The sequence below is a fragment of the Ruegeria sp. YTSA108 genome (assembly GCF_059610185.1).
In genome coordinates this window covers 338,828-394,930 of sequence record NZ_JBXWND010000003.1, presented here as the reverse complement: position 1 = coordinate 394,930, position 56,103 = coordinate 338,828, and the positions used below count along the sequence as shown (strand labels likewise).

57 protein-coding genes, 2 tRNA genes and 1 pseudogene (2 of these 60 only partly in view) are annotated in these 56,103 nt (G+C 55.8%); 31 read left to right on the top strand and 29 right to left on the bottom strand.

Annotation, left to right across the window (positions count from 1 at the left end; genetic code table 11):
• Positions 1-555 carry the 3' portion of an oxygen-dependent coproporphyrinogen oxidase gene (hemF, locus tag AC2FHW_RS07245; protein WP_142635911.1) on the top strand. It extends 330 nt beyond the left edge of the window, so 555 of the gene's 885 nt are visible here — the last part of the coding sequence; its start codon lies off the left edge, out of view; it ends in the stop codon at positions 553-555.
• 40 nt (positions 556-595) lie between these two features.
• On the opposite strand, the gene AC2FHW_RS07240 is transcribed toward hemF, so the two are convergent.
• The 4 genes from AC2FHW_RS07240 to modA all read right to left on the bottom strand — a co-directional run bounded on the left by AC2FHW_RS07240 (position 596) and on the right by modA (position 3,648).
• Positions 596-967, bottom strand: a complete 372-nt coding sequence (locus tag AC2FHW_RS07240; RefSeq protein ID WP_496821701.1) for a hypothetical protein — start codon at positions 965-967, stop codon at positions 596-598.
• A 108-nt stretch (positions 968-1,075) separates the two neighbouring features.
• On the bottom strand, positions 1,076-2,176 hold the full coding sequence (modC, locus tag AC2FHW_RS07235; RefSeq protein ID WP_496821700.1) for a molybdenum ABC transporter ATP-binding protein: 1,101 nt from the start codon (positions 2,174-2,176) through the stop codon (positions 1,076-1,078).
• Positions 2,173-2,865, bottom strand: coding sequence for a molybdate ABC transporter permease subunit (modB, locus tag AC2FHW_RS07230; protein ID WP_271948121.1), 693 nt, complete (start codon positions 2,863-2,865; stop codon positions 2,173-2,175). Before modB ends, modC begins: the two co-directional genes overlap by 4 nt.
• Positions 2,866-2,868: 3 nt before the next feature.
• The gene (modA, locus tag AC2FHW_RS07225; protein ID WP_271948123.1) at positions 2,869-3,648 is read right to left on the bottom strand and encodes a molybdate ABC transporter substrate-binding protein; all 780 of its coding nucleotides are present in this window, start codon (positions 3,646-3,648) and stop codon (positions 2,869-2,871) included.
• Between the two features lie 318 nt (positions 3,649-3,966).
• Here modA and AC2FHW_RS07220 point away from each other — a divergent pair.
• The 3 genes from AC2FHW_RS07220 to AC2FHW_RS07210 all read left to right on the top strand — a co-directional run bounded on the left by AC2FHW_RS07220 (position 3,967) and on the right by AC2FHW_RS07210 (position 5,391).
• Positions 3,967-4,042, top strand: a tRNA-Val gene (locus AC2FHW_RS07220).
• A 66-nt stretch (positions 4,043-4,108) separates the two neighbouring features.
• Positions 4,109-4,831, top strand: a complete 723-nt coding sequence (locus AC2FHW_RS07215) for a hypothetical protein (RefSeq protein WP_496821698.1) — start codon at positions 4,109-4,111, stop codon at positions 4,829-4,831.
• Positions 4,832-5,055: 224 nt separating this feature from the next.
• Positions 5,056-5,391 carry a hypothetical protein gene (locus AC2FHW_RS07210; RefSeq protein WP_142635900.1) on the top strand — a complete coding sequence of 112 codons (336 nt, stop codon included), beginning with the start codon at positions 5,056-5,058 and terminating at the stop codon, positions 5,389-5,391.
• Between the two features lie 175 nt (positions 5,392-5,566).
• Here AC2FHW_RS07210 and AC2FHW_RS07205 read toward each other — a convergent pair whose 3' ends face one another.
• A complete protein-coding gene (locus tag AC2FHW_RS07205) occupies positions 5,567-7,306 on the bottom strand; it encodes an arylsulfatase (RefSeq protein WP_496691663.1) in 1,740 nt (579 codons plus the stop codon).
• 143 nt (positions 7,307-7,449) lie between these two features.
• Between AC2FHW_RS07205 and AC2FHW_RS07200 the strand changes: the two genes are divergently transcribed.
• Complete coding sequence (locus AC2FHW_RS07200; protein ID WP_496676265.1) at positions 7,450-8,358, top strand: LysR family transcriptional regulator; 909 nt, start codon at positions 7,450-7,452, stop codon at positions 8,356-8,358.
• Positions 8,359-8,387: 29 nt separating this feature from the next.
• Here AC2FHW_RS07200 and AC2FHW_RS07195 read toward each other — a convergent pair whose 3' ends face one another.
• From AC2FHW_RS07195 to AC2FHW_RS07185, 3 genes are all read right to left on the bottom strand, one after another.
• Positions 8,388-9,386, bottom strand: coding sequence for a formylglycine-generating enzyme family protein (locus AC2FHW_RS07195; RefSeq protein ID WP_271948131.1), 999 nt, complete (start codon positions 9,384-9,386; stop codon positions 8,388-8,390).
• A gap of 183 nt (positions 9,387-9,569) precedes the next feature.
• The gene (locus tag AC2FHW_RS07190) at positions 9,570-10,076 is read right to left on the bottom strand and encodes a hypothetical protein (RefSeq protein ID WP_271948132.1); all 507 of its coding nucleotides are present in this window, start codon (positions 10,074-10,076) and stop codon (positions 9,570-9,572) included.
• A gap of 409 nt (positions 10,077-10,485) precedes the next feature.
• Complete coding sequence (locus tag AC2FHW_RS07185) at positions 10,486-11,436, bottom strand: GlxA family transcriptional regulator (protein WP_142635891.1); 951 nt, start codon at positions 11,434-11,436, stop codon at positions 10,486-10,488.
• A 154-nt stretch (positions 11,437-11,590) separates the two neighbouring features.
• Here AC2FHW_RS07185 and AC2FHW_RS07180 point away from each other — a divergent pair, with 154 nt between their 5' ends.
• Genes AC2FHW_RS07180 through AC2FHW_RS07165 form a run of 4 tightly spaced genes read left to right on the top strand, consistent with a single transcriptional unit; the run spans position 11,591 to position 16,063 of the window.
• Positions 11,591-12,301, top strand: coding sequence for a GntR family transcriptional regulator (locus AC2FHW_RS07180; protein ID WP_142635889.1), 711 nt, complete (start codon positions 11,591-11,593; stop codon positions 12,299-12,301).
• 7 nt (positions 12,302-12,308) lie between these two features.
• Positions 12,309-13,226 carry a dihydrodipicolinate synthase family protein gene (locus AC2FHW_RS07175; protein ID WP_281972422.1) on the top strand — a complete coding sequence of 306 codons (918 nt, stop codon included), beginning with the start codon at positions 12,309-12,311 and terminating at the stop codon, positions 13,224-13,226.
• A gap of 3 nt (positions 13,227-13,229) precedes the next feature.
• On the top strand, positions 13,230-14,726 hold the full coding sequence (locus AC2FHW_RS07170) for an aldehyde dehydrogenase (RefSeq protein ID WP_496821695.1): 1,497 nt from the start codon (positions 13,230-13,232) through the stop codon (positions 14,724-14,726).
• Positions 14,723-16,063: an NAD(P)/FAD-dependent oxidoreductase gene (locus AC2FHW_RS07165; RefSeq protein WP_281972424.1), complete on the top strand. Its 1,341-nt coding sequence runs from the start codon at positions 14,723-14,725 to the stop codon at positions 16,061-16,063. The genes AC2FHW_RS07170 and AC2FHW_RS07165 overlap by 4 nt, the downstream gene beginning before the upstream one ends.
• Here AC2FHW_RS07165 and AC2FHW_RS07160 read toward each other — a convergent pair whose 3' ends face one another.
• The 4 genes from AC2FHW_RS07160 to AC2FHW_RS07145 all read right to left on the bottom strand — a co-directional run bounded on the left by AC2FHW_RS07160 (position 16,064) and on the right by AC2FHW_RS07145 (position 19,401).
• A complete protein-coding gene (locus AC2FHW_RS07160; protein WP_281972425.1) occupies positions 16,064-16,798 on the bottom strand; it encodes an SDR family NAD(P)-dependent oxidoreductase in 735 nt (244 codons plus the stop codon). It lies immediately after the preceding gene.
• Entirely contained in the window at positions 16,795-17,526 is a 732-nt protein-coding gene (locus AC2FHW_RS07155; protein WP_271948145.1) for an SDR family NAD(P)-dependent oxidoreductase, read from the bottom strand. Before AC2FHW_RS07155 ends, AC2FHW_RS07160 begins: the two co-directional genes overlap by 4 nt.
• Positions 17,527-17,593: 67 nt before the next feature.
• Positions 17,594-19,135, bottom strand: coding sequence for a trimethylamine methyltransferase family protein (locus AC2FHW_RS07150; protein ID WP_142635980.1), 1,542 nt, complete (start codon positions 19,133-19,135; stop codon positions 17,594-17,596).
• Between the two features lie 119 nt (positions 19,136-19,254).
• Positions 19,255-19,401 carry a hypothetical protein gene (locus tag AC2FHW_RS07145; protein WP_416383911.1) on the bottom strand — a complete coding sequence of 49 codons (147 nt, stop codon included), beginning with the start codon at positions 19,399-19,401 and terminating at the stop codon, positions 19,255-19,257.
• Positions 19,402-19,550: 149 nt separating this feature from the next.
• Here AC2FHW_RS07145 and AC2FHW_RS07140 point away from each other — a divergent pair, with 149 nt between their 5' ends.
• The 6 genes from AC2FHW_RS07140 to AC2FHW_RS07115 all read left to right on the top strand — a co-directional run bounded on the left by AC2FHW_RS07140 (position 19,551) and on the right by AC2FHW_RS07115 (position 25,756).
• Complete coding sequence (locus AC2FHW_RS07140) at positions 19,551-20,456, top strand: LysR substrate-binding domain-containing protein (RefSeq protein ID WP_282021563.1); 906 nt, start codon at positions 19,551-19,553, stop codon at positions 20,454-20,456.
• Between the two features lie 91 nt (positions 20,457-20,547).
• A complete protein-coding gene (locus AC2FHW_RS07135) occupies positions 20,548-21,702 on the top strand; it encodes an aromatic ring-hydroxylating oxygenase subunit alpha (protein WP_142635876.1) in 1,155 nt (384 codons plus the stop codon).
• Positions 21,703-21,749: 47 nt separating this feature from the next.
• Complete coding sequence (locus tag AC2FHW_RS07130; protein ID WP_142635874.1) at positions 21,750-21,974, top strand: hypothetical protein; 225 nt, start codon at positions 21,750-21,752, stop codon at positions 21,972-21,974.
• A 125-nt stretch (positions 21,975-22,099) separates the two neighbouring features.
• Positions 22,100-24,520 (top strand): GcvT family protein, encoded by a 2,421-nt coding sequence (locus tag AC2FHW_RS07125; protein WP_142635872.1) that lies wholly within the window; start codon positions 22,100-22,102, stop codon positions 24,518-24,520.
• A gap of 102 nt (positions 24,521-24,622) precedes the next feature.
• Positions 24,623-25,597 (top strand): alpha/beta fold hydrolase, encoded by a 975-nt coding sequence (locus AC2FHW_RS07120; protein WP_142635870.1) that lies wholly within the window; start codon positions 24,623-24,625, stop codon positions 25,595-25,597.
• 82 nt (positions 25,598-25,679) lie between these two features.
• A tRNA-Met gene (locus AC2FHW_RS07115) sits at positions 25,680-25,756 on the top strand.
• Between the two features lie 246 nt (positions 25,757-26,002).
• On the opposite strand, the pseudogene AC2FHW_RS07110 reads toward AC2FHW_RS07115, so the two are convergent.
• Positions 26,003-26,131 (bottom strand): annotated as a pseudogene (locus tag AC2FHW_RS07110) (IS5/IS1182 family transposase); the annotation flags it as partial.
• Positions 26,132-26,424: 293 nt separating this feature from the next.
• On the opposite strand from AC2FHW_RS07110, the gene AC2FHW_RS07105 reads away from it, so the two are divergent.
• Entirely contained in the window at positions 26,425-27,177 is a 753-nt protein-coding gene (locus AC2FHW_RS07105) for an MBL fold metallo-hydrolase (RefSeq protein WP_496813514.1), read from the top strand.
• Positions 27,174-28,118, top strand: coding sequence for an MBL fold metallo-hydrolase (locus AC2FHW_RS07100; protein WP_281972431.1), 945 nt, complete (start codon positions 27,174-27,176; stop codon positions 28,116-28,118). Before AC2FHW_RS07105 ends, AC2FHW_RS07100 begins: the two co-directional genes overlap by 4 nt.
• A 1-nt stretch (position 28,119) precedes the next feature.
• Here the strand turns inward: AC2FHW_RS07100 and AC2FHW_RS07095 are convergent, their stop codons facing one another.
• The 14 genes from AC2FHW_RS07095 to AC2FHW_RS07030 all read right to left on the bottom strand — a co-directional run bounded on the left by AC2FHW_RS07095 (position 28,120) and on the right by AC2FHW_RS07030 (position 41,033).
• Entirely contained in the window at positions 28,120-29,178 is a 1,059-nt protein-coding gene (locus AC2FHW_RS07095) for a YeeE/YedE family protein (protein WP_496813516.1), read from the bottom strand.
• 52 nt (positions 29,179-29,230) lie between these two features.
• Positions 29,231-30,454 carry a 5-aminolevulinate synthase gene (gene hemA / locus AC2FHW_RS07090; protein WP_496821692.1) on the bottom strand — a complete coding sequence of 408 codons (1,224 nt, stop codon included), beginning with the start codon at positions 30,452-30,454 and terminating at the stop codon, positions 29,231-29,233.
• A 1-nt stretch (position 30,455) separates the two neighbouring features.
• Positions 30,456-30,890: a DUF302 domain-containing protein gene (locus AC2FHW_RS07085; RefSeq protein ID WP_142635862.1), complete on the bottom strand. Its 435-nt coding sequence runs from the start codon at positions 30,888-30,890 to the stop codon at positions 30,456-30,458.
• A gap of 80 nt (positions 30,891-30,970) precedes the next feature.
• The gene (locus AC2FHW_RS07080; protein WP_271948165.1) at positions 30,971-32,233 is read right to left on the bottom strand and encodes an NAD(P)/FAD-dependent oxidoreductase; all 1,263 of its coding nucleotides are present in this window, start codon (positions 32,231-32,233) and stop codon (positions 30,971-30,973) included.
• A 27-nt stretch (positions 32,234-32,260) separates the two neighbouring features.
• Positions 32,261-32,965, bottom strand: a complete 705-nt coding sequence (locus AC2FHW_RS07075) for a c-type cytochrome (RefSeq protein WP_496821690.1) — start codon at positions 32,963-32,965, stop codon at positions 32,261-32,263.
• Positions 32,966-32,967: 2 nt separating this feature from the next.
• A complete protein-coding gene (locus tag AC2FHW_RS07070) occupies positions 32,968-34,293 on the bottom strand; it encodes a c-type cytochrome (protein WP_496707957.1) in 1,326 nt (441 codons plus the stop codon).
• Positions 34,277-35,539, bottom strand: coding sequence for a sulfite dehydrogenase (gene soxC, locus AC2FHW_RS07065; RefSeq protein WP_496676312.1), 1,263 nt, complete (start codon positions 35,537-35,539; stop codon positions 34,277-34,279). Before soxC ends, AC2FHW_RS07070 begins: the two co-directional genes overlap by 17 nt.
• A 24-nt stretch (positions 35,540-35,563) precedes the next feature.
• Complete coding sequence (gene soxB, locus AC2FHW_RS07060; RefSeq protein ID WP_496676314.1) at positions 35,564-37,261, bottom strand: thiosulfohydrolase SoxB; 1,698 nt, start codon at positions 37,259-37,261, stop codon at positions 35,564-35,566.
• 87 nt (positions 37,262-37,348) lie between these two features.
• Positions 37,349-38,194 carry a sulfur oxidation c-type cytochrome SoxA gene (soxA, locus tag AC2FHW_RS07055; protein ID WP_496676316.1) on the bottom strand — a complete coding sequence of 282 codons (846 nt, stop codon included), beginning with the start codon at positions 38,192-38,194 and terminating at the stop codon, positions 37,349-37,351.
• Positions 38,195-38,264: 70 nt separating this feature from the next.
• A complete protein-coding gene (soxZ, locus tag AC2FHW_RS07050) occupies positions 38,265-38,594 on the bottom strand; it encodes a thiosulfate oxidation carrier complex protein SoxZ (protein ID WP_142635848.1) in 330 nt (109 codons plus the stop codon).
• A gap of 34 nt (positions 38,595-38,628) precedes the next feature.
• Positions 38,629-39,045 carry a thiosulfate oxidation carrier protein SoxY gene (gene soxY / locus AC2FHW_RS07045; protein ID WP_142635846.1) on the bottom strand — a complete coding sequence of 139 codons (417 nt, stop codon included), beginning with the start codon at positions 39,043-39,045 and terminating at the stop codon, positions 38,629-38,631.
• 46 nt (positions 39,046-39,091) lie between these two features.
• Entirely contained in the window at positions 39,092-39,568 is a 477-nt protein-coding gene (gene soxX, locus AC2FHW_RS07040) for a sulfur oxidation c-type cytochrome SoxX (RefSeq protein WP_142635844.1), read from the bottom strand.
• Between the two features lie 131 nt (positions 39,569-39,699).
• On the bottom strand, positions 39,700-40,278 hold the full coding sequence (locus tag AC2FHW_RS07035; protein ID WP_271948175.1) for a thioredoxin family protein: 579 nt from the start codon (positions 40,276-40,278) through the stop codon (positions 39,700-39,702).
• A 14-nt stretch (positions 40,279-40,292) separates the two neighbouring features.
• Positions 40,293-41,033, bottom strand: a complete 741-nt coding sequence (locus tag AC2FHW_RS07030) for a cytochrome c biogenesis CcdA family protein (protein ID WP_142635840.1) — start codon at positions 41,031-41,033, stop codon at positions 40,293-40,295.
• 80 nt (positions 41,034-41,113) lie between these two features.
• On the opposite strand from AC2FHW_RS07030, the gene AC2FHW_RS07025 reads away from it, so the two are divergent.
• The 4 genes from AC2FHW_RS07025 (at position 41,114) to AC2FHW_RS07010 (ending at position 43,822) form a co-directional block, all read left to right on the top strand.
• Entirely contained in the window at positions 41,114-41,488 is a 375-nt protein-coding gene (locus tag AC2FHW_RS07025) for a hypothetical protein (protein ID WP_271948177.1), read from the top strand.
• A 100-nt stretch (positions 41,489-41,588) separates the two neighbouring features.
• Positions 41,589-41,897, top strand: a complete 309-nt coding sequence (locus AC2FHW_RS07020; RefSeq protein WP_142635976.1) for an ArsR/SmtB family transcription factor — start codon at positions 41,589-41,591, stop codon at positions 41,895-41,897.
• A 41-nt stretch (positions 41,898-41,938) separates the two neighbouring features.
• Positions 41,939-43,000, top strand: a complete 1,062-nt coding sequence (locus AC2FHW_RS07015; RefSeq protein WP_496821688.1) for a YeeE/YedE family protein — start codon at positions 41,939-41,941, stop codon at positions 42,998-43,000.
• Between the two features lie 249 nt (positions 43,001-43,249).
• Entirely contained in the window at positions 43,250-43,822 is a 573-nt protein-coding gene (locus AC2FHW_RS07010; protein ID WP_496821686.1) for a bacteriocin fulvocin C-related protein, read from the top strand.
• 57 nt (positions 43,823-43,879) lie between these two features.
• On the opposite strand, the gene AC2FHW_RS07005 is transcribed toward AC2FHW_RS07010, so the two are convergent.
• On the bottom strand, positions 43,880-44,401 hold the full coding sequence (locus AC2FHW_RS07005; RefSeq protein ID WP_496821684.1) for a ZrgA family zinc uptake protein: 522 nt from the start codon (positions 44,399-44,401) through the stop codon (positions 43,880-43,882).
• Positions 44,402-44,650: 249 nt separating this feature from the next.
• Here AC2FHW_RS07005 and AC2FHW_RS07000 point away from each other — a divergent pair, with 249 nt between their 5' ends.
• The 10 genes from AC2FHW_RS07000 to speB all read left to right on the top strand — a co-directional run bounded on the left by AC2FHW_RS07000 (position 44,651) and on the right by speB (position 55,925).
• Complete coding sequence (locus AC2FHW_RS07000) at positions 44,651-45,922, top strand: imelysin family protein (RefSeq protein ID WP_142635830.1); 1,272 nt, start codon at positions 44,651-44,653, stop codon at positions 45,920-45,922.
• A 128-nt stretch (positions 45,923-46,050) separates the two neighbouring features.
• Positions 46,051-46,344 carry a (2Fe-2S)-binding protein gene (locus AC2FHW_RS06995; RefSeq protein WP_142635828.1) on the top strand — a complete coding sequence of 98 codons (294 nt, stop codon included), beginning with the start codon at positions 46,051-46,053 and terminating at the stop codon, positions 46,342-46,344.
• Positions 46,292-46,777, top strand: a complete 486-nt coding sequence (bfr, locus tag AC2FHW_RS06990; protein WP_142635826.1) for a bacterioferritin — start codon at positions 46,292-46,294, stop codon at positions 46,775-46,777. The genes AC2FHW_RS06995 and bfr overlap by 53 nt, the downstream gene beginning before the upstream one ends.
• Positions 46,737-48,278, top strand: a complete 1,542-nt coding sequence (locus AC2FHW_RS06985; protein ID WP_185956648.1) for a di-heme oxidoreductase family protein — start codon at positions 46,737-46,739, stop codon at positions 48,276-48,278. Before bfr ends, AC2FHW_RS06985 begins: the two co-directional genes overlap by 41 nt.
• Positions 48,278-49,288, top strand: a complete 1,011-nt coding sequence (locus AC2FHW_RS06980; RefSeq protein WP_496821683.1) for an imelysin family protein — start codon at positions 48,278-48,280, stop codon at positions 49,286-49,288. The genes AC2FHW_RS06985 and AC2FHW_RS06980 overlap by 1 nt, the downstream gene beginning before the upstream one ends.
• Before the next feature lie 3 nt (positions 49,289-49,291).
• On the top strand, positions 49,292-50,374 hold the full coding sequence (locus tag AC2FHW_RS06975) for a DUF1513 domain-containing protein (protein WP_496728564.1): 1,083 nt from the start codon (positions 49,292-49,294) through the stop codon (positions 50,372-50,374).
• 99 nt (positions 50,375-50,473) lie between these two features.
• A complete protein-coding gene (gene speA, locus AC2FHW_RS06970) occupies positions 50,474-52,363 on the top strand; it encodes a biosynthetic arginine decarboxylase (RefSeq protein WP_281972444.1) in 1,890 nt (629 codons plus the stop codon).
• 21 nt (positions 52,364-52,384) lie between these two features.
• Positions 52,385-53,608: a saccharopine dehydrogenase family protein gene (locus AC2FHW_RS06965; protein WP_271948196.1), complete on the top strand. Its 1,224-nt coding sequence runs from the start codon at positions 52,385-52,387 to the stop codon at positions 53,606-53,608.
• Between the two features lie 308 nt (positions 53,609-53,916).
• Positions 53,917-55,086 carry a carboxynorspermidine decarboxylase gene (gene nspC, locus AC2FHW_RS06960; protein WP_271948198.1) on the top strand — a complete coding sequence of 390 codons (1,170 nt, stop codon included), beginning with the start codon at positions 53,917-53,919 and terminating at the stop codon, positions 55,084-55,086.
• Positions 55,083-55,925: an agmatinase gene (gene speB / locus AC2FHW_RS06955; RefSeq protein WP_271948200.1), complete on the top strand. Its 843-nt coding sequence runs from the start codon at positions 55,083-55,085 to the stop codon at positions 55,923-55,925. Before nspC ends, speB begins: the two co-directional genes overlap by 4 nt.
• Here speB and AC2FHW_RS06950 read toward each other — a convergent pair.
• On the bottom strand, positions 55,922-56,103 hold the 3' portion of the coding sequence (locus tag AC2FHW_RS06950; RefSeq protein ID WP_271948658.1) for an HD domain-containing protein. 409 nt of this gene lie beyond the right edge of the window; 182 of the gene's 591 nt are visible here — the last part of the coding sequence; its start codon lies beyond the right edge, outside the window; its stop codon occupies positions 55,922-55,924. The genes speB and AC2FHW_RS06950 overlap by 4 nt on opposite strands.

Genomic DNA, 56,103 nt, shown 5'->3' with positions numbered 1-56,103 from the left:
TGGGCCTCGGGTATCAGCCTGGTTGCCCATATGCAGAACCCGCACGCTCCCGCTGTTCACATGAATACGCGCATGTTCTGGACACCTCACGCCTGGTGGTTCGGCGGCGGATCAGACCTGAACCCCTGTATCGAATATGACGAAGACACTGCCCATTTCCACGCAACCCAGAAGGCCCATCTGGATCCCCACGGACCGGGCCATTATCCGCGTTTGAAAGAGTGGGCCGACGAGTATTTCTTTATCCCGCACCGCAAGCGCGCCCGCGGTGTCGGCGGTATCTTTCTGGATGACTATTGCACCGGGGACTGGTCATCGGACTTTGCCCTGACACAGGATATCGGGCGGGCCTTCTTGCCAGCCTTTCTGCCTTTGGTTGAAAAGCGCAGGCAACAGAGCTTTGACGCCGCCGATAAGGATACCCAACTGATTCATCGCGGGCTCTATGCCGAATACAACCTTGTCTATGACCGCGGAACCAAATTCGGGCTAGAGACCGGGCACGACCCGGACGCAGTGCTTATGAGCCTGCCGCCCTTGGCCAAATGGGTCTAACGCCTGACCTGCCTCTGCGGTGCTTTTTACTTCCGAGGTTTCAGAACCCGAAATCCATGAAATTGTCAGAGCAATAGCGCTGCGCCGATGCCGCTGACATGTTCTCGCCAACGCGTTTGACAGTAACCGAATAGCCCGGCGTCGTATCAACCCCTTCGGGCGCAGTCAGCGAGAATTGCACCGTCCGTGTCTGTTTGTCATAGGCCCGGGTTATGTAAATACGCTGGTTCGATTTGGTTCTAAGCGTGCGTATCGCAAAATCCCCGATCCCGCACCAATAGGCCACTGGCGCAGAACTGCCGCTGGTTGAGACCTCGTAAACGCCATTGTCACGTGGTGTCACTGTCGTTTGGAATGCGGGGTTTATACCGACCCCGAACCCAACAGCCTGGGCCATGGCAGGCACCATCATCAGCGTTAGAATACATGTTGATACAAAGTATTTCATGGTGCTCGACCCCGGACAAAATGGTTTCCTTGGGAAATCATAGAACAGATGCGCTTTCCGTAAAGCGCCGTTTCAATTCTCAAAGTGCAGCCGCCCACCGACATCCTGCGGCGCAAGCGCCACGGTTTTTATCACCGCAAAGCAAGGTTTGCCCGCAGCAAGCCCAAGGGCTTCTACCGAACGTCGGGTGATCCGAGCCAGAATAGTCCCTGCAGGTGTAATGACAGAGACGATCGCACCGGGGCCTTCCCCGGCTCGGATCGTATCAACCCTGCCCTCCAGTACATTCAGCGCTGACAGGCCCTCGGGCCGCTTACTGGCAAGGATCACCTCTTGTGCGGGGATGCGAATACGCAGGCTTTCGCCGACCTTATGGGGAATACGCGGCAGAAATAGGCGCGCCTCTTCGGCTGCCAACTCGGTCAACCCGTCTGCATGGTGAGCTGATACCTGCACCTGAAGCACCGCACCAACGGCTCTGACACCGAGCGGGGCCACAGAAGGATCAGCCATCACTTCGGAAGCCGGGCCTTGCCGAACCACCTTGCCGTCCTGCAGGGCAACGACAGAAGTTGCCAGCCGCGCAACTTCGGCTGCCGAGTGGGTCACATAAAGGATCGGCACCGAAATATCATCCCGAAGCCGTTCGAAATAGGGCAGTATCTCGGCCTTCCGTGCATCATCCAATGCGGCCAGAGGCTCATCCGCGAGGATCAGACGCGGGCTGGCCAATAAGGCGCGGCCTATGGCGACACGCTGCTTCTCGCCACCTGACAAGCTCAGTGGACGACGGTCCAGAAGATGCCCGATCCCCAACATCTCAATTACCTTATCGGGGTCTTCGCGCGGCACGCTTTTGGGCGCAAACCAGCGCCCATAGGACAGGTTCTGGCGCACTGTCAGATGCGGGAACAGCCGTCCTTCCTGAAAAATATACCCCAAGCGGCGTTTATGCGGAGGCAGCCAAAGGCGCTTTTCCGTATCGAACAACGTCCATCCGTCCACGGATACGCGACCAGCTTTGGGCTCCAGCAATCCCGCAACAGCGTTAACGATTGTCGTCTTACCGGCGCCGGACCTTCCATACAGAACCGTCACCCCGGCAGGCGCATCAAATTTGGCATCCAACTGAATACCTGGCAGATCATGTTGCAGATTGACGGAAAGGCTCATGTCCCCGACACCCTTGCCGCGGCGCGACGACCGACAAACTCTGACAAAAGCAGCGCCCCCATCGCGATGATGACCGATATCACCACTAGCCGCATCGCCGCCGCCTCACCACCCGGAACCTGCAGAAACGCATAAACGGCCGATGGCAACGTCTGTGTCTGTCCAGGTATGTTCGAAACAAAGGTGATCGTCGCGCCGAACTCACCCATGGCTTTTGCAAAGGCAAGGATGGTCCCGGCGATCACCCCCGGTAGAATCATCGGCAAGGTTACGGTGACAAAAACCCACAGACGCGAGGCACCCAGCGTGGCTCCGGCCTGTTCGAGCTTAGGGTCGACGGCTTCGATCGAAAGGCGAATAGCACGGACCATCAGCGGAAACGCCATGATCCCAGCGGCCAGCGCCGCGCCGGTCCAGCGAAACGCAAAGACAATTCCAAGCCCCGCCAGAGGTCCACCAATCGGGCCCTGAATACCAAAGGTCAATAGCAGCAGATATCCCGTAACAACCGGCGGCAGGATCAATGGCAAATGCACCAACCCATTCAACACTTGTCGTCCGGGAAAGCGCCAGCGCGCCAGTGCATAGGCAACGAATATACCAAAGGGCAAAGTAACCAGCGTTGCCCAGAAAGAGACACGCAGCGACAATTTCAGCGCCTCAAGTTCTTCCGGTCCCAACCAACCCATCGGCTAGTCGCCCGGCAGGGCAAATCCCTGCTCTGCAAAGACAGCCATCGCTGCGTCCGTCTGTAGGTAGCTTAGGAATGCATATGCCTCGGCTGAGGCTTGCGTTGTTACAGCGGCCGGGTAGACAATTTCCGGGTGAAGATTTGCAGGGAAAGAGGCCACCACCCGCACCCGATCCTCGGCCTGGGCATCCGATCGGTAGACAACACCCAAGGGGGCAGCCCCCGCGGCAACCAATGCCAGAGCCGCGCGTACATTGTCGGTCTGCGCCACCTGCTGCTGAACACTATCCCAAAGACCTAGGTTTTGCAGCGCCGCTTTGCCGTAAATTCCCGCAGGCACGGCATCGACCAGGGCCATCGCAAGATGCCCACCTGACAAAGCGGCTGAGATGTCCGTCTGCGGGGAAAACCCCTCAATTTCAACGGCCGTCGGCCCACCGATCAGGACAAGCCCATTTCCCAAAAGGTTAACCCGCGATCCAGCATCAATCAGCCGATTCTCCTGAAGGACATCCATCCAGTCACTGTTGGCTGAAATATACACATCCGCCGGGGCGCCCTGTTGAATTTGACGTGCCAGTATAGAAGACGCCGCATACGATATGACAACCTCCTGACCGCTTTGCCGTTCAAAACCCGGTACAAGTGAATCCAGAGCATTTTTCAGACTGGCAGCAGCAAAAACCAAAACATCGTCGGCCTCTGCACGCTGCGGAGTCGATATCAAACTACCCAAAACAATAGCAGCAGCCAGAAAACGGCTTGCGGATGACAGGGTCATATTGTTCCCGTCTCGTAGGTTAAGGTTCCATCAGGGGATATCTGAGGCGGCGGGGGGCGCGCAAGCATCGATAGGACGCATCGTGAATAAGAACCTTTGAAACGGGCAATCCATAGCCGCTACAACACCCAAGATATTTTGAAGGTGCCTGGTCCGAAACGACCGGTTCAGATTTCGTGATCCCTCAAAAAGTCTGATAAATCAGAGCCCGGTTGGCGGTTAAATCACCCCAGATCCCCGCCTTGTCTAAATTCAGTGAAAGAAATTGTGCCGGACCCTCTTGCGCCCGCGCGCCGGCTTGGCTAAATGCAGCCTCACGGGTGATTAGCTCAGTTGGTAGAGCGCTTCGTTTACACCGAAGATGTCGGGAGTTCGAGTCTCTCATCACCCACCATTCTTTCCCTACAATGTATCAAGGTCTTACGCGGCTAGCACCTTTTGCTGTGCTGCGCATGAAACTGTGTCCGCTGCGCCTCCGCTGCACTTAAACGGAGATGATGTCTCCAACACAGGAGATAAGCCACATGGGTTTCGCACGTATTCAGAAGAGGTCAACCTTGAGCCTGGGACTTATGGCATCGAAGTCCGATATGTCGAGAACCACGGCCATGCGGGGCTGAAGCTGGAATGGGACGGTCCGGATACCGATGGCCGTGAGGTGATGCAGGCCGATCCCGGTTTGTCGGTTCCCAAGGACGACGCGATCCAAGTTGGCATCCAAGTGTCGCATGCGTCTGATCAGGCGAATGTTACACTGGAGGGGTTACCGGCAAATACCCTGATAATCAGTGGTGAGCATTCGGTGATCACCAATGGTGATCCGGTGGATTTGTCGGGTTGTAACCTGAACCACCTGGAGCTTTCCCCGCCAGTAGGTTTCGAGGGCGTAATTCATGGTCAGATCGTTGTGTCAGACATAGACAGCGCCGGCACTCTCATCACTTCGGAAAACCCATTTGCCCTGACCGTCGGTGACGACCCTGTCAGCCCAGGGAATTCTTTGGACGAAGAACTGGCTTACGAAGCGCTGTACTCGAGTACTCCTGGAACCCTGCCTTGGGATGCTATCCATTCGACCGACAATGCCCCAGAGGTGGATGTTCTGGACGAGCCGATCTCAACCCTCGGAGATGCAAATATTACTTGTATTGAAACAGATACTTATGAGAGATTTGATTGGTAGTGAATGCAATGCTCAGTGGAGCCGACCTGCATTCTGTTCTGGGATGCGATCTTTGCCACAGGCTTCTTGCCGAGACGCTAGAATCTTGATTTTGCAGACGGTCCAACACCTATATTTTCTTTGGTTGTGCCCAAGGCACAGTCTGGCCAGAATTTCAGCAAATTTATGACAGAAATCGCACCTAGCTGCGGCGTTCGAAACGAATCTGCTCTAGGTGAGATCAAATGAAAAAGTTGGCCATTCTTCTTATATTTATGCCCTTCACGGCGCTTGCAGAAGAGCGGGTGTTTGAATGTCAGTCGCCAGACGAACAGCATCCCGAAATGGCTGCGAAACTGATCAAATATGAAGATCAAAACAAAGGTCGTATCAAGATCGGTGACATCGACAAAGAGGTCGATGTTTTCCCGGGGCTCGATACCTTGACCTACCTGTATATCGGCGAGGATCACACGCTGAGTTATAACGTCCACCCCCAGAAAGGCACGTTCGATTTCTCTGCCTCTGGTAGTAGAACCGGTTGGGGCAAAGGAACTTGCACGGAAATCACAGGGCAATAACCCGCATCTCCTCCTAACAATGCACCGGCCTGTTCCATGGGCGTGTGCTTGCGGCAAACAGTGGCTGCACCCGCAGTAGCGCCACATATCTATCGGCGGACCAACCAGCACTGTGCCTTTTTCAAATATACGCATCGCGCCGTTTCCGTCCCGAAACGGCGCGATGACATTTCAGTTAATGCGCGCCACTGCGCTTGGCGTTGACGACCGTCTGCTCCAGAGGGTTATAGCCTTCTGGAACAGGCACAAGATTTACCCTTTTTGCATAGTCCTCAAAATAGGCCTGCATCGCTGCGACACGCTCGGGCATCTGGTCCGCCAGATTGTGTAATTCCGACGGATCAGCTTCGATATCAAACAGTTCCCATTCGCCTGTGCCTTTAGGGGCCAGATTCTGCATCAGTTTATATTTGCCCTGGAATACTGCTGAGGACCCTGCAAGCTCATATCCGACCGGGTTGTTATCGTCGCGCACGGTTTCCGTCTCACCCTTCAGGACCGGCATCATACTGATACCGTCTGGCGTATAAATTTCGCGACCGTCATAGACCGGTCCGGGAACGTCTACGCCGGCAACGTCAAGAAGTGTTGGAACGATATCGCGAACAAAGGCAAATTTATCGACTTGCGATCCGGGCTCGACAACACCCGGGAATTTCACGATCAAAGGGACACGCAAACCACCCTCGGTCGAGAATGTCTTAAAGTAGCTGCCCGGAACCGCTGCGGCTGCCGCCCAGCCAGGGCCGTAATCAGCATAGACACCCTGCTGCCCCATATCCGAATAATCGCCATCAAAATCCTCGATATAGACCTTGTCGTAATGGGCTTTGTACCAATCACGATAGGCTTCAGACAGCGGCAACTGGTTCGGATCCGGGCCGTTATCCGCAAGGAAAATGACGATGGTGTTGTCCGCAATACCTTTTTCATCCAGATAGCTCAGAATCCTGCCGATATTGACATCCATATTGTCCAGCATTCCGGCATAGGTCTGCATCCGTCGCGCGTTGAATGCTTTTTCTTCGTCGTTAAGCTTTTCCCAATCCGGCATCTGCCACGGTTCATAAGAGGTTTTCGCAAACTCCGGGTCCAATTCCACATCCGGAGAGATCAGCCCAAGTTCCTTCTGCTTTTTCAGACGCGAAACCCGCAGGGCCTCGAACCCTTCGTCATAAACGCCGTCATATTTGTCGATGAATTCTTTTGGCGCCTGATGAGGATAATGGACGGCCTGATACCCGACCCAGGCCAAAAATGGTTTACCGTCATCCAGGTTGCTGTCGATGTAATCGATCATCGTTTGGGTATAAAAATCGGACGAGAAGTAGTCGTCCGTTGGCAGGCTGACAAGCTTGTCGTCCTCGTAATAGTGCACCCGCGTATAGAATGGGGCATAGGGCTGCTCGACCCAGTTATCCGCACCGCTTTCGCCCAGCATAAAGGATTTCTCAAATCCGCGGTCATAAGCGATCGTGCCAGGCTCATGACCTAGGTGCCATTTGCCGGTCATATAGGTGTGGTATCCTGCGTCGCGCAACAGACGCGGCAACGCAACAACTTTGTCGTTCAAATGACCTTCATAGCCAGGCTTGCCGAATTGGTTATCGGCCTGAATCTCTAACATATTGCCGAGGCCTGCGAGATGGTTGTCGACACCGCTGATCAGCATAGTCCGAGTGGGCGAGCAAGACGCTCCAACGTGGAAATTGGTGAACAGCATACCGTCATCTGCCAGTTGGTCGATCGAGGGCGTTTCGATTTCACTGCCAAATGCGCCAACATCGGAAAACCCCATGTCATCTGCGATTAGAATAAGAACGTTTGGGCGTGTATCCTCAGAATCGGCAAGTGCTGCAGTCGTTGATAACGCCGAAGCGCCAAGCACAGCTAATATATTCCTTAAAGGAACCATTGAATCCTCCGTTATGTGGGAAGTCCGGGGCGTCGTGCCACGGTCGACAATAATGTCGCAGGAAACGACAATTCCGACTACAGAAAGAGACGACCATTCCATCAATTGGTATGAGCGTTCTGAATATTGGAACGAGGGTGCAAATGATTGATTCCAAAGCCATAGATGCGGTGCGCTCATTGGCCAGACACGGCAACTTTCGTGTGGCAGCGGATGCAATCGGAACCTCTCCTGCAAGTTTCTCACGCTATATCGGCCAGGCAGAAACTTATGCCGGTCAGGCGCTATTTGAACGGACAGGCCGCGGCGCAACCATCAGACCGGCGGGGAAACGCTTTCTGCAACTTCTGGACGCGCTGCACGATGCGACCAGCCAGTTTGAAGCAGGAGTCAAACGGTTGCGTTCGGTCGGCCCGGAGGTGCTGAATATCGGCTGCGGACCCCTGACGACCCGGACGATCATCACGCCGCTTCTGGCAGAGCTGCTTGATAACTGGCCAGATCTTCGTGTCCGCGTTGATGTGCGGGCCACCATGGAACCCCTCGAAGCATTGCGGATAGGGCGCCTGGACGTGGCGGTTTGCGATCTGACGCACACGCCCAACCTAAGCGATCTGGACATTCAGGTCGTTCGAAAGGAACCCGTTTTCTTCTGCGCTCGCCCCGACCATCCCATTCATCAGGCAACTCCGGTCTCAATCGCTGAGGTGTTTCGGCATCCGTTTATAACCGCGCATATGCATCGCCACTGGCGCTCTGCCATTGCCGCCACTCTGGGGAATGACGAGAAAGCCTGGCATATTGTTGACCGATTGCCCCAGATCGAAAGTGACGATTTCTCTTTAGTTGCCGATATGGCCTGCAGAGCAGACCTGATTGCCGGAGGAATGAAGGAAGATTTTGATCAGCACCTGAAATTGGGGATGTTGAAAGAGATACGAACCACGCAACCTCTGACCTGGAACATATGCGCTGCCCGTCGCAAGGGCGTTAAATTTGCCGCGCTTGATATGTTCTGGAATCGATTGTGCCACCGGTACGGGGCGGAATAAGCCCGCCGCATGACCGGAATGCCCGGCGGTTAGTCTACATCGCGGACAACGCGAAATCCGACATGATTGCTGCCCAACGACATCTCAACCGGCTGCCGCGCTGCAGGTCGGTAACGCAGACAGAAATTCGGCGCGCAAAGCCATGAGCCCCCTTTGACCAACCGCATTGCACCCATCGATGCGCTACCGAACTGGGCGGCAAAGGCCTTTTCCGGGCCGGTAGGATCAATTTGGTCGCCAGGAATGTGCCCCGGCACCCACCAGTCGGCCACGTGCTCCCAGACATTGCCCGCCATGTCATACAGGCCGTAGCCATTGGCCACATATGAAGCTACGGGTGCGGTTCCGACATGGCCATCGTCAGCCAGGTTTTCGCTTGGGAACTGTCCTTGCCAGGTGTTTGCCTTCCACCCATTGCTGGGATCATAGCTGTCACCCCAGGTGTAGTCGGCGCCTTCGATCCCGCCGCGAGCTGCAAATTCCCATTCGGCCTCGGTCGGCAGACGACCTCCGATCCACTCTGCAAATTCTGCGGCATCCTCGGGTGACACATGCACCACCGGATGGTCGCCCAGTTCCGCAATCGAACTGCCCGGTCCTGCCGGGTGTTGCCAGCTTGCACCTTTGACATAGCGCCACCATGCGTTGGGATTATTCAGCGACACCGCTTCCTTAGGCTGGGCGAAGACCATCGACCCAGGCTCAAGCAAATCTGCAGGCAGACCCGGGAAATCCTCCGCCGACAAGCCACGCTCTGCCGTTGTCTGATACCCGGTTTCTTCGACAAATTTCGCAAATTGGTCGTTGGTAATTTCTGTCCGCGTAATGTCAAAGGACCTGACATTCACTGGATGGACCGGAGTCTCTTCCGCTTGAAAGTTTTGCGAACCCATCAGGAATTCTCCACCATCCAGCCGGACAAACTCAGGACCTGGTTTGGAACCGATACTGGTATACCAAACGGCAAAGCATACAATCGCAACCACGGGAACCGAGCCATAGGCTAGCAATCTTTTTGAAAGGGGCATGTAGAATTAACCTGTTGGATCTATCAGGGGTGAATGTAGTGATTTGGTACGGTTTTCAATCCCCTACTGTGAATGGGCAGCATTTCCACCCTTCGACCTAAGCTTCAACGAAAGGAGCGCGCCTGCCTGCTGTGAGGCAAATTCACCTACACTTGTAAATTCATGTCAAATTGGGACCGCTGTTCAATTCAAACGATCCACAGCCGCCAAAGCACCCGACAGAGCGACCTTGATCTCTAAGGGCATGCCTCTGCCCTGTTTATATTGATTGGCCGCGATCCAACCTGCCTTGTGCCCCCGCGCACCGATCGCCTTCATCCGTGCATCAGCCGCAGAATCCGGCATTTTTTCAATCAGGTTTCTCGAATACTCGATCTCATCGCGGGACAAAATCATACCAACCGCACTGTATACATCCATGCCTACTTGCATCGTCAAATGATCCAGCCGATGCGTTGCCCCAGACAACATCCGCGTGCAATAGGCCGCCAGAAAATACCAGCGAAAGATCGCAAGTATGCGCTTCTGGGTATCAGTGACTGTATCCACCTCAAATAATGCCGTGGCGGATAACTTTTCAAATGCTGCACTGGCCGCCTGAGAGGCCTGAATAATCTGAACCTCGCGCACGTCTACGGGTATGACTGGCGGGACTGGTGTCACGACCGGCTGGTAAGTTTCGAAATTCATGCATGGCCTCCGGCTTTGGTTGCTGAAGGGAACATGGGGGTTCGAAAATGCATCCCGATGTGAATCTCTGCCATAGTTTGTAAGTATACCCGGTATTTTGGCTAAACTTAAAAGTCATTTTTCATATGTAACGCAAACTCAAGGACAAACTTGGCTAATTGAGTTATTAATTGTGTGGGATTTGGGCCGCATTTTTTGCTGAAATCTGGGCCTTTATGTCGCCCTAAACTCCCTTACATCTGACACGATCTTGCAGAATTTGTGCCCTTTTTACCAAATACAAACAGTCAATCCTGCTGATCAGTTTACGAGTTTGAATTTAACGAGGGGGTACAAGCGGGACTAGGGGGTGAGCGCCTGCCGGGCCGGGCTCGCCCTAGGGCAGAGCAGCTCCCCCCGCCGCCTTCCGTCAGTCGATTTTGCTTTTTTGCGAATGCGGTGTGACACCAAAACTGGATCGATAAACCCGCGAGAAATGACCGGGATTTTCAAAGCCACAAGCCAAGGCGACCTCGGTGACGGATGCTTCGGTCTGAAGCAAAAGCTTTTGCGCGCGTTCCAGGCGCAATTCCATAAAGTATTTTTTGGGCGAAGTGTTGAGATACTTACCAAATAACCGCTCTAACTGGCGCGTGGATATGCCAAGATCATCCGCGATCTTTGACGGAGAAACCGGTGCTTCAAGGCATTCGCGCATGGTATGGATAGCCCGAGCCAGATGTGCGTTACGCATCCCGTTGCGCGATTGCAATGATACCCTTTGTTTGGCCGTTGCGTTGCGGGCAGCATTATACACCATCTGGTCTGCAACCGCGATCGCCAGCTCCTCGCCGTGGTCGCGTCCGATCAGATGCAGCATAAGATCGGCAGTTGCCGTCCCACCCGATGCCGTGATGTGTTTCGCGTCTGCCACGAAGACACTGCGCACAAGGTTCACCTCTGGGAACGCTTCCATAAACGCATCGTGATATTCCCAGTGGATCGCAGCCTGAGAGCCATCCAGAAATCCAGCCTCTGCTAGAAGCCAAGCACCAGAACACAATGCCCCGATCGGCGTGCCCCGCGCACGTTCGCGTCGCAACGTCGCCAGAAGGTCGCGTGAGACATGGTTGCGCATGTGGATGCCCGACAAGACAAACAGCTGATCAGTCTTTGGAATATCGCCCAACCCGCCATGCACAAGTGTCACCACCTTATTGGAACATACTGCACGCTCTGCGTCCTCCGATATCAGCGTCCAATCATATAGCGTTTTCTCACTGACCAGATTGGCGATCCGCAGTGGTTCGACGGCACAGGAAAAGGCGAGATGCGAGAACTCCTCGATCAGAACAATGGTGATGTGCCGCATCTGAGGCATAGGGTTTTCCACTTTGTTCGGCCGGATTGGCTGAGTCTTTGTCGTTGGATTATGCTGCACGAAATTTCCATGTATACAATATGTATTTTATTCGGATACAAAAAGGAGGCAATCGAACCCAATCGATTCTTGCTGGCTGGGCTGGAGGATCCGGATGAAGGACGTCGCAAAAACCCGCAAAACGCAGCTGGCCGAGCACTTGAAGGTCTCGATCCTGACTTTGCGCCTGCAACCTGGCACCGATCTGGACGAAGTGCATCTGTCCGATGCGTTTGGCCTGTCGAGAACGCCTTTACGCGAAGTGTTCCGACAACTCGCCGGAGAAGGATATCTGGACCTGCGAACAAACCGCAGCGCGCGCGTGTCCGAAATGTCGTATACCACCTTGCGCGATTTCTTTCTGGCCGCTCCGATGATCTATGGTGCAATCCTGCGACTGGCAGCGGCGAATGCAAAGCCTGTGCAGATTGAAGCCCTGAAAACCGCACAGCAGGCATTCAAGGCCGCGCTGCGGGATGGGGCAGCCGAAGAGCGCGCCCTGGCCAATAACCGCTTTCACGAAGTGACCGGCGAAATGTCGGGCAATGTCTATCTATTGCCCTCTTTCAACCGTTTGCTGATAGACCATGCCCGTATCGGCATGACCTTCTACCGGCCACAGTCGGGCAGGATGGTCGAAAACCTGTCCGAGGCAAGCCAGCAACACGACGCCATCATCGACGCCATAGAGACACGCGATGAAACGGCTGCTGCGCAGCTGGCCGAAGATCACTGGAACCTGTCACGCGATCAGATCGAACTGTTCGTGATGCCCGATGCGCTGGATGTCCCAATGGGCCTCCCACCGCTTTCGAAACCTGCATGAGGACGGAATGAATCCAATTTTCCGATTTGAGGGGGTCTATACCCCGGTGGTCACGCCCTATCAGGCCGATGACAGCGTCAACTGGGACGCGCTGGCGCAGGTGATCGAGCTTCTGATCAAGAATGGCGTGCATGGTCTGATCTCGGGCGGGTCGACCGGTGAGAATTATGCGCAGACCGTGGAGGAACGGCTGGAATTGGCGCGGTTCACCCATGTGCGTCTGAAAGGCCGTTTGCCTCTGGTTGTTGGCACGGGCGCGATGTTGACGTCGGACTCGGTTGCGCTGGCGTCGGGTGCAAAGGAAATCGGGGCAGATGCGATCCTGTTGGCCAGCCCGCCCTATTCGGTGCCCACCGACCGCGAAAATGCGCTGAATGCGCTGGCCATCGACAAGGCCGCCGACCTGCCGGTAATGCTGTACAATTATCCTCACCGCACAGGCACGATGATGGGCGAGGAATTCCTGGACCGCGTCGGACGCAGCAGGAATTTCTGCGGCATCAAGGAAAGTTCGGGCGATATCAACCGGGTTCATCTTCTGGCGCGGGACTATCCGCATATCCAACTGGGATGCGGTATGGACGATCAGGCGCTGGAGTTCTTTGCCTGGGGCGCGCCGTTCTGGGTCTGTGGCGGCTCGAACTTTCTGCCTGCCGAGCATGTGGCGCTATACCAGGCCTGTGTAATCGAGGGCGATTATGCCAAGGGCCGCCGGATCATGTCGGCGCTGATGCCCTTGATGCGGGTATTGGAACAGGGTGGAAAATTCATCCAGACCATCAAGCATGGTGTCACAATGAATGGGATTGACGCGGGCACCGTTCGACCGCCGCTGAAATCTTTGAACAAAGATGACAAACGCGCGCTAGAGCAAGTGACGCGCGTGCTGAAACAGAAAATCGCTGACATCATGGCAGAGGGGTAAGGTATGACATTGCTGACGCAGGACGAATACGACTCCATCGCCGCGGGTCTGACCTTGCCAACCGGCGCCTTTATTGATGGCGCGTATCGCCCGGCGATTTCCGGGCAGTCCTTCACAACGGTTAACCCGGCGACCAACAAGAAATTGGCCAACATTGCCGCCTGTGGTGTAGCGGACGTGGATTTTGCCGTCGAGAAGGCGCGCGAAGCGTTCGAAGATGGCCGCTGGTCGAGGCTGCACCCATCCGAGCGCAAAAATGTGCTGATCCGGTTGACCAAATTGATCACACGCAATGCACGTGAACTGGCGGTGATGGAAAGTATCGACAGTGGCAAGACCATCTTTGACTGCGAGACCGTCGACCTGCCCGAGACCATTCATTGCCTGAAATGGCATGCTGAGGCGATCGACAAGATCTATGATCAGGTCTCGCCCGCCAGTGACGACCACATCGCTTTGGTCGTGCGCGAGCCGATTGGCGTTGTCGGGCTAGTCCTGCCCTGGAATTTCCCATTGCTGATGCTGGCATGGAAAATCGGGCCCGCTCTGGCTGCGGGCTGCTCGGTGGTTGTGAAACCGGCCGAGGAAACTTCACTGACGGCATTGCGGCTGGCCGAACTGGCGATGGAGGCCGGTCTGCCACGCGGCGTCCTGAACATCGTCCCCGGCGCAGGTGCCGAGGTGGGCGAACCTATCGGACGGCACATGGATATCGATATGGTGTCCTTCACCGGTTCAACCGTGACTGGCAAACGGTTTCTGAGCTATTCGGCGGAAAGCAACGCCAAAGAGGTGGTGCTTGAAATGGGCGGCAAGAATCCGGCCATTGTGATGGAAGATGCAGAAAATCTGGACCGCGTGGCGGCACATATCGTCAATGGTGCGTTCTGGAACATGGGTGAGAACTGCTCGGCCACCTCCCGCCTGATTGTCCACAAGGCCGTAAAGGCCGAGTTGCTCGACCGCATCGCCCATCATGTAAAGCAATGGAATGTCGGCGAGCCTCTGAACCCGGAAACACGATTGGGCGCAATGGTCAGCGAAGCTCATTTCGATAAGATCTGCGGATATCTGGATCAGGCCGAAAACGTGGTGATCGGAGGCAAAGCGGACAATGGCTTTGTCGAGGCCACCGTAGTCGAACTCCCTGGCAATGACGCCATCCTGGCACGTGACGAAATCTTTGGTCCTATTCTTTCGGTGATCACGGTTTCCAGCTTTGATGAGGCCATCAAGATCGCCAACGATACCGAGTATGGTTTGTGTGCGTCGATCTTCACAGCCAATGCGAAACACGCCATTCGCGGGGCGCGGATGATCCGGGCGGGAACGGTGACTGTAAACAGTTTTGGTGAGGGCGATATCACCACGCCCTTTGGCGGTTATAAACAGTCTGGCTTTGGTGGGCGCGACAACTCGATCCATGCGCATGACCAGTATACCCAGCTAAAAACCATCTGGGTCGACCTGTCCGACGATGCGGATGAGGCCGTGGATTGAGCAGCTATGCCGCCCGAACCCTGCCAGTCCATCGCGGACCTGCGGCCTGGAGCGTCATATTAGGCGATCCACCCCCAGCCCAAGAACTGGATGGTGATCTGACGGCGGATGTCGTGATTGTTGGTGCCGGTTTCGCAGGCCTGTCAGCGGCACAGCGTTTGAGGCAGCTGCAAAGCGACGCAAAGATCATCGTGCTTGAGGCTGGCCGCGTGGCCGAAGGGGCTGCTGGGCGCAATACGGGTTTTATGATCGATCTGCCACATGACCTGGCCTCGGACAATTATTCCGGGCCGGGGGATGATCGCACCATGATCACACTAAACCGACTTGCAATTGATTTTGCCCGATCGGCGGTCGAGCAATATCAGATCGACCCGAATTTCTTTGATCCGGCTGGCAAGGTTAACGGAGCGGTGAGCGCGGCGGGACATGCACATAATATCAGCTATGCGCATCATCTCAGCACTTTGGGTGAGACCAGTGAAATGCTCGACCAACAGCAGATGCACGCCCTAACAGGGTCGCGCCACTATCGGTCGGGGCTATACACGCCCGGCACGGTTATGTTGCAACCAGCAGGCTATATTCGTGGTCTGGCTGCGGGACTGATCAAGGATGGCATTGCATTGTACGAGAGCTCTGGCGTGACCGGGTTTGAGAAGCAAGGCGGTGCGTGGCTGGTAAAAACCGCGCGCGGTACCGTCAGCACTGGTACAGTCATCCTCACGGTGAACGGGCATCTGGAAAGCTTTGGGATCGAGCGTGACCGCCTGATGCAGCTGTTCCTGTTTGCGGCAATGACCCCGGAGCTGGACACCGAAGTACTGTCGCGGCTGGGGGGGCAACCCCGCTGGAGTGTCACACCATCTGATCCGTTGGGTACAACGATGCGGCGCATTGATACGGCACAGGGCGGCAATCGGATCATAACTCGTACCTGCGCGGCCTTGCGCCCGGGCATGACCTCGACTGCTGGTGATCTGGCGCGCGCCTCGCGGGTGATGCAGCGCAAATTCGACCAGCGATTTCCGCAGTTGGCGGGGCTGGACATGCAATATCGCTGGGCCGGTCATCTCTGCCTCAGCCTGAACGGCGTCGCCGTCGCACGAGAGGTCGAACAGGGCGTAATTTCTGGCTGTGTCCAGAACGGGCTGGGCACGGCGCGCGGCACCCTGACCGGTATCGCGGCGGCAGAACGCGCCTGCGGCCAAAGCTCGAATATCACCCGGTATTTCGACGCCCAGGGTCAACCCAAACGCCTACCCCCAAAGCCATTCCGCGAGATCGGTGCCAATGCGGTGCTGCGCTGGAAAGAATGGCGCGCGCGGGACGAGTGATCAGGGCAGGCTCAGCTTGGCCATGCGGCCTCCGTCTACTGTGTAGACCTGCCCGGTGATAAAGCTGGCATCACCCGACGCCAGGAAGGCGACGAGCGCCGCAACCTCTTGTGGGCTTCCGGTTCGGGCAACGGGGTGTATGCGCTTGATATCCTCGTGAAATGTCTCCGGGTCCGGCATTGAGGCGATGAAATCCACGTTCAACTCGGTGTCGATCCAGCCAGGGGCCACGGCGTTGCAACGAATGCCCTCTGCCCCATGATCCACGGCCACCGCTCGTGTCAGACCATGCAACCCGGCTTTGGATGCGCAATAGGCGGCATGGCCGGGATTGCTGCCCAGCCCCTCAATCGAGCCGATATTGACAATCGCCCCACCGGCCCGTCGTAAATGGGGCAGCGCCGCCTTGATCAGCAGGAACGGGGCCGTGAGGTTGACTGTCAACGTGCGCTGCCAGTCCGCAAGGCTCATCTGCTCGACGCCGGCTTCCTGCATCATGCCTGCATTATTGACCAGAATGTCCAATCGCCCGGCCTGATCAACGACCTGATTGACCACCGTTTGCGGGCTGAGGGGATCTCTGAAATCGGCCTCGAACCCTTCGAATTCCGGATCGCTCCCACGTTGCGCGGTAAAGACCCGTGCACCTTCGTGTTGCAAACGTTCCGCGATGGCGCGTCCGATACCGCTGCGCCCGCCCGTGACCAGCGCGGTTTTGCCGGTAAATCGCGTCATGAAACCGGTTTTCCTCCGTTCACTTCCAGCAATGCCCCGCACACATAGCGCGCGGCGTCCGAGGCAAGAAACATCACCACATCAGCAATATCCTCGGGCTCGGCGATACGCCCCAAGGGCACCGTCCGGCCCAGCTCGGCCACGGCAGTATCCGGATCAAAGCCGCGTTTTTCAAACCCCGACCGCAGCATCGGCGTGTTTACTTCATTCGGGCATACGGCGTTAATGCGGATGCCCTGATGCGCGTGGTCCATACCCATGCATTGTGTCAACGACGCAATGGCTGCCTTGGTCATGCAATAGACCGCGTGGTTCGGCCCAGGGCGCAGGCCCCAGCATGACGCGGTGTTCACGATGGCGCCACCACCACGCGCCGCCATGATCGGGATTGCAGCGCGACAGATGCGAAAGGGCGCCTCGACATTCACGCCCAGCGACAATGCCCAGTCGGTATCCGAGGTCTCGGTCACCGCTCCGCGGGTGATGACCCCCGCATTGTTAACAACGATATCCAGCCCGCCCAGCGCATCCGCCGCATGTTGCGGCAATGCATCTGCATAAGCACTCTCGCGCAAATCGCCGGGCAAATGGGCGTCGGCTTCGATACCCTCAACCGAAACGTCCGCAACCGCAACTCGTGCCCCTGCCTGCCGCATCCGCTGTGCAATGGCAGATCCGATGCCACCCGCAGCCCCTGTGATGAGCGCTGTTTTGCCCGTCAGCTCCATTTTCCCTCCGAGTGCTAAATAGAAACCCACCCGACAATGCAGTCGGGATAGGTCCAAGGCGAAATCTTTAATAGGTTTGGTTCAGCTCGTCAGCGGCGGGAATTTCCCGTTCTCGCCGGGCAATATAGTCCAGCAGGGCCTCGTTTTTGGCCACGTCCAGTGTCGGTTCCTGGTATTCGGCCAGCAGCTTGCGCGCGTGCTTCAACGCGCGCTCAGTGATCTCAACCCCGCCTTCTGCCACCCATTGTTCAATCGAGTTATTGTCGAACATCTCGGGCATGAAAAACGCCGTTTGAAAATTGTCCTGCGTGTGCGGATGACCCAGATAGTGCCCGCCTGGACCGACCTCTGGAATGGCGGCAAGAGCTTGGTCGAAATCATCCCATTGCGGGCCTTCTGCCATGCGATAAGCCATCGCACATTGTTCAGCATCGACAATGAACTTGGCGGTGGAACAATGCATCCCAGCCTCATTCCAGCCAGCCGAATGCCAAATATAGTTCGCACCGGAATGAAGAACCGCCTGCAGCGTCGTGGCGGATTCGTACCCGGCCTGCGCATCAAATGTCTTGGCCCCACCCAGCGTGTTCGAGGTGCGCCATGGAACGTCGTAGAACCGGGCCATCTGCCCGATCATAAAGTTCATCAGGCTGATCTCGGGCGTGCCGGCCATCGGGGCACCTGATTTCATCGACACCGTCGACAGGTAGTGCCCGTAAATCGCCGGAGCACCTTTGCGAATGACTTGGGTATAGGCCAGCGCGCTCAGTGCTTCGGCGTTCAATTGCGCCACGGTGGCGGGAACCGATGCGGGCGTATTGGCCCCGCCCAAAACAAAGGGCGAGCACAACACAGGCTGATTGCGGCGAGAAAAGGCCCGCATCGCGCCCAGCATCGTTTCGTCCCAGACCAGCGGAGAGTTTCCGTTGCAGTTGCCCGTGGTGACCGGATGATCTTCAATGAAATCTTCCCCGAACAGGATCGCACACATCTCAATGACGTCTTCGGCGTTTCTGGGCGAGGTGGTCATTCCCATAAACGTCTTGTCCGAATGTTTCATCGACGAATAGGTAATCCGCAGATGTCGCTGACTGATCGGGTGGTCGTAAGGTTCGACAATGTGATGCGCCGAGGAATGCATCGCCGGCAGCATGTGGCTTAGTTTGTGGAACATTGCTAGATCATCGAGCGTCGGATTGCGCCTCACGTCATCGAGATCGCGCAGAAAGGGCGCGCCGGTCATCGGCACAAAGATCGAGTGCCGTCCGCCCAGTCGCACGTTCTTGTTCGGATCGCGAGCATGATAAGTGAAGGTGCTGGGAATGGTGGCGATCAGCTCTCGGACCAGGCCCCGGTCCAGATAGACCAGTTCGCCCTCGACCTTTGCACCAGCTTTTTTCCAATCCTCCAGTGCGATTGCATCGCGAAACTGAACACCGACATTCTCGAGAATATCCATTGAGGCGCTGTCGATCCGGTCGATCTGGCTGCCATCCATCACCTCGCATAGGGGGATGCCTCGGGTCAGGCCGGGCAACATCTCGAAATTCGGAGCAGAGCGCAGCGCGCGCCGGGCCGCACGGCCACCGGTTCGGGTCATGGTACGCATATTCACAGGGCGATCCTCCAATCCTCCCCAAAAGATTGCGGTATTTGGTCAAAGCAAGCCTCACTAATTGCGATACATGTTTGCAGGAAGCGACCCGCACCCGAAACCGCCGAAATGATCTACAGACCCATGATGACGACCAGACCTGCTATCAGTTCTGCCATGCTTAGCGCGGGATCATCTCCGCCCATATCCATGATCCACTCCATGTCGGTGATGGCATAAGAACCGTCAATGAACTGGCTGACACCAAACCCGGTCGTCACAGAAACATTGCCTGATCTTTACCGCACGTATCGGAAACACGGCACTCAACATCATCGTTTTGGAAAATTTCTTCTGGCGCACAATCTTAAAAAGTCCAATATTTGAGTGAGAAGAATTAACCTGAAGACCACCAACGGCTACACCTGTCATGTCCAGACGCCACTATAATCTGCCGCCACTCACCACGCTGTCGGCCTTCGAAGCCGCTGCGCGCCATCTAAGCTTTAAGAATGCGGCTGAAGAACTGTCGGTAACGCCGGGCGCGGTCAGTCATCAGATCAAAGCGTTGGAAGGTGATCTTGGCACCGCCTTGTTCCAGCGCAAACACCGAGGGGTCGAACTGACGGAAGACGGCAAAGCGCTGTATGACGCGCTGGCTTCTTCGTTTACCCGCATCTCAAAAACACTGGCAACAATCCGCGACCGTGCCACCGTCGAAAAGGTAACCGTAGGATCAACCACTGCAGTGGCTGCTCTTTGGTTGTCGCCATCGGTAATCCGGTTCTGGCGCGAAATGCCTGAAGTAAATGTTGACCAGCTTTCACAGGATCGACCATTTCGGGATCGGCCGGATATCGATTTCTTTATTCGCTACGGCCGGGACGGCAACGGTGACCTTTCGCACACTCCTTTGTTTCGGGATTGTCTGGTCCCCGTCGCCTGCCCAGAGGTGGCGGATCGGTTGGCCGGTGCAAGCCTTGAAGATCTCGCCGCTGAACGACTGATACATCTGGACTCTGAAGACCGCAGCTGGACCACTTGGCCCGAATGGTTTCAACAACTCGGGTACACGGGAACCATTCCGATCGATTCTCGTGTGAACAGCTATTCGGTAGCCCTCCAGCGGGCGCGTAAGGGGGCCGGTCTGGTTCTTGGATGGCAACGCTTGATCCAACCCATGCTGCAATCGGGAAAGCTGGTGGCAATCGGGCCCCACCTCCAGATCGCTCCAAACCAGTTTTATCTGGTTGGCCGCTCGGATGAAGACTTGTCCGAAAGTGCCCGGGCGCTGAAAGATTGGATCATTCAAGAGGTTCAGGACGGTTCGGTTTAGGTGAAATCACCCTGTGATGAGGTTTTCTGATATTGAGTGGATGCCAGCGTATCCGCCAATAGAGACCAAACAACACCTGCAGGAGAGCCCGATGAACAAGCATACTGCGCTGTCTTCCGTTCTGGTCGATGTGAATGTCGCAAACGGCCTGCCAAACGAACACTATATCGACCCGGCACTTTTCGCCGAAGAGCGTAGATCGGTTTTGTACGCCAACTGGTCCGGGATCGGCTTTGGCAAAGACGTGCCCGAGGAAGGCGATGCCATGCCGGTCGATTTCCTAGGCATGCCTTTACTAATCGTGCGGGATCGGGATGGTGAGGTTGGCGTATTTCAAAATACCTGCCGTCACCGCGGGATGATCCTTGTCGATACCCCTCGCAAGATAAGTGGCGCGATCCGTTGCCCCTATCACAGCTGGTGCTACAGCCTGAAGGGAGAGCTGCGTGCGACGCCACATGTTGGCGGCGCCGGTCACAACACCCATGAGGACGTGGATCGCAAATCTCTGGGCCTGATCCGTATTCGCTCTTATGTCTGGCGGGACGTGGTCTTTGTGAATGTGGACGGCAATGCACCCGAATTCGAAGAGGCGCACGCCGCCCTATTGGAACGCTGGAAAGAGTTTGATCAACCAGTACATCACGGCGGTGAGGCCTCTTCGTTCAAGTTGGAGGTCAAGACCAACTGGAAGCTGGCGGTTGAGAACTATTGCGAAAGCTATCACCTGCCCTGGGTGCATCCCGGCCTGAACAGCTATTCGCGACTTGAGGATCACTATAACATCGAAGTGCGCGGGCACTATTCCGGTCAAGGCACGCTTGTCTATCGACAACTCACTGACCATGACGGCACCACATTCGCCGATTTCGACGGGCTCAGCGATCGATGGAATGAGGGTGCAGAGTATGTGGCCGTGTATCCGAATGTTCTTTTGGGTGTGCAGCGTGACCATGCCTTTGCCATTGTCCTGGAACCGGTTGATCACGAAAATACCGTTGAGCATATCGAGCTTTATTATGCCAAAAGCATCGAAGACACACCTGAACATGATGGCCTGAGGGCGGCAAACGCCCAGCAATGGAAAACTGTGTTTGAAGAGGATGTGTTCGTTGTTGAAGGGATGCAAAAGGGTCGGCACGGAATGTTGTTCGACGGCGGTCGATTCTCTCCGGTGATGGATGGTCCGACCCATAATTTCCATCACTGGGTTGCGACACAGATTGAAAGCGGTCGCGCCGACTGAACCAGCTGTCTGGCCACGCACGACTGGCCAGACGCGACGGAGACCCGATGGACAGAACAGAACTGGATCGCTTGCTACTTGAGGCGCATGATCATGATGATCCTGCCGCGTTGGTCCGCTATTACACTATTGCAGCAGATGAATGCGAAGCGGTGCAAGATATCGACGCGGCCTGTTTTTACCTGACCCACGCCTTTATATTCGCCCTGGAAGCCGGGGCCTCTGAAACAGATGAATTGAACCACAGACTGGTCGAGTATGGACGTGCATAGTGGTGGGCATCGGAGACTAACCTTGGTTTATATCTGTTCAATCCCACGTGAAATTTAAACCCGTTGTCTTGGGTTCAGTACTGGTAACACATGACGACAAGACCAAAATTTTGGATGACAGACTCATGAAGACAAATGCACAGGCAGTGGTAATCGGCGGTGGTGTGATTGGGTGCTCGATCCTGTATCACCTGACCAAATCGGGGTGGTCAGACGTGGTGCTGTTGGAACGGGATGAACTGACATCCGGCTCGACCTGGCACGCGGCGGCGAACATCCACGGACTGCATGACAGCACCAATATCAGCCGCATCCAACACTATACGATGAAGCTGTACAAAGAGCTTGAGGCTGAAACCGGCCAAAGCTGCGGCGTGTTCCAGCCCGGCTCGTTATATCTGGCCCAAACCGAAGAGCGCGAGCACCAGCTGAGGCTGCAGGCCGCCAAGGCCAAGCTGTACGGGATGAATTTCTATGAGATCAGCATCGAAGAGGCGCAGCGTCTGAACCCGCTGGTCAATTACGATGGCATCCGATGTGTCATGTACGAACCTGATGGCGGTAATGTTGATCCCTCGGGGGTCACCAACGCCTACGCTGTCGGCGCGCGCCAGCGTGGGGCCGAAATCCACCGCTTTACGCCGGTCACTGCGACAGATCAGCAAGAAGACGGCACCTGGATCGTACGCACCCCTAAGGGGGACATCCAAACGCCGTGGGTTGTGAATGCCGCCGGTCTTTGGGGCCGCGAAGTTGCCATGTTGGCCGGGATCGAGCTACCCCTGCAACCGACCGAGCATCAGTATTTCGTCACCGAAACCATGGCTGACGTCGCGGCGCATGATACCCGCCTGCCCTCGGTCAGTGACCGCGATGGCGAGTACTATTTGCGGCAGGAAGGTCAGGGCCTTTTGGTGGGGGCTTATGAAAAGGATATGAAATTCTGGGCCGAGGACGGCACACCCCTGGATTTTGCCCATGATCTGTTTCCCGACGATCTGGAGCGGATCGAAGAGAATATGATGAACGCCATCGAACGCGTACCTGCCGTGGGCGACGCCGGGATCAAACGGGTCATCAACGGACCGATGATCTGGTCACCGGATGCCAACGTTCTGATGGGACCAGTGCCCGAGGTCGACGGCTATTTCTGCTGCAACGGCATCATCCCGGGATTCTCGCAATCGGGTGGCATGGGCCTGATGGCGGCGCAGTGGATCATCGAAGGCGAAACCCAATACGACATGTTCGCCTGGGACGTGGCGCGGTTCGACACATGGGCTACCAAAGATTTCACCAAGGCCCGCGTGCAGGATCAGTACGCACACCGCTTTGCCATCCACTTCCCAAATGAAGAACGCAGCGCAGGACGCCCTGCCCGGACCCGCCCGATTTATGACAGGCAAAAGGACATGGGTGCCGTCTTTGGCCTGAATGTCGGATGGGAACACCCGCTGTGGTTCGCAGAGGCGCCCGGCGCCACGGACACCAACGGATTCATACGCCAGAACTGGTGGGAACCGGTGGGCGCGGAATGCCGGATGCTGCGCGATCGGGCCGGGATCATCGACATCTCAAACTTTGCCAAATATGTTTGCAAAGGTCCGGGAGCCGAGGGTTGGCTTAATGCCGTATTCGCAAATTCCATGCCGAGATCGGTTGGTCGATCCTGCCTGACCCCGCTGATCTCAAAACGGGGAGGTATTGCCGGCGATTTCACCGTGACCCGCGTGGCCGACGACGAATTCTGGATCATCGGCTCGGGCATGGCCGAGCGCTATCACAAACGGTTCTTCAAACAGGTTCCTCTGCCCGATGGCACCCGTTTCGAAAGCCGCACCGAAGAGACTTGCGGCTTTAACGTGGCTGGCCCGAAATCGCGGGAAATCCTGCAACGGCTTACGAATACCTCGCTCAGCCCCGAGGATTTCCCCTTCATGCGCTCGCAACAGATCGAAATCGCCGGAATTGCGGTCCTGGCGCTGCGTGTCTCCTTCACCGGCGATCTGGGCTGGGAGGTGCATTGCGCCGCGAAAGATCAGCTCCGCCTGTATGAGGCGCTGATCGAGACCGGAAAAGAGTTCGGCGCAGGCCCAGTTGGCAGCCGCGCACTGATGTCGCTGAGGATCGAAAAGGGCTATGGGTCTTGGGGGCGCGAATACAGCCCCGAATACTGGCCACACGAGGTCGGTTTGGACCGGTTGTGCAAATTCGACAAATCGTTCCTAAACAAAGATGCCGCCAATTCTGCCATGACCTCTCCGGCCAGAGAGCAGCTTGTCCTGCTGCATCTGGACGAAGCCGACACCGCAGCTTCGAACGCTGACGCGACCGGAGGCGAACCCATTTTCATGGACGGGCGCGGAATCGGTCGGGTGACATCGGGCGCTTATGGCTATTCCGTGGGTATGTCGCTGGCCTTGGGCTATGTTTCGGGTGCCGAGGCCGGCGATAGGGTCGAGGTCATGGTATTAGGGCGCCCGCATAGGGCAACGATCCTGAAAGAACCGCCCTTTGATCCAACTGGGACGATCTTGCGCGGCTAACCCAGTCCGCATTAGATCCTTTAAGCGAGCTGTGGACATTGCCTTCGGGTTGTGGCGCTATCCGGTCAGTAATCTGATCTGCTCCATCCAGAGGATAGGCTGATGACAATCTTCCTGACTATTGCGCTGTTCATTGCGCTGTTTCTTGTTGCGATGAATCTTTGGACACGCAAGCTGACCCGTGACGGCCGGATGCGTGTCCCACAACCGGGGGTTATCATTCCCGTGCGCGGCGGCAATATCCACTATGTGGAAAAGGGCGACCCTTCCAATCAGACGGTTGTGCTCATTCATGGGCTGGCCGGGCAGTTGCAACATTTCACCTACGCCTTGATGGATAAACTGGCCGAGGATTTTCACGTCATTGCCGTGGATCGCCCCGGTTGCGGATACTCAACTCGTGAGACGGCAGAGCTTGGGCGGTTGCCCGAACAGGGCCGCATGATACATGAATTTCTAGAGGCAAAGGGGGTCAGCAACCCAATTCTGGTCGGCCATTCGCTGGGTGGCGCGGTTTCTCTGGCGATGGCGCTGGATTACCCGGACAAGATCAAAGCGCTAGCCCTGCTAGCTCCGCTTACTCAGGCGATGCCCGGGCCGCCCGCCGTGTTCAAACCGCTTGAAATCCGGACAGAATGGCTGCGCAGTCTGATCGGCAACACGATTGCCGTCCCGCTGGCCGCAAAAACCGCACCGCACACCCTTAGCGCGGCTTTTGCGCCAGAACCCGCGCCCCAAGACTTTCTGGACCGCGCCGGCGGCGCTTTGGGGATGCGTCCATCCGCGTTTATCAGCGCCTCACAGGATGTGATCGGGATTGAACAGAGCATGCCGGCGCAGGTCGCCCGTTATGGCGACCTGAAAGTGCCTGGCTCCATATTGTTTGGAGCACAGGATGCGCTCTTGTCAGCCACGCAACACGGTGAATCAATGCAGGCGTTTGGTCTGAGTTTTGAACAGATCGAAGGGCTGGGCCATATGATCCCCCTGACAGTCCCGGACATCTGCAACAACTTCATTCGCGGCGTGGTACAAAATACAGAACCCAGGGCGACGGTTGTGCCGAATTCGGATTAGTCCCAGCTAAAATATTCCCAACAAAGGCGCCATTTCCCTCTTGACCCTCCCCAACCCCTCCCTTAAATCGCCATTCACTCATGGCGGAGTAGCTCAGTTGGTTAGAGCAGCGGAATCATAATCCGCGTGTCGGGGGTTCAAGTCCCTCCTCCGCTACCAAATTCCCATAACATATCAGTTAGAAACGTGAACTCAGCGTTGCTCTCACGTACCGCAAAGATGGTTTGGGTGGCATTTTAGGTAACAGCAGACGAATTTTGTGGTCGAAAAGAACTGGGAATCGTCACGAAAAAGCGGGAAGCCGCCACACACCACAGCCAGTCCTATTTCGCTCCATGAGTTGAGATGCAGGCTCTCAGGGGCTCCTCCTCCGTCGCTCCGCTGATTTCCGGAATGCAAACATTTACAGGCGCGCATCCCCATGCCTTTTAACGCGTCTCGGAACCAATCAGAATCATAGCCGCGATCACCAAGTAGCCAGCCCACATTCGGTATGCTTTTGAGCAGAGCCCAGGCACCGGTGTAATCGCTGACTTACCCGCCGGTACCGAAGAAGTTGAGTAGACTTCTTAGTATCAGGACGAAAGCAGCCTTGCACACACAGCCTTTCTTTCTCCATTTACAAATAATAACATTCATTTTATTGATTGTGTATGGATGGAAATACATTTTCTCGCCGCACTTTCTTGTACAGCGCCGCTTGCCTTGGGATGCTTGGTACTCAATCCAGGATCGTAAGGGCCGAGTTGCAACTCGGCTCTTCAGCTCGGATTTCAACCGTATCAGACGGGTACCTGTCATTGCCACCGGAAATGGTCTTTGGGTCCATGCCGAAAGAAGAACTCGAGCAGCTTCTGAATCGCAATCGAGTGGACGCGACCAAGTACGAGCCAGAGTGCAACGTGGCGCTCTATCGTGATGGTAAAAACACGGTGCTATTCGATGTCGGAGCTGGGCCGGATTTCATGCCCACGTCTGGCAAACTTTTGGAAACTGTTGAAACAATCGGCCTGTCGCCCGAAGACGTTTCACACGTGGTTTTCACCCATGCGCACCCGGATCACATCTGGGGCATTTTGGATGACTTCGACGACCTGATTTTCCCCAACGCGACGCATCACTTTGGCCGTAAAGAGTGGGATTATTGGTGGAACCCTTCAACGGTGGATTCGATAGGAGAAGATCGCGCTGCGTTCGCTGTAGGCGCGAAGCGCCGGATGGCAGAAATTGAGGATCAGGTGGCGTTCTTTGACGACGGACAAGAGATCCTTCCAGGCATTGCCGCCCGTGCAAGCTTTGGGCACACACCCGGCCACATGGCGTTTGAAATCCGCAGCGGCAGTGAATCCGTGATGATTGTCGGCGACGCGTTGGGAAATCCACACGTGGCTTTTGAACGGCCTGATTGGCACAGTGGTACGGATCAGGATCCACAGACAGCTGCAGCAACTCGTAGTTTGCTGCTAGATCAGATTTCTCGCGAGCAAATGAAGATAATTGGCTTCCACCTGCCGAATGGTGGAATCGGCCGGGTCGAAAAAACTGGCTCTGCGTATAAGTTCATTGGAGAACCAACATGATACGAACGCTTGCGATTGCCTTGGCCTTGGCCGCACCAGCTTGGGCAAGCGAGGAAATTGCAGACCAATATCCGCAAAGCGTGCTGTATTCCAAACCGGTCGAGTATATCCCTGGCGTCTATTCCGCCATTGGCGCAACCGCACCACCAACCTACGAAAACTCTGGTCACAACAACAATCTCAGTTTCATTGTAACCGGTGAAGGTGTGGTCGTCATAAACGGCGGTGCAGCCTATGTCCTTGCCGAAGCGCTTCACAAGGAAATTCAGGCCATCACGGATCAGCCGGTCAGACTTGTCTTCAACGAGAATGGCCAGGGGCACGCGATGCTCGGCAACGCTTACTGGTCAGAACTCGGCATTCCGATCATCGCACATTCAGAAGCAGCGGCTGAATTCGAGGAATATGGCCCGCAAATTCTGCAGGGAATGCAGCGATACAATCAGGACAAGGCAGACGGAACATTCCTGGCTGGCCCAACCGAGACATTCGATGATGAGTACGTGGTTGAGATGGGTGAATTCCGGATTGAGGCAAAGTACCTCGGCCCTGCCCATAGTCCCGGCGATATCTCGATCTGGTTGCCGAACCAAGGCCTTGTCATTGCGGGCGACATGGCGTTTCACGAACGCATGCTGCCAATCTTTCAAGACACCTATACAGCGGATTGGCTTGTAACTTGGGACACCGAATTCGAGGCTTTAGATGCCACTTATGTGATACCGGGACACGGCCATCCTACGAACATGGATCAGGTGCGCCGCTATACACGCGACTACCTGATATATCTGCGCGGCAAGATTCAAGAGCATATGGATGCAGGAGGTGATCTGGCTGAGGCTTACTACGTCGATCAGTCACCTTATGCCAACCTGGACACGTTTGAAGAACTGGCCACGAAAAATGCAGGGCGCGTTTTCGAACAGATGGAATTCGAGTAGCTCAGGAATGTTGCGGAACAGGGATTAGCATCAATAGTCTATGCGTGCTGATCGCCCCGACCCACATGAAAAATACGGCAACCCATGCGGTCAATGACAGGGCGGACCCTCCTGAAAGCCCGGCACCCACCGCGCAACCTCCCGCCAGCATGGCCCCAAACCCCATGAGAACAGCCCCTACGAGGTAGCGTTCCATCGGAGTATCCGAGCCAAATCGTTCGATCCTCCACTCCCCTGCAGTCAAGGCTGAGCCTGCCGCGCCAATTACTACGCCTGGGACAAGGCCGATACCGAAGGACAGAACAACGTTTCGACTTGCAACCAACGCCATTAGTGTGTCCGTGGCCGGTCCGGTAAAGGTGACAGAAGACACAGGCACGACTTCAAAAGATGCTTGCGCGATGGCAAATGTTAACAACCAGCCGAGCGCCACAGCCAGGCCAACTCCTGCGGCCGCTATGATCCTTATAGGCGCGACTTTCCGGTGGGACGCAAAGACAATGGCCGACACCAGTCCCAACGCTGCAACTGCTGTATAAACCGTTGGCGAGAGCCCAAGTATTTCTGAAAGATCACGCGGCGCGCCTCCTGGGACAGCCCAGATACCAGACAGCAACTCGCGGGCGGGACTAAGAACACCGGTATAGGCGGCTTGAGCCACTAAGGTCAAAACCAATCCCGTAACCAGGGCGCGCAGATTACCGCAGGAGGCTAATACCAAAAGGCGAGATGCACATCCACGCGCCAGAACCATGCCTGCGCCGAACATCGCTCCACCGATTACCGCGCCGCTCAGGCTACCTGTCGACGCGATTGCACGTGTCTCGGACAGGTCTAGCCACTCAAACGCGATAAGCGCCTGTACCAAGGCGAGCGCAGTGGTGAAGGCGATCAGCCAAACCGCCAAGCGGGGACCTAACTCGCCTTCAGCGACTTCGACTGCCGACGCTCTTAAACAAAAGTGAGACTTCTGAGCCGTCACGCCAAACAAGATACCGACGAGCACTCCGGCAAATGCCAAAGCGCCAGAGTCTCCCAACAGATCGATGAGTCTCTCCATCAGCAGAAACTCTCACTTCGTAGCGTGTGCATCCTTGTCTTCGGTCAAGTTGTCATTGTGCGACCATTGGCCTGCGCGCCAACTGGCATTGCGTCCACAACTCACCCAATGCAGATACCAGTCGATCCACGTCTTCAGTAGAATGCACCGGCGACGGTGTAATCCGTAGACGCTCCGTTCCCTTGGGAACGGTTGGATAGTTGATCGGCTGGATGTAAATTCCATAGTCACGCATCAGTACATCAGAGATGAAGCGACACTTAACCGGATCGCCGACCATGACCGGAATGATGTGACTTGGGTTCGGAGTATGGGGAATACTCAGTTCGTCCAGCCTGTCTCGAACTTCGCGCACTCGCTGCTGGTGCAGATATCGTTCCGCATTGCTTTGCTTCAGGTGCCGAACCGAGGCTGCCGCACCTGCGGCTACGGCCGGAGGCAATGCAGTGGTAAAGATAAACCCGCTGGCAAAGGACCGGACGAAGTCCACAAGCTCTTTCGACGCCGCGATGTATCCACCGACGACACCGAAGGCTTTGCCTAATGTCCCCTCGATAACGGTTAGGCGATCCATCAGGCCTTCACGTTCGGCGATGCCACCGCCGCGCGGTCCATAAAGCCCTACGGCGTGAACCTCATCCAAATAGGTCATCGCGCCATAGCGATCCGCCAGATCACAGATCTCGGCAACTGGCGCTATATCACCATCCATGGAATAGACGCTTTCGAACGCGATGAGCTTTGGTGCGTTGGCTGGTATGTCAGCAAGTTGCCTTTCAAGGTCTGCAATATCATTGTGCTTCCAGATCCGCTTTCGACAACGGCTGTGGCGAATTCCCTCTATCATCGAGGCATGGTTCAACTCGTCTGACAGTACAGTGATGCCAGGAATGCGGGAGGCCAAAGTTCCGAGAGCCGCCCAGTTTGAAACGTAGCCGGACGTAAATAGCAATGCCGCCTCTTTGCAGTGCAAGTCGGCAAGTTCCTGTTCCAGCAAAACGTGCTCGTGAGTGGTTCCAGAGATATTCCGCGTACCACCCGCCCCGGCACCACACTCATCAATCGCTTGGTGCATTGCTGCAAGAATGCAGGGGTGTTGACCCATGCCAAGATAATCATTTGAGCACCAGACAGTGATTTTTTCGGGACCGTCTTCTGCGTAATTGCGCGCGGTCGGGAATGCACCGCACTGCCTTCCGAGATCCGCAAAGACCCTATAGTTCCCTTCCTCTTGAAGCTGGTCCAGTTGATCACGAAAAAACTGCTGATAGTTCATTTCAATTCCCTACGGCCTCTTCGACGATCTCGGATAACAGGGTCTGAACCTTTTGCATTGGCCCGTCAGGGTAGCCTCGATATCCCACCATCACGCCACTGTCGTCCTCGGCTACAAAAATCCCGTAGGGGCAGAATCCGATATTCATAGGGTCGGCTTCCATCACCTCGCGCGAGATTTTTGCCGAGCAGAAAATGAAGATGTCTGCGGCCGCAAATATCTGCTTGTCACTGCCGACATCAGCGCCCGTGCGATTCAACATGTCGCCTACGTGGCTTACATGGTCGATGACCAGTCCCTGTCCGACAATCGCGGACTCGACGGCGAAGGTTGCATCATCAAAACTGCCGTCAAATGGGGCAGTGATGATCTCTTCCGCAAACGCATGGCTCACCAGAACAGTGGAAAACGCGGCTACAGCGATAAAGTGTTTCATGATTTTAATCCTCCTCTTGAGCCGCATCTTCTCAGATTGCTCATCAGGGTCTTTGACACCAGTCAAAACCCCTGAATACCTTAACCGAACATGTCTGAAGTGATACCAGCGTACCAACCCAGCGACTCTTCATAAGTTGCTTTCCTCAAGTCCGCATCTTCGCCGGTCTGGCTGATAAAGCCGTCCACTTTGGCAATCTTTTCGGGAGTCGCTTCGTAAGTTGCGCCAACCTTGACGCCATCATCGGTGTCGATGAGCGACCAGCACGTGTTGGAGAACTTGGCCGGAAACACTTTGGACCCGGTCAACGCACCTCGCACGGCATTCGCACAGACTTTCGCCTGACTGTTGGCCGAGAAGCCGGATTTGGGCATGTCACCCTGTTGGCTGGCGTCACCAAGAACGTAGATATCCAGGTCGGCTTTGGAGGACATATCCGCGGCGTTCACGGGTGCCCAGTTGCCATCGGTCACCCCTGCCATTTCCGCAATGCGTCCGGCTTTCATCGCTGGGATCACGTTGCAGACATCGACCTTGGTTTCTTCGCCGTCGATAGTAACGGTCATTGCATCCGGGTTTACGGCGACATTGCCGCCGCCGAAATCTTCGCCAATCCAGTCAACCATTCCTTCGTAGTGGTTGGCCCAACCCTCTTGGAACAATGACATCTTGGAAAACTTCGGTTTCGGGTCGGCAACGATGATCTTTGCTGTCGGGTTGTTCGCCTTCAGAACATGCGCAACCATTGAAACCCGCTCATACGGTCCGGGTGGGCAACGGTACGGATTCGGTGGCGCGACCATTGCAAATGTACCGCCTTCGGGCATTGCCATGATCTGCGCCTTGAGAAGCTCGGTCTGAGATCCAGCCTTGTAGGCATGCGGCATTTTATTTTGCGCCGAGACGTCCCAGCCCTCGACCGCACCATCAACAAAGTCGATACCCGGGCTCAGGATCAGCTTGTCATATGGAACGGATCCGCCACCTGCCAAGGACACCGTCTTGGCATCGCGATCCACCCCTGTGGCCCAATCATGCACCACGTTGATGCCGTAGTTCGCGGCAAGCGTGCCATAGCTGTGGGCAATGTCCGAAAGCTCCTGAAACCCTCCCAGATACAGGTTTGAGAAGAAACAGGTGTAATAGGTCCGCGACGGCTCGATCAACGTTACGTCGATCTCACCCCTGCTGTCTTTTGCGATGTAGCGCGCAGCAGTTGCACCGCCCGCACCGCCGCCGACAACTACCACGCGTGGTTTGCCTTGCGCCAACACCATCGGTGCCGATAACCCGGCTGCTACCACCCCGGCGGCTCCAAGAAATACTCGTCTATTTAGCGTCATCGCGTTTCCTCCTCTTGGACACAGTCACTATGGATTATTGAAGTAGGCAGCCAATGCCGCGATCTCGTCATTGCTCAGCCGTCCGGCAATCATTCGCATGACCGGGTGTGGCCGCTGTTTGTCTTTATATGCGTGCATGGCGACCACGAAGTCTTCGTCAGGCCAGTACACGATCGAGGGAATGCCCTCATCACCTCCGTCGATCTGATGGCACGTTGTACATTCGCTGCTGAGATATGCGCCGTACTCAGGATCTCCTTGAATCGCCAAGATCGCGGGGTCGATAGAATGATCCGTGCCCTTCGCCGTCGGGTCCGCTTCTGGGATGTCCTGAGGATTGTCGGAAAAATCCCGCAAATAGGCGATCACGTTGGCGCGGTCTTCCGGGTCTTTCAGGCCACCAAAACTCATCCTTGTGCCTGACGCGAATGCACGTGGGTTTTCGATGTACGCAGACAGTGTGTCAGCGTGCCACTCCAGACCCGAGCTACCCGCGCGCGCAAGGCTTTTGGAATAGCTAAAGCCATCCAGACCAGCTGCCCTGCGCCCAAAAATCCCATTCAGATGCGGACCGATTTTGTTTTCGGCCCCTTTTCCAACCTGATGACAGCCTTTGCATTTGGCAAACACGGCTTTCCCTGCCTCAGCATCGCCAAGGTCTTCTGCAGCGTATGTCGATGAAGCAGTAGCCCCAAAGTACGCGGCACAGACAAGCGCGTTCGACCAACGCATCGTCAACTTCCAAACGTCTTTAGATAGATGATCAAAGCTTCGATATCGTCCTGTTTTCTGAGACCTGCAAAAGACATCCTTGTGCCTTTCATGTATTCCTTGGGCTTCGCAAGAAAGGCAGCCATTTCTTCATCGGTCCAGACTAGTCCTGCCTCCGCAGACGCCTGCATCGCTTTGGAGTATTTGAAGCCCTCGACCGATCCAGCATTAGCTCCGATTACCCCGTTCAGAGCAGGCCCAGTGCTGTGCTTTGCACCTTCACCAATTTGATGGCAGGATTTACATTTCTTAAAGACTTTCTCTCCGGCAGCAGCCAGTTCTGTAACCTCGTCTGTCACTTCGGTTTCTTGAGCGGCCGGTATGGCTGCGGCCTCTTCATCAGGCTTTGGCGCTGCAGTTGGAATGAACGAGGGGCCTTCTGCCGAAAACGTCGGCAACTCATCCGGGCTGGCATTATTCATGACCGAGTTCGAACCACCCTCCGCGGGAGTCTCAACCAGAAAAACAGAACGCATCGTGACGGCGGTCTCTGCCTTGCAGTTCTCCATGCAAGGCTCTTTGCGCCATTCAGTGTATTCGGTCTCGGGTCGTACATCGACTACGAAACCGTCCATATTGTACATTTTGAACTCGGCGAAGTTTTCGTTGTTTAGCTCGAAATCGTCATCCACCAAATCATTGGAGTAGAGGATGTATGCGACAATTGCGTAGGTCTCATCCGCTGCCAGCGTGCCCGCTTCACCAAAGGGCATTGAGCGGGAAATGTAATCCCAGGCAGTCGACAAATGTGGCCAATATGACCCAACGGTTTTTACAGGATCTTCGTCTGCAAGCGTGTCAAACCCACCGGCCAGAACAGGCCAGTTATCGGCACCTTCGGCAAATTCACCGTGGCACGACGCACAGCGGGCCACAAACACCTCTTCTCCGGTCCAGACGTCGCCTGAACCTACGGGTAGGCCACGCCCATCAGGCAAGACGTCAACGTCCCAGGCCGCGATCTCTTCCTTCAGTGCCGACCGCCCAAGCCCAAGGCTACTCTCGCGGATGGGCGCGGATGCGGTCAAGTTCGCACCATTGGCGACCCGTTCTGCCGCCGCAGCCTGGATTTCTTCGACTTTGATCTCCAGTTCGGCTGCTCGTTTGGATTCTGCTTCCGCATTCTCCTGGGCAACTGCTGCATGCGCCTCAACCTGCCCTATCCGGGTCTCCAATGTCTCAATCTTCGAGTGGCCGTAGTTCCGGTTCGCGAAAGACACAGCTACCGCAAGCACCAACGCCGTACCGCCAAATACGGGCAGGAAAACATGACTAAGAGACTTCAACATTCTCGGCGATCCCTTCTGCGCTCACGTACCAAGTCTGGATACAGTTGTTGTGGTAGACCGAGTTTTCTCCGCGTTTTTCACGCAACTGGTCTTTGGTTGGCTGCACATAACCGGTCTCGTCTATCGCCCGGGCCTGCAAGAGCATTGGCGCCCCGTCCCAGTTCGTATCGAGATAGAAACGTGTAAGAGCCTTGGTGTCGCCCTGCTTACCAAGACGCGCTGTCTCCCATGTGATCCCACCGTCCTTTGACACATCGACCCGTGTAATTTGTCCGTGGCCTGACCAGGCAAGCCCGGAAATGACCAGCGGACCCGGTCCGTGTTTGATCGGCATTTGCGGGCTGGGTGAGGTGATGACAGACTTAGCATCCATCACCCAAGTCCATTTCTGGGCCGTGCCATCGACGTAAACATCAGTGTATTTTGATGTTTCTTCGCGGCTTTCGACCGCCATATCGACAACCTCGATCCGGCGCAGCCACTTGACCCACATGTTGCCTTCCCAACCCGGCACCACGAGACGCACAGGGTACCCATGCTCCATCCGCAGCGCTTCGCCATTCGCCTTGAATGCAACCAACACGTCATCCAGCGCTTTTTCCATCGGGATAGAGCGGCCATTGGACGACGCATCTGCGCCCTCAACATAGACCCATTTGTCAGGTGAGATGTCGGCACCTGCTTCCTGCAACAGCGTGCGCAGCGGAACACCGGTGTATTCCATGTTGTGAATCATGCCATGAGTAAATTGGACGCCGTTGAGTTGCGCACCAGCCCACTCCATACCCGTGTTCGCCGCACATTCGCAGAAATACACGTGGTTTTCGCGCGGGAACCGCTCAATGTCTTCGTATGTAAAGACAAGCGGGCGATCAACCAGCCCGTTGATCATCAGGCGGTAGTCCTCCTTGCGCAGCTCGATCGCACCTGAATGGTGACGCTCAAAGGCGCATCCCTGCGGAGTGATCGTGCCATCGAGCGCGTGGATCGGCGTGAAGTTGATCGACGAAATCGGAGAGGCGGTCAGCCATTCCACATTGCGGCGCACGACATGGGATTCAAAGCTGATCGGCATGCCATAAGGCGTCTCATCAACACCTGCCCCCGTATAAGATGCCCAATCCTGAAGCTCTGTTATCAGTGGGTCGGGTGTTTCTGCCGCTGCCGCACCTGCAACGGATCCTGCGGCGACCGCGGCACTGCCTTTCAGGAAGGCCCGGCGGGACGGTTTGAACGCGTCATCCATATCTCTTAGGTCTCCATCGGTTTCTTAAGCGCCGATTACTTCGACACTGGTGTTCTCTTGCACCGTTACGGTGCCAAGGTTGCGAACATGGTTTTCGACGACATCCCAAATCGGCGGGCCCTCGGTGCCTTCGTTGACGCTGGCCCAACCGGCCACGACATAGGACTTGGCCGGGTCGATCGCCTCACCGGTTTTCAACAGCGTCATGTCGCTGATCCTCTGCCCCTGCGGCTTGGTTACGTCGATCCGATAACCCAACCCGCCAACGCGGACCATGTCGCCACCCTGCTGGTAATAGGGGTCGGGATTGAACAGATTGTCGCCGACATCTTCCAGGATGACATGGATGAACTCCCCGGTCATTTCTGTGCGATAGGCGTTCGGATAGGACATCGAGGTGACGTTCCAAATATCCTCTCGCGTTATTTCTTGCCCCGGCAGGATTGACGGCCCCCAACGGACGCCGGGCGACATTGCGATATCTGCCTCACGCTCATTGATCAGAGCATCGCAGATCAGGTCATCCCAAGTGCCGTTGAAGTTGCCGCGGCGGTACAGCAACGAGTCCGTTTTGCCGATCACCTCACTCAGCGCCGCCTCATAAGGCGCGCGCTGATCATTTATCAGAGCAGTGATCGCAGGATCTGGTGCAATAACATCAGAGAAAATCGGGATAAGCTTGTGCTTTAGCCCCATCATCTGCCCATCGCGCACGTCGAGATCTACACGGCTGACGAATTTGCCGTTCGATCCAGAGGCGATGATATGCGTTTCACCCACCAGAACCGGCTCGGGCAGCGCGTCATGGGTGTGGCCACTGAGGATAACGTCTATCCCCTGAACACGACCCGCCATCTTCTTATCCACATCAAAGCCGTTATGGCTTAGGACAACAACGACATCGGCGCCGGCATCGCGAACTTCGTCCACCATTTCCTGCATGTTCTCATCCCGGATCCCGAACGAGTATTCGGGGAACATCCATCCCGGATTTGCAATCGGCATGTAAGGGAAGGCCTGTCCGATCACCGCAATCTTGGAACCGCCCCGATCAAAGAACTTGTAGGGTTTGAACATCTCTGCGGGTTCATCCCATTCCGCATCAAAAATGTTCTGCCCCAAGGCGGCAAAAGGCAAACCTTCGACAATCTCATTGACCCGATCACTGCCCAACGTGAACTCCCAATGGAAAGTCATCGCATCGGGTTTCAGCGCATTCATGACGTTGACCATGTCCTGACCGGCCGTCTGATAGCAGGTGTAAGAACCGTGCCAAGTATCACCCCCGTCAAGAAGCAACGCATCAGGACGGTCCGCTCGAATGGCGTTGATGACAGTTGAGACCCGATCCAAGCCACCCACCCGACCGTAGGTCTTGGCCAGTGACTCAAAATCGGTGTAGGTCAGCGCATAGGCCGACGGGCTTCCATCTTCTATCCCGTATGCCTTGCGGAACGCGGCGCCAGTAACATGCGGCATCTGTCCTCTTGCATCGCCAATACCAAGATTGACTTCGGGTTCACGGAAATAAATTGGTTTGAGTTGCGCGTGAATGTCGGTGACATGAATCAGGCTGATATTGCCAAAGGTCTCGAACTCTAGCAGTTGATCCTGCGTTAGACTTTGCTGCGCAGCAAGCTTGGCCCAGTTGCCAAACCCGGACGCTCCGAACAGAGCCGAGGCCGCCATTGAAACCTGCAAGAAGTCACGTCGAGAAATCATCTATCAGCTTTCCTTTTACACATATATATGTGTGAATGTTATATAAGTGAAAAACCCGCTCCGGGCATTGCCCAGGCGGGTCATTCGTTATTGACGTACAGCTGGGGTTTCGACTGAAAGCCCGTTGCCACGCGAAGCGACATAGAGCTCCAGTGCCCGGAACTCGTCCGACCCTTCGGCAAAGGTTTCCGCACGCGTATCGCGAATACAACCGCGGAACCGATTGTGGCGCGAGATCAGTTTGGCCTGCTTCAAACGATAGGTAGGGAATCCATTTATCATCCCCTGGCTCAGGTGATCCGCTCGGATCATATTGCCCCAGTTTTCTTCATGACAGTTGGCGCAGCTCAGTTCCAACTGACCGTAGCGGGTATAATAGATTTCCTTGCCCTCTTGCCAGAATGGCGCGGCATTACCATCAATAGCAACGTTCATGGGCATCCCGCGTGACTGCAGACCGATCAATGCGACCATACCCTGCATGTCACCACCAGACCATTTCCAGGCATCGGCCTCCATGCGATCGGTACGGCACTTGTTGATCAGATCTTCCATAACCACCAGCTCGCCGCTTTCAGCATCGACCTTGGGCATGGACGCCTGCAGTCCTTTGAAGCTTTCCACTCCATCATGGCACGAGGCACAACTTTCACCTGCAGCACCATCAACTGCCTCATAGAGGTCGGCTGCCTGATCGACGAAGATCATTGCCGGATTGTCAAAATCATCAATCTGCAGTGCCTGAGTTTCATCTGTGCGGAAATGCCAACCCGAATAGATCGTGTCCAAATTCTCCAGATGCGCCGAGGCCTCGGTGACCGAGGTCATATTCAGCTCGTCATTGATCACAAGATTATCTTCGTCCGGTCCAGCCATTGCTGCCACTGGGAAAGCCAGAACAGCCGCGATCGCCGTAAGTGCCTTGGTATTCATTACGTTCCTCCCTTGGTGGGCCAGCGCCAGAAATCACAACCAGCGCTAGCCTTCCTTAGTGGTCGAGCCGTCAGGCGATCTCGATCGTTTTCTTCTCGTCGTAAACTGAGCCATCATCATCGTACCAGGTGAAGACAAACTCACCGGCCTCGGGCACGGTTGCTTCGAACTGGAAGTACGGATTTGTCGAAATCGCAGGCTCCATAGTCACATCAATCACCATTTCTCCGTTAAACTCGCAGGTGAAACGGTTGATGATCGAACGCGGGATGACGTTGCCTTCTTTATCCTTGCGCTGGCCGCTTTCCATCTTGTGGCTGATCAGTGTCTTGATCGTAACAGCTTCGCCAGCAGCGGCTGTCTTTGGAACCTTGACGCGGGGCTTTACACCGGATGCCATTGGTTAATCTCCTGTTCTTCAGGGCGCGTGGCGATTAACCGCCGCACCCTCCGATTGTCACTTTTACGGTCGCGGACGCTTTGGCAAAACTGCCATCTGCCATCTTCGCCACGGCAATGACATCCTGCGTTCCGGCAAGACGGATGCGGGTTGAAGCGGCTTGTTCAGCAGCCAGCGGGCCGAAATTGAACGTTGCCACGCCCGGTTCGGGGTTGCCTGCGGCCACGATCAGAATTGCAGCTGCGCCCGGAGCACTGACTTCGATTGGTACGGTGTTTCCGTTTTCCGCGATTTCCGGTGCCGTCAGTGTAACACCGCCATCAGCCACATCTGCCCCGCCTGAAAATGCGGAGATCGCATCTTCAGCAGCTGCATTCGCTCGTAGCGGCATAATTGTCAGGAACGCGGCGCCCAGCCCAAGGGCCAGAGTCTCGCGGCGAGAGAGTTCCATTTTCAATCTCCTTTGAATCTTCGAAAAGTCACGCCAGAAGGCGAGATTATTCCTCTTTCAGTGTCGCTAGAAACGCGACCACGTCCTCGATTTCCTGTGCAGTCAGGATCGTCGTTAAAGGCGCCGTTGGCGCTTTGCCCGTATAGGCATCGCCTGGACGGATATATCCGTCATCCTTGTAGAACGCCGGCATTACCGTGCCTTCGAACGTCATTTTCGCGTTTGCGACTAAACCGCGAAGCTCTGCTTCGGTCCAACGATCACCGGCGCCATCCAGCATCGGGCCAACCTCACCATGGAACGGAATGTCCGCCAAAGCTGAGACCGCGTGGCAGGCCACGCAATTACCTTTGGACTTGTCGCCAACGATGAGTGCGCCATTTGCCGCGTCCCCATTAACATCGGTCAGAGAGACCTCGATTGCACCATAGTCGTCATAGGGTACGTCTTTCGGACTTGTCTCTTCGGCAAATGCGGCAACGCCCATCATAGCGGATGCCAGTGTTAAGAGTCTCAGCTTCATGATCCCTCCCATTTGCTACCGCGCCTGTGGCGCTTTGCGACCCAAAGACTTTGTGCACCGTAGTCGACGAACATGGTTTATCGCAACATCAAATTCATCATAATGAATTTTTTTATCTGTAACGCCCAATCTCACTCCTGCGAAATATTGTTTCGCTCCTGAATGCGCCGCGCGTGATACCTTTGGAAATCTTCGCCATTATCAAGTTCATATCGCTTCTGATCGACCCAGGTGAAAAGGTCTAAGGTTGTTCCCTTGGAGAATGCTCCCGGCATTACAGCAACGGCAGCATCGATGGCTGAGGCATCCTCGGGCACCTCTTCCGGCAGAAATACAAGCGTTGGGGTAAACAGAATCCCCCATTTGCGCATCAGCGCTCTCTGCTCATTCTCTTCTCCGTCAAAATCAGTGGCCGTGGTGCTTCCATGCAAATCCAGCTGGACGACAAAAAAGTTCTCTTCGATAAACGCCGCCATGTCGGGCTGTGGGAAAACCTCTTCGTGCATCTTTTTACAGTAGATGCAGCCCCGTTGTTCAATGAACAAAACCAACCGCTTACCTTCACCTGACGCTTCTTCAAGATCCTCGCGAAGATCTTTGAACGTGTCACGCATCCACGGTGTTTTATGCAATCCATCGTCGCCCAGATCAGCAGCAGAGACTGCAGCCCCTATCATGCATGCGATCAAAACTGACAAAGTGCGTTTCATGTCTTCCTCCCGGATTAACCTATGGCCGCAAGCCAGGGCATATAGTCTAGCATCCATTGTGCGATGTGATTGATCGAGTTGGTTGCGATCAGGACCCCGAACAGGATCAACAGCCCCCCCATTGCCATTTCGATCTGCGGCAAGTGCTTCCTGAACCGCACCATCCATTGCATGAAGGGGCGAACCAAAAAGGCCGCCAGAACAAACGGTGCAGTCATTCCAACCCCATAAACGAACAGAAGCCCCGCGCCCCGCCAAGCCGTTTCGGTTCCGGCCGCTGTAAACAGGATTGCAGCGAGCACCGGCCCAACACAGGGCGTCCAGCCAAAAGCAAATGCCAATCCAAGTACATATGCCCCAGTGAGGCTCACGTTTGATGTCTCGCCAATATCTGCACGTAACTGCCGATACAGGAACCCGATGCGAATTAACCCCAGGAAATGCAGGCCCATCGCTATGATGATGGCTGCAGCAATCCAACGCAGAATATCGAAGTATTCTCGTACCAGCTGACCAAATATCGAAGCCGTGGCCCCGAGAGCCATAAAGATGGTTATGATTCCAGCCGCAAATGCGATTGCAGCAAGCGTTGCCCGGCGGCGAACCTCGCTGGAAATGGCGGATGTCGCTGTAATCTGCTCCATCCCGACACCCGCCAGATAACTGAGGTAAAACGGCACAATTGGCAGGATGCAGGGCGACAGAAAGGACAAAAGTCCGGCGACCAAAGCTCCTGCAAATGTAATGTCGAGCATGGTCAAACCTGTCCTGGCGCGCTATCATTCACACATTCAAAATTATAAAGATATGTCACTGCGGTCAATCGGAGCTTTGGATGCGCCACCTAATCCTACGTTTGCTTGCGATCACGTTGCTTGTTTTTCCCGTGGCTTTACGGGCCGAAATGACGCTTCTGATGGCAGAAGAAGATGGGTGCATGTGGTGCGCCCGCTGGGACTCCGAAATTTCAGAAATCTACCCTAAGACACCTGAAGGAAATGCCGCACCGCTTCGGCGTGTCGATATCCACGCAGCCATGCCTGACGACATCACATTGGAACGGCCTCTCTACTACACACCAACCTTTGTTCTGTTGGACAATGGCCGAGAGGTCGGACGAATCGAAGGCTATCCCGGTGAAGATTTTTTCTGGGGTGTGTTGGGCGTTTTACTGCGTGACGCTGGGATACTAATTGAGACCTCTGGATAAACTGCGGTATATTACATAAACTGTTTTGAATGCGTGAAGCCATGAAAGCGAGGCGATCTTGTTGGACAAATCTTCGAACCTGCCTGTGTTCTCCAAGGACATGTGCGCCGAAGACATGGACAGAATGATGGAGAATGCTCAGACCGCGTCAAATTTCCTCAAGGCCATCAGCCATGAGGGGCGCCTGATGATTTTGTGTTATCTGTCGTCAGGGGAAAAATCGGTCACGCAGATGGAGGAAATGCTCTCAGCGCGTCAAGCCGCGGTATCTCAACAACTCTCCCGCTTACGCTTCGAGGGATTGGTGAAGACACGACGCGAGGGGAAAACGATCTACTACAGATTGGCTGATGATCGTTCGACCCAAATCCTGGAAGTCGTTTACGACCTTTTCTGCAGGGAGAAGTAGAAGCCGGTCAGAAAGCCGCCAGCTTTGGGAGGAGACTGGCAATGCTCGAAGCATTGGGAGACGCAAATACCGTTGCTCTGATCGGTTTGATTGGTGGCATCGTATTGGGATTGGCCGCACGCATCGGCCATTTTTGCACGTTGGGTGCAATCGAAGACTACCTTTACGCAGACGATGACCGGCGGCTGCGCATGTGGGCAATGGCAATCGGTGTTGCGATTGTCGGCAGCCACACAGCTATGGCATTGGGGGGACTTGACCCTGTCGGAACAAGGTATCTTGCGCAGACCTGGAACCCACTCGGTTCGATCGTGGGGGGCCTCATGTTCGGGTACGGAATGGCCATCTGCGGTAACTGCGGCTATGGCGCGCTGGCAAGGCTGGGAGGTGGTGACCTTCGATCATTCGTTATTGTTTTGATCATGGGTCTTTCCGCTTACGTCGTAATGTCCGGACCCCTCGCCTATCTGCGGGTATGGATCTTTCCAGAGGAAATGGATCTCAATGGCCCCCAGAGCATTAGCTTTCTTGCCGAACGGTTGACCTCTATTCCAGCTTGGCTCATTGGCTCTGTTATCGGTGTGGCTTTGGTGTTTTTTGCTTTGGCAAGCCATCGCTTCCGCCGCACTCCGGCACAGGTGTTTTGGGGGTCTGTAGTTGGACTGGCAATCGTTTCGGGCTGGCTTGGCACGAATTGGGTTGCAACACATGGTTTCGATGGTGAGCCGGTGCAAACCCATACCTTCGCGGCACCCCTGGGTGACACAATATTCTACCTTATGACTGCGTCCGGAAACACTTTGTCCTTTGCGGTCGGATCAGTCTCCGGCGTTCTCATTGGCGCGTTTCTGGGGTCGTGGTCTAAGGGCCATTTCCGATGGGAAGCATGCGAAGATCCACGTGAACTCAAGCGACAAATGCTGGGCGCTGCGATTATGGGTCCAGGTGCGATCATCGCGGTTGGTTGCAGCGTCGGTCAAGGCATATCTGCATTCTCACTTCTGGCCTACAGCGCGCCCGTAACATTCGCTGCAATCTTTGCAGGCGCAGCACTTGGATTGAGACAGCTCGTGTCTGGATTGTCCTTCATAACTGAGCGTTGAGTTCACAGTTCAAATCAGCGGGAATCCGGGTTTGCACCGGTGCAGCTGATGCGCTGCACCAAGACCTAAAGAAACCCGGTTAATTTGTGATGGTGCTGGCGACTCTGCCATCACAAAAGCAAGCCAAAACGCTCTCTTTCCGACTTTGTCCTTGATCTCGCTTCTAAGGACATACCAAGGCTTATCGAGCCCTTGCTTCAGCCTGTTCTCTGCGCCCTCAGAAGGTCGTGACAAACGCGCAAACGAAAAATGTGTTATGATGGCCCCTTAGAAAAGGGGGCTACTATGTACAATCCCGTATCATCTATCTCAAAATTTCGGATCGGCTTGTCGGCTTTGAACATCACCGAACAGAAGTCAATTTTTGACTGCCTTCCCGCCACTGTTCAGGCGGCAGTGTGGCAAGACCGGCTTAGTGAAGGCATTGCGGCACTGTCTGACAGGTCTCAGTGCCGGTTACTTTCCGAGCTACAGGATTTACTCAATCCTGACTGCTACTCCGAAGACAAAGCGAACCATACGGCCACTTCTCGTCTTGAGGAGTTGTCGCCCGTGATCGAGAAGGTTTTTCCAGATCACTCGGTGTTTCATAAATATACGCAGCAACTCGGCGACAATGCTTGCGAAAGCCCGATTATCGAAATTGCCAAAGGCGCGCCGCCTACCTGCACATGTTCGTCTTCGAGATCCTGTATGTGGTGGCACAATGATTGTGGGGCAATGCAGGAATGTCTTGCCGGTGGGTGCAAGAAGACTAACGTTGGATGCGGGGTCCTGTGGCTTCAGACATGCGATGGCCTTTGCACTGGGAACTGGTGCTGAAGAACGCAGGAAAGCTCTACCTATTCTGGCAGCAAAGCTATTGCTTTCTTTGCCGAATTACAGGCCTGTGTTGAGGTCTAAATCAGGCGCGTCGCGCGTCACGGTGTGGCGATCAACTTTCCCGGATTTTTCGATCTGAACAATCAGAGATTCAGCACGTTGAAAGCGGTCAAAATAGGGAAAGGTGACGTGGTCCAGATGCGTCATGTCCTGGCACTGCATCTGATAGTCTGCCCTGAATTCGGTATGCACATTTGATCCGTTGTCTACGACCGGTCCCAACCCTTCACCAGACAGCGTGACATTGGCCGAGACAGTGAAACACCCCGCCTCTTCAGGCAAACTGAACAGATCAAGGGGGTTGGACAATTCGGAAATGGCTCCGGCGACCGAGGCCTGATCGCCTTCGGTTTCCGCTGGGCCTTCGAACCCCAGGACGTCAAGACCAGGAACCACAAGGGAAATTGAAATCCCGGCTTCCGAAAAGGAAACCGCCAATCGTCCCTGCCCATGCTCGTGCTGATTTGCAACCTGGGACTGAGGCAACGCGTTTACCGGGAAAAGCGTTAATACAAACACTAAGAACTTCATGACCATGGAACCATCTGAAAAGAATCAACTAAGCGACTCTAAACTGAAAAAACATTCGAGCAATCGCGTCACGATACACCAAAGCCCACTAGAATTGGGTAGGAATGAGCTATTTTCGCTCACAATTTACCTGACTATAAAACTCAGGTTGACTTAGTTGACTATTTCTATCAGTTATTTGGTCGAGTGTCGCATCGCGCGAACCCATTGTTATCTGACAAGAAAGACTACCCCCCAATGAATACCCCCCTGATCCTGACAAGCGCCGTGGCTCTGATGACCGCCACATCTGCTTTTGCAACCGAGACCCCCTCGAAAGCAGATGTTCTGAATACCTACGCCAATATCGCCGAGGCGAAGTACGATGACAGCCTGATTGCAGCCAAATCGCTGCAGCGCGCCGTGACCGAGCTGATTTCCGAACCAAACGACGCAACACTGAATGCCGCCCGTTCCGCTTGGATTGCGGCCCGCGTCCCTTATCAGCAGACCGAGGTTTATCGGTTCGGAAATGCGATCGTTGATGATTGGGAAGGTAAAGTGAACGCATGGCCCCTGGATGAGGGCTTGATCGACTATGTAGACACCACCTACGGCGGCCCGAGCGACGAGAATGAGTTCGCCGCATTGAACGTCATCGCCAACCCAAGCTTTGAACTTTCAGGCGAACCAATCGATGCCAACGACATCACCCCGGAACTGCTGTCGGGCACCTTGCACGAAGCAGACGGGATCGAGGCCAACGTCGCCACTGGTTACCACGCGATTGAGTTCCTGTTGTGGGGCCAGGACCTGAACGGCCACGGTGAAGGCGCGGGTAGCCGTCCATGGACGGACTATGCCCAAGGTGATGCCTGCACCGGCGGCAACTGTGACCGTCGCGCCCAGTACCTTGAGGCCGTGACTGAACTGCTGGTCACCGATTTGGAATGGATGGCGACCCAGTGGCAGGACGGAGGCGCGGCCCGAACCTCCCTGACCGAAAATGAGAGCGCAGGAATAAGCGCGATCCTCACCGGAATGGGCTCGCTGTCCTATGGTGAGCAGGCCGGTGAGCGGATGCGTCTTGGCTTGATGTTGAACGATCCCGAGGAAGAGCATGACTGCTTCTCGGACAACACACATAACAGCCACTACTATGATGGTCTTGGCATTCAGAACGTCTATTTGGGCAGCTATACCCGCATCGACGGAACTCCTGTCAGCGGCGCATCGCTTTCGGACTTGGTGATTGCCTCCGACCCATCGCTGGACGCCGAGATGAAGCTGAAGCTGGCCAACACGATGCAGGCGCTGGGTCGGATCAAATCCACAGCCGAGGCCGGGTTCGCCTATGACCAGATGCTGGAACGCGGCAACGAAGGTGGCGAAGTTTTGATCATGGGAGGTGTGAACGGGCTGGTGGACCAGACCAAGACAATCGAGCGGATCGTCACCATTCTGGACGTCGATCAGATTGAGTTCGAAGGTTCTGAAAGCCTGGACAACCCGACGGCTGTTTTCCAGTAAACCTAGCGGTTCGGGGGCGGAGGACTATCCCGCCCCCAACTTATTTTCGGCGAACTGACAGTATGCCGCAGGACACGCACTTAATAACTGACTAATATAGTCAGAATACAATCCAGAGCGCCACCTCCATGATCGTCTGCCATTGCACTAAGATCACAGACACCGAGATTCATGCCGCCATCGACTGGATGCGCGTTTCCGACCCTAGGGCAGTCATAACCCCTGGCAAGATCTATCATGCCCTTGGAAAATCAGCGGATTGTGGCGGATGCATGCCGCTTTTCCTAGACACCATGCGCGCCAGCGATAATCTGGAAGTCCCCATGCAGCTTTGTGCATTACGCACCAAGGCATCACAGGAGAGTGTAGATGAAGGGCGATCCCAAAGTCATAGAATACCTCAACAAATCTCTGCGGCATGAATTGACGGCAGTCAGCCAGTATTGGCTGCATTACCGTCTGCAAGAGGATTGGGGCCTGACCCACATGGCAAAGAAAAGCCGTGAGGAAAGCATCGAAGAGATGGGTCATGCCGACAAGCTGATCGAGCGCATAATCTTTCTGGAAGGCCACCCCAACCTGCAGAAACTGGACCCGCTTCGGATTGGACAGACCCCGAAGGAAACTCTGGAATGTGATTTGGCTGCCGAGAATGATGCGCGTGCCCTGTACGTTGAGGCCCGTGAATATTGTCGAGAGGCGGGCGACTACGTGACTATGTCTCTGTTCGAGAACCTGATCAGTGACGAAGAAGGCCATATCGACTTCCTCGAAACACAGCTTGATTTGTACGAAAGGATTGGCGAAGCCAATTATGCGCAACTTAACGCATCGAAAATGGACGAAGGCGAGTAAGCTCTCGCTTGTAGCGGTGGCTGCGATTGCAGCCACCCCGATCCTGTCCGCTGAACTGCAGGATCTGCATCTCAACTTCCAACCCAGAACCGAAGATGAAAAGGCCCGGATCGCGGATGTGATCGCCGCGCCCACGGATTTCGACGCCGCGCAACGGTTCGAGGACCTGCCCGCCGGTGCCGCAACCGTAAGGGCACGTCAGGACGCAGATGCATTTTCGCAACCTTCGGGCAATCTGAAATTCGAACAGGAACTGGATTTCAAGGTCGGCAACGGGCTGTTCAAGAAAATCTGGGTGTCTTCGCCTTCCTCGACCCTGGCCTCGGACGGTTTGGGGCCATTGTACAACGCGCGCTCTTGCCAACGATGTCACATCAAGGACGGGCGCGGCCACACACCAAATGGGCCCGATGACGGGGCTGTTTCGATGTTCCTTCGGGTCTCAATCCCCGGTGGCGGCGCAATCGATGAAATCGCGGACTACATCGCCACTCAGCCCGAACCCAATTACGGCGGGCAGATGCAGGATCTGGCCCTTGCGGGCCACCCCGCCGAGTACCGGCTGGACATCACCTATGAAGACCTTCCTGTCGCGCTATCAGACGGCGAAACGGTCATTCTCCGCAGCCCGACCTATACCGCGGCGGATCTTGGATATGGCCCGCTGCACCCCGAGGCGATGATGAGCCCGCGCGTGGCTCCGCAGATGATCGGTCTGGGATTGCTTGAGGCAATTCCCGTGCAGGACCTGCTGGCCCAGGCCGACCCGGATGACGCGGATGGCGATGGTATTTCCGGCCGCCCCAACATCGTTTGGTCAACCGAATACGGTGAACCGATGATGGGCCGGTTCGGACACAAAGCCGGGATGCCCACGATAATGGAGCAGTCTGCTGCAGCTTTTGCAGGGGATATCGGCATCTCAAGCCCGCTTTACCCAGCTGGCTATGGGGAGTGTACGAAATTGCAGGTGGATTGCGTTGGCGCTCCCCATGGGGACAACGATGACCGCGTGTTTGAAATCGACCAACTGGGCATGGACCTCGTTGCGTTTTACAGCCGCAATCTGGGCGTACCCGCGCGGCGCGATATCGGTGACCCGCAGGTCCTGCACGGCAAGCAGGTGTTCTTCGATACCGGCTGCGCCTCGTGCCACACGCCATCCTATGTCACCCATCGGATGGACGACCGGCCCGAGCACAGTTTTCAGCTGATCTGGCCCTATACGGATCTTCTGCTGCATGACATGGGCGATGGTCTGGCCGACAACCGACCCGAAGCACGCGCAACAGGCCGGGAATGGCGCACACCCCCGCTTTGGGGGGTCGGCCTGACGGGGCAGGTCTCTGGCCACACACAATTTCTGCATGACGGGCGGGCGCAGTCGCTGTTGGAAGCTATTTTGTGGCACGGTGGAGAGGCACAATCGGCGCGCGACACCGTTGTGTCTATGCCAAAACCCGACCGCGACGCTTTGATCCGCTTTCTGGAGAGCCTCTGATGCGTTCCCTCGGCCTGGCCATTGCCCTTATTCTGCCCCTGTCAGCCTTGGCGCAAAATCCCAGCCAGATCCTGACAGATGTTGTTGAAGGGCACATTCTTCCCGGATACGCACAGCTATCTGACGCTACAGCTGCGCTGGATGCGGCAGCGCAGGCGGATTGCACAGCCGTTTCACCGAACCTTCGTGCAGCCTATCACCTGGCATTCGACCGCTGGGTCAAGGTAAGCCACTTGCGCTTTGGCCCCTCCGAGGTCGATGACCGCGCATTTGCGATGGCATTCTGGCCAGACACAAAAGGGTTTACACCCAAAACCCTATCCGGCCTGATTGCCACCCAAGACGCGGTGGTTGACACCCCCGAGGCTTATGCCGAGGCTTCGATCGCGGGACGCGGGTTTCTTGCACTTGAATTGATGCTATTCGACCCAGCCCTCGCGGATCAGGGTGACAGGGCCTATCGATGCGCTTTGATCCGGGCGATTGCTGCAGATATAAACCGCAATGCGAAGGCGATGGACCACGACTGGCAACCTTTCTCTGCCAACCTGACCATGCCCGGCGGAGATAGTCCTTACCGGTCTGCTGATGAGGCCATGCAGGAACTTTACAAAGCTCTGATCACCGGATTGGAATTCACTGCCGAAACACGCCTTGGACGCCCCATGGGCACCCTAGAGCGCCCCCGTCCCAATCGGGCTGAAGCGCGCAGGTCTGAACGGTCACTACGCCAGGTCGAACTGTCATTGATCACGCTGCGCGATCTGGCCACCGGGCTGTCCGCAGATCATCCGCAGATTGCCGCTGATTTGGATAATGCGTTCGACAAGGCTATCATCCGCACGCGTGAGTTAGACGACCCTACACTGGCCGGTGTCTCGACACCTTCGGGTCGGATACGGGTCGAAGCCTTGCAGCAGATGATCAACGACATCCTCACGATTGCAGCAACCGAGCTGGGCCCGACCTTGGGTATCAGTGCCGGATTCAATTCGCTGGACGGGGACTAAGCCATGACAAGCCGCCGTCAATTCCTTGCGGGCCTGGCTGCAGCTAGCCTTGCCCCAACACAAGGTTGGTCGACTGTCGGCGCGCCAGATTTCCTGGCGGCGGCGCTGTTTCCGGACGGCACCTATCGGCTGGCGGGCCTGAGTTCTGAAGGCGGTATCTTATTCTCTCTCCCCCTGCCGGCGCGCGGCCATGCCGCTGCGGCGCATCCCTTGCGCGCGCAAGCCGTGGCTTTCGCCCGCCGCCCTGGCACCTTTGGCGTGGCGATCGATTGCAAGAGCGGAACCCAAACCGCACGGATGGATGCTCCCAAAGGCCGCCATTTCTATGGCCATGGCGTGTTTTCCCGGGATGGAACCCATCTGTTCACCACCGAAAACGACTATGAGGCCGGTGAGGGTGTGATTGGCGTTTGGGACTCGGAGGACTACACGCGGTTGGGCGAGTTTTCTTCGGGCGGGGTCGGGCCGCATGATATGCGGATCATGCCGGATGGGGAAACTCTGATCATCGCAAATGGCGGCATTGAAACACATCCTGAAATGGGCCGAACCAAGCTGAATCTGCCCATCATGCAACCGCGCCTAAGTTATCTGAGTCTGTCAGGCTCGGTCCTGGAACAGATAGAGCTGCCCCGGACACTGCATAAAAATTCGATCCGGCACCTTGCCGTTCGATCCGACGGTCTGGTTGGGTTTGCAATGCAATGGCAGGGCAACAGGTTAACCCACCCGCCTTTGCTGGGACTGCACAAAAGAGGCGAGGCTCCGCGCCTGCTTGCAGCCCCGGAATCGGTGCAAAGTGCCTTGCAGGGTTACGCTGGCAGCATTGCTTTTGCCGGGGACGGCAAAACCATCGCCATCACCTGCCCTCGCGGCAACAATTTGCTCCGGTTCGACAGCTTGACCGGTCGACTTAACGACACGACCCCGCTTGAGGATGTCTGCGGCCTGGGTGCCGGGCCTTCCGGTTTTGTCTTCACCACAGGCACCGGGCTGGTCGGAGCGCTTACTGCCAAGGCCCGCATTTCCGCCCGACCGGATTGTCAGTGGGATAACCATCTGGTTCCCGTTGGTCTGCCTGTATAAATTCGGAAATACCCGTCACATAGATTACACTTGGACGAATCGAATTGCTGCCGTATTGGCGGGCGCGAAGCAGGCACCCTAGGTTAAGGACAGACTTGATTGAAACAGACGCCCGACGCACCGCATTCCATCTACGGGGTTGAGAAATGGGGCAAAGACCTCATCGAGGTGACGGAAGACGGCGAAATCGGTCTGCGCAATCCCCTTGCACCAGAGACTGCTGCTATCAGCCTGCCCGGTATTCTGCGTGATCTGGACGATCGCGGCATCAAGGCTCCGATGATCCTGCGCGTCAGCTCCTATCTGGAGCACGAGATTGTCCATATTAACGAAAGCTTTGCAGAGGCGATTGCCCGGGTTGGGTACAAAAGCAGCTATCGCGGTGTCTTTCCGATCAAGGTCAACCAACAGGCTCAGGTGGTCGACCGGATCGTCGAGTTTGGGAAGAAGTACAATTATGGCCTTGAGGCTGGCTCGAAACCGGAACTTGTGGTCGCGCTTGCCCATCGTCTGGCCAATGAGGCGCTGATCGTCTGCAACGGCGTCAAGGATGCCGAGTTTATCCAGCTGGCCATCCTCAGCCGCAAAATCGGGTTCAATACGGTGATCGTGCTGGAAAGCCCGAAAGAGGCCGACACGGTGATCGAAGTCTATAACCAACTGGGCATCGAACCGCTGATCGGCGTACGGGTTAAACTGACCAACCAGATCAGCGGAAAATGGGAAGAAAGCTCGGGCGACCGTTCCGCCTTTGGCATGAACACCGATCAACTGGTCGCCACGGTGGACAAGCTGAAGGCCGCCGGATTGCTGCACTGCCTGAAGCTGCAGCACTCGCATCTTGGATCGCAGGTGCAGGACGTCAATGACGTGCGCCGCGCCGTGGGTGAGGCCTGCCGATACTATACCGAACTGACCCGCGAAGGCGTACCGCTGACCCATCTGGACCTGGGTGGCGGCATGGGCGTAGATTACACGGGCGAAAAGAAAGCCGCCGAAAACTCGATCAACTACACGGTAGAAGAATACTGCGCCAACGTGGTCGAAACCGTGGCCTATGCCATGGATGAAGCCGAGGTCAAGCACCCCACATTGGTCACCGAAAGCGGGCGCGCTATCGTTGCGACCTCATCCATGCTGGTGTTCAACGTGCTGGAAAGCACGCTTTATGACGCGCCAGACGGCCCTGAGGTCGAGGCGGATGATCATCACTTAGTCTCGGACCTTGCCGCCGTGCACGGATACCTCTCCAGCGACCGCCTTCAGGAATGCTGGAACGACGCCACTTTTTATCGCAACGAGCTGCGCGCCCTGTTCCGCCGCGGATATATCGACCTGCGCCAGATGGCGCGCGCCGAACGCATTTATCTGTCATTGATGGCCCGCCTCAAGGCGTTGGCTGCCAGTGATGAGCTCGACACGGATGTCGACGAACAGTTGGAAAAAGTGGCTGATATCTATCACTGCAACTTCTCACTGTTCCAATCGCTGCCCGACGTCTGGGCCATTGACCAGCTACACCCGATCGTGCCGCTGCAGGGTCTGAACGAAACGCCCGACCGCCGCGCGGTGCTGTCCGATATCACTTGCGACAGCGACGGCAAGATCGACCGGTTTATTCTGGCCGACGGTGTCTCGCCCAGCCTGCCAGTGCATTCCCTGCCCGAGAATGACGAATACTTCATGGGCGTCTTCTTTGTTGGTGCTTATCAGGAAACGCTAGGCGATCTGCACAACCTGTTCGGCGACACCAACGTGGTTACCATCGACCTGCGCTCCGATGGCGGTTTCGATCTGCTGCACGAGCAAGAGGGCGACACCATTGGTCAGGTCCTGTCCTATGTCGAGTTTGATCCGGCCGACTGTGTCGCCGCCTTCCGCAAAATGGTGGACGAGGCGATCTCGACCGGTACTCTGCTGGCCAAAGACCGCAAAACCCTGATGAGCGCATATCGCGACTCGATCAATGGCTACACCTATTACGAATAACCCCCGAGAGGAGATGACCCCATGGGAACTTTGAGTGGCAAAACGCTGGTTGTCGGCGCGGGCGGCGTCTCTCACGCTGCGGTGCACAAGATGGCGATGAATTCGGACATCTTCACTGAAATCACGCTGGCCAGCCGCACCAAGTCGAAATGCGACGCCATTGCCAAGGCCGTGAAAGAGCGTGTGGGCGTTGATATCGCTACTGCGGAGCTGGACGCTTATAAGGTCGCGGACACGGTCAAACTGATCAAGGACACCGGTGCCGAGGTCCTCGTGAACCTGGCCCTGCCCTATCAGGACCTCGTGCTGATGGACGCGTGCCTTGAGGCGGGCATCCACTACATCGACACCGCGAATTACGAGCCCGAGGACGAAGCCAAGTTCGAGTATCACTGGCAATGGGCCTATCAGGTTCGGTTCAAACAGGCAGGACTGACCGCCATCCTCGGTTCGGGCTTTGATCCGGGCGTGACGTCTGTCTTTGCGACGTGGTTAAAGAAACACAAGTTGGATACGATCCGCCAGATCGACGTGCTGGACGCCAATGGTGGCAGCAACGATCAGGAATTCGCCACCAACTTCAACCCCGAGATCAACCTGCGCGAAGTGTTGGCCGAAGTGCGCCATTGGGAAGCTGGCGAATGGAAACACTCCCCCGCCATGACCCATAAGGTCGAGTTCGACTTTCCCGCCATCGGCCCCAAAAACATGTACCTGATGTATCACGAGGAGCTGGAGAGCCTCTCCACCCACTTCCCCGAGATTGAGCGTGCCCGCTTCTGGATGACCTTCGGCGACGCCTATATCACCCATGCCAAAGTGCTGGAAAATGTCGGCATGACCCGCATCGACCCGGTAATGCATGACGGCAAGGAAATCATCCCGATCCAGTTCCTGAAAACTCTGCTGCCTGATCCCGGCGATCTGGGTGCGGAAACCAAGGGTAAGGCCTGCATTGGCGACATCGCTACAGGTCAGGCCAAGGATGGTTCGGGCGAGAAAACATATTACATCTATAATATCTGCGACCACGAGGAATGCTACGCCGAAGTCGGTAGCCAAGCCGTCAGCTACACCACTGGTGTCCCGGCCATGATTGGTGCCGCGCAGGTGTTGAAAGGCAACTGGACGCAGCCGGGAGTGTGGAACATGGAACAGCTCGACCCGGATGATTTCATGGACATGCTAAACGCACATGGCTTGCCATGGCAGGTTCACGAACTGGATGGTCCGGTCGAATTCTAAAGCTTAACCGTCATCATATTAAAGAGGGAGCGAATAGAAGCAATGTCGTCAGATCAGCAAATGGCAATTCTGATCGGGTCGATGTTCGGAACCTATGCGCTCCTTCTTATTTTATCGAAGCGGTACAGGACAGACACGGTCAAAATGTTCCGCTTGGAAAAGTCCAGCATTCTTGTGGCAGTAGAAAATCCTGTCGCTACCACTACTCATATCCTGTCATTCATTATACCACTTTGGATGATGGGCCTCATCTGAAACTGCGTCGAACTTTAAGGGGCCGCAGTTAGAATGAAAGGGACTGGATTATCATGGCAGAAATGATGACCACACAAGCCGGGGATGCTGGAGCCTTCCGCAATTTCGACCTCAACCGCGTGCCAACGCCTTGCTTTGTGGTCGACGAAAAAGCAGTTGAGCAAAATCTGGCTATCTTGTCCGACGTCGGCAGTCAGTCAGGTGCGCAAGTGCTGAGTGCGCTCAAAGCGTTTTCGATGTTCTCGCTTGCACCGCTGGTCCGCCAACATCTTGACGGCACCTGCGCCAGCGGTATCTATGAGGCGCGTTTAGGCCGCGAAGAATATGGCGGCGAAGTCGCCACCTTCTGCGCGGGCTACAAGGAAGCGGACATGGATGAAATCCTGTCGCTGTCCAACCATGTCATCTTTAATTCTATAGCTCAAAAGGATCGGTTCCTGGCCAAAGCCCAAGCAGCAGGTGTGCAGGTCGGTTTGCGCATCAACCCGGAACATTCCGAGGGCGAGATTGCAAAATACGACCCCTGCGCGCCCTGTTCGCGTCTGGGCACACCGGTCAGCCAACTAAGCCATGAAATCATGGTTGGTGTGGACGGCCTTCATATGCATACACTTTGCGAACAAGGGTTCGAGCCCTTGATGCGCACATGGGAAGCCGTTGCACCAAAACTCGCCCCGTTCCTGGGTCATCTCAAATGGCTGAACTTCGGCGGTGGCCACCATATCACCCGCGACGACTATGATCGTGATGGGTTGATCGCGTTCATCAAGGCGATCCGCGAAACCCATGACGTCGACGTCTATCTTGAACCCGGCGAGGCTGTGGCACTGGATGCGGGCATTCTGGTGGGCGAAATTCTCGACCTGCCGACCAATGGCATGGCCCTTGCGATCACCGACATTTCGGCCACATGCCACATGCCCGATGTGATCGAAGCCCCCTATCGCCCTGCCCTGATGGACGAGGCCGAGGCAGGGCATACCTACCGTCTGGGCGGCCCCTCCTGTCTGGCCGGGGATGTGATCGGCGACTATGCGTGGGACAAACCGCTGCAGATCGGCCAGCGTTTTGCCTTCCTCGATCAGGCGCATTATTCGATGGTCAAGACCAACACGTTCAACGGCGTCCCCTTGCCGACCATTGCCCTGTGGAACAGTGCGACGGACGAACTGAAACTCATCAAACAGTTTAGCTATGACGACTTTAAAGAGAGGCTCTCATGAGCGTTTTCCTCGACAGTGAACTGACCACATCGGAACGGACCGAAAACGCCCGGTTTCGAGTAATCCCAGTACCGTTGGAGCGCACGGTATCCTACGGCTCGGGTACAGCCGGTGGCCCGGCGGCGATCATCGAGGCCAGCAACGAGCTGGAGCGCATCACCGGCCTTGCCGAGCCTTGCACAGCGGGTATTTTCACTGAGGAACCTTTGAACTGTGACGGCCCTATGCCTGCAGTGATGGAACGCCTTGCCCTGCGCACCGAAGCCGCCATTCGCGCTGGTAAAGTGCCGGTCGCTCTGGGCGGTGAGCATTCGCTGAGCTACGGTGCGGTGATGGGCGTGGCCCGCGCGTTGAACCAACCGATCGGGATCGTCCAGATTGATGCGCATGCGGACCTGCGCGACACGTATCAGGGTGAAAAACACAGCCATGCTTCGGTCATGCATCTACTGGCCGAAGAAGGCGTCCGACTGGCCCAATTCGGCGTCCGGGCCTTTTCGACCGAAGAGGCGCAGAGCCGGGTGAAGAACAACGTGTTCCACATTGATGCCGAGGAGCTGGTCACCGGTAACATCAACGCGGTCGATCTGCCCAAGGATTTCCCCGAACTGGTCTATGTCAGCTTCGATGTCGACGGGCTGGACCCTTCGCAAATGCCGGCCACAGGAACACCCGTGCCCGGCGGCTTGGGCTATTATCAGGCGCTACAACTGGTCGAGCATGCCCTTCGGGGGCGCAAATGCGTGGGGTTCGACGTGGTCGAACTCGCCCCGGACGGCAATGCCGCTTGGGACTTTACCGCCGCACAGATCGTCTACCGTCTGATGGCCGCCTGCTAACCTTCGGCGGTTTCGTTCAACTCCATATGCCCCTCGCCGCGGCTTAGGACACGGCGCAGCATCGGCTCGAAGAACTCCAACGGTTTGGTCGGGTAATCCGGATCGAACGCCTTTTGGTCGTATTCATGGCAGAAATAGCGGCAGTCCTCCCAATAAGGACTGTCGCGGTACTTGTCTC

Excerpts from the sequence above, each read along its gene's own strand:
- AC2FHW_RS07240 (WP_496821701.1), bottom strand. The coding sequence starts at position 967 with ATGATGGTGCCTGCCATGGCCCAGGCTGTTGGGTTCGGGGTCGGTATA.
- modC (WP_496821700.1), bottom strand. The coding sequence starts at position 2,176 with ATGAGCCTTTCCGTCAATCTGCAACATGATCTGCCAGGTATTCAGTTG.
- modB (WP_271948121.1), bottom strand. The coding sequence starts at position 2,865 with ATGGGTTGGTTGGGACCGGAAGAACTTGAGGCGCTGAAATTGTCGCTG.
- modA (WP_271948123.1), bottom strand. The coding sequence starts at position 3,648 with ATGACCCTGTCATCCGCAAGCCGTTTTCTGGCTGCTGCTATTGTTTTG.
- AC2FHW_RS07210 (WP_142635900.1), top strand. The coding sequence starts at position 5,056 with ATGAAAAAGTTGGCCATTCTTCTTATATTTATGCCCTTCACGGCGCTT.
- AC2FHW_RS07205 (WP_496691663.1), bottom strand. The coding sequence starts at position 7,306 with ATGGTTCCTTTAAGGAATATATTAGCTGTGCTTGGCGCTTCGGCGTTA.
- AC2FHW_RS07200 (WP_496676265.1), top strand. The coding sequence starts at position 7,450 with ATGATTGATTCCAAAGCCATAGATGCGGTGCGCTCATTGGCCAGACAC.
- AC2FHW_RS07195 (WP_271948131.1), bottom strand. The coding sequence starts at position 9,386 with ATGCCCCTTTCAAAAAGATTGCTAGCCTATGGCTCGGTTCCCGTGGTT.
- AC2FHW_RS07190 (WP_271948132.1), bottom strand. The coding sequence starts at position 10,076 with ATGAATTTCGAAACTTACCAGCCGGTCGTGACACCAGTCCCGCCAGTC.
- AC2FHW_RS07185 (WP_142635891.1), bottom strand. The coding sequence starts at position 11,436 with ATGCCTCAGATGCGGCACATCACCATTGTTCTGATCGAGGAGTTCTCG.
- AC2FHW_RS07180 (WP_142635889.1), top strand. The coding sequence starts at position 11,591 with ATGAAGGACGTCGCAAAAACCCGCAAAACGCAGCTGGCCGAGCACTTG.
- AC2FHW_RS07175 (WP_281972422.1), top strand. The coding sequence starts at position 12,309 with ATGAATCCAATTTTCCGATTTGAGGGGGTCTATACCCCGGTGGTCACG.
- AC2FHW_RS07170 (WP_496821695.1), top strand. The coding sequence starts at position 13,230 with ATGACATTGCTGACGCAGGACGAATACGACTCCATCGCCGCGGGTCTG.
- AC2FHW_RS07160 (WP_281972425.1), bottom strand. The coding sequence starts at position 16,798 with ATGACGCGATTTACCGGCAAAACCGCGCTGGTCACGGGCGGGCGCAGC.
- AC2FHW_RS07155 (WP_271948145.1), bottom strand. The coding sequence starts at position 17,526 with ATGGAGCTGACGGGCAAAACAGCGCTCATCACAGGGGCTGCGGGTGGC.
- AC2FHW_RS07150 (WP_142635980.1), bottom strand. The coding sequence starts at position 19,135 with ATGCGTACCATGACCCGAACCGGTGGCCGTGCGGCCCGGCGCGCGCTG.
- AC2FHW_RS07140 (WP_282021563.1), top strand. The coding sequence starts at position 19,551 with ATGTCCAGACGCCACTATAATCTGCCGCCACTCACCACGCTGTCGGCC.
- AC2FHW_RS07135 (WP_142635876.1), top strand. The coding sequence starts at position 20,548 with ATGAACAAGCATACTGCGCTGTCTTCCGTTCTGGTCGATGTGAATGTC.
- AC2FHW_RS07130 (WP_142635874.1), top strand. The coding sequence starts at position 21,750 with ATGGACAGAACAGAACTGGATCGCTTGCTACTTGAGGCGCATGATCAT.
- AC2FHW_RS07125 (WP_142635872.1), top strand. The coding sequence starts at position 22,100 with ATGAAGACAAATGCACAGGCAGTGGTAATCGGCGGTGGTGTGATTGGG.
- AC2FHW_RS07120 (WP_142635870.1), top strand. The coding sequence starts at position 24,623 with ATGACAATCTTCCTGACTATTGCGCTGTTCATTGCGCTGTTTCTTGTT.
- AC2FHW_RS07105 (WP_496813514.1), top strand. The coding sequence starts at position 26,425 with ATGCCGAAAGAAGAACTCGAGCAGCTTCTGAATCGCAATCGAGTGGAC.
- AC2FHW_RS07100 (WP_281972431.1), top strand. The coding sequence starts at position 27,174 with ATGATACGAACGCTTGCGATTGCCTTGGCCTTGGCCGCACCAGCTTGG.
- AC2FHW_RS07095 (WP_496813516.1), bottom strand. The coding sequence starts at position 29,178 with ATGGAGAGACTCATCGATCTGTTGGGAGACTCTGGCGCTTTGGCATTT.
- hemA (WP_496821692.1), bottom strand. The coding sequence starts at position 30,454 with ATGAACTATCAGCAGTTTTTTCGTGATCAACTGGACCAGCTTCAAGAG.
- AC2FHW_RS07085 (WP_142635862.1), bottom strand. The coding sequence starts at position 30,890 with ATGAAACACTTTATCGCTGTAGCCGCGTTTTCCACTGTTCTGGTGAGC.
- AC2FHW_RS07080 (WP_271948165.1), bottom strand. The coding sequence starts at position 32,233 with ATGACGCTAAATAGACGAGTATTTCTTGGAGCCGCCGGGGTGGTAGCA.
- AC2FHW_RS07075 (WP_496821690.1), bottom strand. The coding sequence starts at position 32,965 with ATGCGTTGGTCGAACGCGCTTGTCTGTGCCGCGTACTTTGGGGCTACT.
- AC2FHW_RS07070 (WP_496707957.1), bottom strand. The coding sequence starts at position 34,293 with ATGTTGAAGTCTCTTAGTCATGTTTTCCTGCCCGTATTTGGCGGTACG.
- soxC (WP_496676312.1), bottom strand. The coding sequence starts at position 35,539 with ATGGATGACGCGTTCAAACCGTCCCGCCGGGCCTTCCTGAAAGGCAGT.
- soxB (WP_496676314.1), bottom strand. The coding sequence starts at position 37,261 with ATGATTTCTCGACGTGACTTCTTGCAGGTTTCAATGGCGGCCTCGGCT.
- soxA (WP_496676316.1), bottom strand. The coding sequence starts at position 38,194 with ATGAATACCAAGGCACTTACGGCGATCGCGGCTGTTCTGGCTTTCCCA.
- soxZ (WP_142635848.1), bottom strand. The coding sequence starts at position 38,594 with ATGGCATCCGGTGTAAAGCCCCGCGTCAAGGTTCCAAAGACAGCCGCT.
- soxY (WP_142635846.1), bottom strand. The coding sequence starts at position 39,045 with ATGGAACTCTCTCGCCGCGAGACTCTGGCCCTTGGGCTGGGCGCCGCG.
- soxX (WP_142635844.1), bottom strand. The coding sequence starts at position 39,568 with ATGAAGCTGAGACTCTTAACACTGGCATCCGCTATGATGGGCGTTGCC.
- AC2FHW_RS07035 (WP_271948175.1), bottom strand. The coding sequence starts at position 40,278 with ATGAAACGCACTTTGTCAGTTTTGATCGCATGCATGATAGGGGCTGCA.
- AC2FHW_RS07030 (WP_142635840.1), bottom strand. The coding sequence starts at position 41,033 with ATGCTCGACATTACATTTGCAGGAGCTTTGGTCGCCGGACTTTTGTCC.
- AC2FHW_RS07025 (WP_271948177.1), top strand. The coding sequence starts at position 41,114 with ATGCGCCACCTAATCCTACGTTTGCTTGCGATCACGTTGCTTGTTTTT.
- AC2FHW_RS07020 (WP_142635976.1), top strand. The coding sequence starts at position 41,589 with ATGTGCGCCGAAGACATGGACAGAATGATGGAGAATGCTCAGACCGCG.
- AC2FHW_RS07015 (WP_496821688.1), top strand. The coding sequence starts at position 41,939 with ATGCTCGAAGCATTGGGAGACGCAAATACCGTTGCTCTGATCGGTTTG.
- AC2FHW_RS07010 (WP_496821686.1), top strand. The coding sequence starts at position 43,250 with ATGTGTTATGATGGCCCCTTAGAAAAGGGGGCTACTATGTACAATCCC.
- AC2FHW_RS07000 (WP_142635830.1), top strand. The coding sequence starts at position 44,651 with ATGAATACCCCCCTGATCCTGACAAGCGCCGTGGCTCTGATGACCGCC.
- AC2FHW_RS06995 (WP_142635828.1), top strand. The coding sequence starts at position 46,051 with ATGATCGTCTGCCATTGCACTAAGATCACAGACACCGAGATTCATGCC.
- bfr (WP_142635826.1), top strand. The coding sequence starts at position 46,292 with ATGAAGGGCGATCCCAAAGTCATAGAATACCTCAACAAATCTCTGCGG.
- AC2FHW_RS06985 (WP_185956648.1), top strand. The coding sequence starts at position 46,737 with ATGCGCAACTTAACGCATCGAAAATGGACGAAGGCGAGTAAGCTCTCG.
- AC2FHW_RS06980 (WP_496821683.1), top strand. The coding sequence starts at position 48,278 with ATGCGTTCCCTCGGCCTGGCCATTGCCCTTATTCTGCCCCTGTCAGCC.
- AC2FHW_RS06975 (WP_496728564.1), top strand. The coding sequence starts at position 49,292 with ATGACAAGCCGCCGTCAATTCCTTGCGGGCCTGGCTGCAGCTAGCCTT.
- AC2FHW_RS06965 (WP_271948196.1), top strand. The coding sequence starts at position 52,385 with ATGGGAACTTTGAGTGGCAAAACGCTGGTTGTCGGCGCGGGCGGCGTC.
- nspC (WP_271948198.1), top strand. The coding sequence starts at position 53,917 with ATGGCAGAAATGATGACCACACAAGCCGGGGATGCTGGAGCCTTCCGC.
- speB (WP_271948200.1), top strand. The coding sequence starts at position 55,083 with ATGAGCGTTTTCCTCGACAGTGAACTGACCACATCGGAACGGACCGAA.